Annotated in this window: 57 protein-coding genes and 1 riboswitch (2 of these 58 running past the window's edge); of the genes, 31 read left to right on the top strand and 26 right to left on the bottom strand. The window is 72.6% G+C overall.

Annotation, left to right across the window (positions count from 1 at the left end):
• The 3 genes in view from ACWDAS_RS09965 to ACWDAS_RS09955 are tightly spaced (each overlapping or abutting the next) and all read left to right on the top strand, a layout consistent with a single transcriptional unit that may run on beyond the window.
• Positions 1–1,231: the 3' portion of a hypothetical protein gene (locus ACWDAS_RS09965; RefSeq protein WP_450388373.1), read on the top strand. Its footprint begins 611 nt before the window's first position; the window shows 1,231 of its 1,842 coding nt (coding positions 612–1,842); its start codon lies beyond the left edge, outside the window; its stop codon occupies positions 1,229–1,231.
• The gene (locus tag ACWDAS_RS09960; RefSeq protein ID WP_450388372.1) at positions 1,228–1,599 is read left to right on the top strand and encodes a hypothetical protein; all 372 of its coding nucleotides are present in this window, start codon (positions 1,228–1,230) and stop codon (positions 1,597–1,599) included. The genes ACWDAS_RS09965 and ACWDAS_RS09960 overlap by 4 nt, the downstream gene beginning before the upstream one ends.
• On the top strand, positions 1,592–2,473 hold the full coding sequence (locus ACWDAS_RS09955; protein WP_450388371.1) for a SecDF P1 head subdomain-containing protein: 882 nt from the start codon (positions 1,592–1,594) through the stop codon (positions 2,471–2,473). Before ACWDAS_RS09960 ends, ACWDAS_RS09955 begins: the two co-directional genes overlap by 8 nt.
• Positions 2,474–2,504: 31 nt before the next feature.
• Here the strand turns inward: ACWDAS_RS09955 and ACWDAS_RS09950 are convergent, their stop codons facing one another.
• The 4 genes from ACWDAS_RS09950 to ACWDAS_RS09935 are packed head-to-tail and all read right to left on the bottom strand — an operon-like array spanning position 2,505 to position 7,197.
• A complete protein-coding gene (locus tag ACWDAS_RS09950) occupies positions 2,505–3,614 on the bottom strand; it encodes a hypothetical protein (protein ID WP_450388370.1) in 1,110 nt (369 codons plus the stop codon).
• Positions 3,615–3,617: 3 nt separating this feature from the next.
• The gene (locus ACWDAS_RS09945; RefSeq protein WP_450388369.1) at positions 3,618–4,574 is read right to left on the bottom strand and encodes an N-acetylneuraminate synthase family protein; all 957 of its coding nucleotides are present in this window, start codon (positions 4,572–4,574) and stop codon (positions 3,618–3,620) included.
• Positions 4,571–5,860 (bottom strand): cytidylyltransferase domain-containing protein, encoded by a 1,290-nt coding sequence (locus ACWDAS_RS09940; protein ID WP_450388368.1) that lies wholly within the window; start codon positions 5,858–5,860, stop codon positions 4,571–4,573. Before ACWDAS_RS09940 ends, ACWDAS_RS09945 begins: the two co-directional genes overlap by 4 nt.
• Positions 5,861–5,889: 29 nt before the next feature.
• Complete coding sequence (locus tag ACWDAS_RS09935; RefSeq protein ID WP_450388367.1) at positions 5,890–7,197, bottom strand: DUF6716 putative glycosyltransferase; 1,308 nt, start codon at positions 7,195–7,197, stop codon at positions 5,890–5,892.
• Between the two features lie 187 nt (positions 7,198–7,384).
• Here ACWDAS_RS09935 and ACWDAS_RS09930 point away from each other — a divergent pair, with 187 nt between their 5' ends.
• From ACWDAS_RS09930 to ACWDAS_RS09920, 3 genes are read left to right on the top strand one after another with little or no spacing between them, the layout of a single operon-like run.
• Positions 7,385–8,365, top strand: coding sequence for a glycosyltransferase family 2 protein (locus tag ACWDAS_RS09930; RefSeq protein ID WP_450388366.1), 981 nt, complete (start codon positions 7,385–7,387; stop codon positions 8,363–8,365).
• The gene (locus tag ACWDAS_RS09925; protein ID WP_450388365.1) at positions 8,365–9,708 is read left to right on the top strand and encodes a polysialyltransferase family glycosyltransferase; all 1,344 of its coding nucleotides are present in this window, start codon (positions 8,365–8,367) and stop codon (positions 9,706–9,708) included. The genes ACWDAS_RS09930 and ACWDAS_RS09925 overlap by 1 nt, the downstream gene beginning before the upstream one ends.
• A gap of 52 nt (positions 9,709–9,760) precedes the next feature.
• The gene (locus ACWDAS_RS09920) at positions 9,761–9,928 is read left to right on the top strand and encodes a hypothetical protein (protein ID WP_450388364.1); all 168 of its coding nucleotides are present in this window, start codon (positions 9,761–9,763) and stop codon (positions 9,926–9,928) included.
• A gap of 1 nt (position 9,929) precedes the next feature.
• Here ACWDAS_RS09920 and ACWDAS_RS09915 read toward each other — a convergent pair whose 3' ends face one another.
• Complete coding sequence (locus ACWDAS_RS09915; protein ID WP_450388363.1) at positions 9,930–11,510, bottom strand: acyl-CoA mutase large subunit family protein; 1,581 nt, start codon at positions 11,508–11,510, stop codon at positions 9,930–9,932.
• Between the two features lie 125 nt (positions 11,511–11,635).
• Between ACWDAS_RS09915 and ACWDAS_RS09910 the strand changes: the two genes are divergently transcribed.
• On the top strand, positions 11,636–12,514 hold the full coding sequence (locus tag ACWDAS_RS09910) for a L,D-transpeptidase family protein (RefSeq protein ID WP_450388362.1): 879 nt from the start codon (positions 11,636–11,638) through the stop codon (positions 12,512–12,514).
• Here ACWDAS_RS09910 and ACWDAS_RS09905 read toward each other — a convergent pair.
• The 5 genes from ACWDAS_RS09905 to ACWDAS_RS09885 form a co-directional block, all read right to left on the bottom strand.
• A complete protein-coding gene (locus tag ACWDAS_RS09905) occupies positions 12,505–12,930 on the bottom strand; it encodes an SRPBCC family protein (RefSeq protein WP_450388361.1) in 426 nt (141 codons plus the stop codon). The genes ACWDAS_RS09910 and ACWDAS_RS09905 overlap by 10 nt on opposite strands.
• Before the next feature lie 338 nt (positions 12,931–13,268).
• On the bottom strand, positions 13,269–14,306 hold the full coding sequence (locus ACWDAS_RS09900) for a hypothetical protein (RefSeq protein ID WP_450388360.1): 1,038 nt from the start codon (positions 14,304–14,306) through the stop codon (positions 13,269–13,271).
• Entirely contained in the window at positions 14,303–14,935 is a 633-nt protein-coding gene (locus ACWDAS_RS09895) for an RNA polymerase sigma factor (protein WP_450388359.1), read from the bottom strand. The genes ACWDAS_RS09900 and ACWDAS_RS09895 overlap by 4 nt, the downstream gene beginning before the upstream one ends.
• 51 nt (positions 14,936–14,986) lie before the next feature.
• The gene (locus tag ACWDAS_RS09890) at positions 14,987–15,514 is read right to left on the bottom strand and encodes an RNA polymerase sigma factor (protein WP_450388514.1); all 528 of its coding nucleotides are present in this window, start codon (positions 15,512–15,514) and stop codon (positions 14,987–14,989) included.
• A 296-nt stretch (positions 15,515–15,810) separates the two neighbouring features.
• Positions 15,811–17,364 carry a family 20 glycosylhydrolase gene (locus ACWDAS_RS09885; protein ID WP_450388358.1) on the bottom strand — a complete coding sequence of 518 codons (1,554 nt, stop codon included), beginning with the start codon at positions 17,362–17,364 and terminating at the stop codon, positions 15,811–15,813.
• A gap of 97 nt (positions 17,365–17,461) precedes the next feature.
• On the opposite strand from ACWDAS_RS09885, the gene ACWDAS_RS09880 reads away from it, so the two are divergent.
• The 5 genes from ACWDAS_RS09880 (at position 17,462) to ACWDAS_RS09860 (ending at position 21,755) form a co-directional block, all read left to right on the top strand.
• Positions 17,462–18,229 carry a 2-oxo-4-hydroxy-4-carboxy-5-ureidoimidazoline decarboxylase gene (locus ACWDAS_RS09880; RefSeq protein WP_450388513.1) on the top strand — a complete coding sequence of 256 codons (768 nt, stop codon included), beginning with the start codon at positions 17,462–17,464 and terminating at the stop codon, positions 18,227–18,229.
• A 125-nt stretch (positions 18,230–18,354) separates the two neighbouring features.
• Positions 18,355–18,735 (top strand): succinate dehydrogenase, cytochrome b556 subunit, encoded by a 381-nt coding sequence (sdhC, locus tag ACWDAS_RS09875; protein ID WP_078620037.1) that lies wholly within the window; start codon positions 18,355–18,357, stop codon positions 18,733–18,735.
• Between the two features lie 8 nt (positions 18,736–18,743).
• On the top strand, positions 18,744–19,214 hold the full coding sequence (locus ACWDAS_RS09870; RefSeq protein WP_450388357.1) for a succinate dehydrogenase hydrophobic membrane anchor subunit: 471 nt from the start codon (positions 18,744–18,746) through the stop codon (positions 19,212–19,214).
• A gap of 28 nt (positions 19,215–19,242) precedes the next feature.
• Complete coding sequence (gene sdhA / locus ACWDAS_RS09865; RefSeq protein WP_450388356.1) at positions 19,243–20,997, top strand: succinate dehydrogenase flavoprotein subunit; 1,755 nt, start codon at positions 19,243–19,245, stop codon at positions 20,995–20,997.
• Positions 20,997–21,755: a succinate dehydrogenase iron-sulfur subunit gene (locus ACWDAS_RS09860; protein ID WP_450388355.1), complete on the top strand. Its 759-nt coding sequence runs from the start codon at positions 20,997–20,999 to the stop codon at positions 21,753–21,755. The genes sdhA and ACWDAS_RS09860 overlap by 1 nt, the downstream gene beginning before the upstream one ends.
• A gap of 245 nt (positions 21,756–22,000) precedes the next feature.
• Here the strand turns inward: ACWDAS_RS09860 and ACWDAS_RS09855 are convergent, their stop codons facing one another.
• Positions 22,001–24,436 (bottom strand): DUF4132 domain-containing protein, encoded by a 2,436-nt coding sequence (locus tag ACWDAS_RS09855; RefSeq protein WP_450388354.1) that lies wholly within the window; start codon positions 24,434–24,436, stop codon positions 22,001–22,003.
• Positions 24,437–24,659: 223 nt separating this feature from the next.
• Here ACWDAS_RS09855 and ACWDAS_RS09850 point away from each other — a divergent pair, with 223 nt between their 5' ends.
• From ACWDAS_RS09850 to ACWDAS_RS09840, 3 genes are read left to right on the top strand one after another with little or no spacing between them, the layout of a single operon-like run.
• A complete protein-coding gene (locus ACWDAS_RS09850) occupies positions 24,660–25,256 on the top strand; it encodes a hypothetical protein (protein ID WP_450388353.1) in 597 nt (198 codons plus the stop codon).
• 19 nt (positions 25,257–25,275) lie between these two features.
• Complete coding sequence (locus tag ACWDAS_RS09845) at positions 25,276–25,587, top strand: hypothetical protein (protein ID WP_450388352.1); 312 nt, start codon at positions 25,276–25,278, stop codon at positions 25,585–25,587.
• A gap of 47 nt (positions 25,588–25,634) precedes the next feature.
• Complete coding sequence (locus tag ACWDAS_RS09840) at positions 25,635–26,333, top strand: hypothetical protein (protein WP_450388351.1); 699 nt, start codon at positions 25,635–25,637, stop codon at positions 26,331–26,333.
• 3 nt (positions 26,334–26,336) lie between these two features.
• Here ACWDAS_RS09840 and ACWDAS_RS09835 read toward each other — a convergent pair whose 3' ends face one another.
• On the bottom strand, positions 26,337–27,221 hold the full coding sequence (locus ACWDAS_RS09835) for a hypothetical protein (RefSeq protein WP_450388350.1): 885 nt from the start codon (positions 27,219–27,221) through the stop codon (positions 26,337–26,339).
• 127 nt (positions 27,222–27,348) lie between these two features.
• Here ACWDAS_RS09835 and ACWDAS_RS09830 point away from each other — a divergent pair, with 127 nt between their 5' ends.
• Positions 27,349–28,518, top strand: a complete 1,170-nt coding sequence (locus ACWDAS_RS09830) for a D-alanyl-D-alanine carboxypeptidase family protein (protein WP_450388349.1) — start codon at positions 27,349–27,351, stop codon at positions 28,516–28,518.
• 476 nt (positions 28,519–28,994) lie between these two features.
• Here ACWDAS_RS09830 and ACWDAS_RS09825 read toward each other — a convergent pair whose 3' ends face one another.
• A complete protein-coding gene (locus ACWDAS_RS09825; RefSeq protein ID WP_450388348.1) occupies positions 28,995–29,438 on the bottom strand; it encodes a DUF4234 domain-containing protein in 444 nt (147 codons plus the stop codon).
• Positions 29,439–29,582: 144 nt separating this feature from the next.
• Complete coding sequence (locus tag ACWDAS_RS09820; protein ID WP_450388347.1) at positions 29,583–30,098, bottom strand: MarR family winged helix-turn-helix transcriptional regulator; 516 nt, start codon at positions 30,096–30,098, stop codon at positions 29,583–29,585.
• Between the two features lie 67 nt (positions 30,099–30,165).
• Between ACWDAS_RS09820 and ACWDAS_RS09815 the strand changes: the two genes are divergently transcribed.
• The 4 genes from ACWDAS_RS09815 (at position 30,166) to ACWDAS_RS09800 (ending at position 33,315) form a co-directional block, all read left to right on the top strand.
• Positions 30,166–31,413 carry an MFS transporter gene (locus ACWDAS_RS09815; RefSeq protein ID WP_450388346.1) on the top strand — a complete coding sequence of 416 codons (1,248 nt, stop codon included), beginning with the start codon at positions 30,166–30,168 and terminating at the stop codon, positions 31,411–31,413.
• Between the two features lie 219 nt (positions 31,414–31,632).
• Positions 31,633–32,043, top strand: a complete 411-nt coding sequence (locus ACWDAS_RS09810) for a hypothetical protein (RefSeq protein ID WP_450388345.1) — start codon at positions 31,633–31,635, stop codon at positions 32,041–32,043.
• Between the two features lie 5 nt (positions 32,044–32,048).
• A complete protein-coding gene (locus tag ACWDAS_RS09805; RefSeq protein WP_450388344.1) occupies positions 32,049–32,597 on the top strand; it encodes a thiol-disulfide oxidoreductase DCC family protein in 549 nt (182 codons plus the stop codon).
• Between the two features lie 10 nt (positions 32,598–32,607).
• Positions 32,608–33,315, top strand: coding sequence for a TetR family transcriptional regulator (locus tag ACWDAS_RS09800; protein WP_450388343.1), 708 nt, complete (start codon positions 32,608–32,610; stop codon positions 33,313–33,315).
• Positions 33,316–33,449: 134 nt separating this feature from the next.
• Here the strand turns inward: ACWDAS_RS09800 and ACWDAS_RS09795 are convergent, their stop codons facing one another.
• The 3 genes from ACWDAS_RS09795 to ACWDAS_RS09785 form a co-directional block, all read right to left on the bottom strand.
• Entirely contained in the window at positions 33,450–33,854 is a 405-nt protein-coding gene (locus ACWDAS_RS09795; RefSeq protein WP_450388512.1) for an ATP-binding protein, read from the bottom strand.
• Positions 33,855–33,972: 118 nt separating this feature from the next.
• Positions 33,973–35,235: a metallophosphoesterase gene (locus ACWDAS_RS09790; RefSeq protein WP_450388342.1), complete on the bottom strand. Its 1,263-nt coding sequence runs from the start codon at positions 35,233–35,235 to the stop codon at positions 33,973–33,975.
• Positions 35,232–35,480 (bottom strand): SCO4848 family membrane protein, encoded by a 249-nt coding sequence (locus ACWDAS_RS09785; protein ID WP_450388341.1) that lies wholly within the window; start codon positions 35,478–35,480, stop codon positions 35,232–35,234. The genes ACWDAS_RS09790 and ACWDAS_RS09785 overlap by 4 nt, the downstream gene beginning before the upstream one ends.
• A gap of 204 nt (positions 35,481–35,684) precedes the next feature.
• Here ACWDAS_RS09785 and ACWDAS_RS09780 point away from each other — a divergent pair, with 204 nt between their 5' ends.
• The 3 genes from ACWDAS_RS09780 (at position 35,685) to ACWDAS_RS09770 (ending at position 38,128) form a co-directional block, all read left to right on the top strand.
• Complete coding sequence (locus ACWDAS_RS09780; protein WP_450388340.1) at positions 35,685–37,136, top strand: D-alanyl-D-alanine carboxypeptidase family protein; 1,452 nt, start codon at positions 35,685–35,687, stop codon at positions 37,134–37,136.
• Positions 37,137–37,454: 318 nt separating this feature from the next.
• Positions 37,455–37,673 (top strand): hypothetical protein, encoded by a 219-nt coding sequence (locus tag ACWDAS_RS09775; RefSeq protein WP_450388339.1) that lies wholly within the window; start codon positions 37,455–37,457, stop codon positions 37,671–37,673.
• A 65-nt stretch (positions 37,674–37,738) separates the two neighbouring features.
• Positions 37,739–38,128, top strand: a complete 390-nt coding sequence (locus ACWDAS_RS09770; protein ID WP_450388338.1) for a DoxX family protein — start codon at positions 37,739–37,741, stop codon at positions 38,126–38,128.
• On the opposite strand, the gene ACWDAS_RS09765 is transcribed toward ACWDAS_RS09770, so the two are convergent.
• Positions 38,097–38,300: a DUF397 domain-containing protein gene (locus tag ACWDAS_RS09765; RefSeq protein ID WP_450388337.1), complete on the bottom strand. Its 204-nt coding sequence runs from the start codon at positions 38,298–38,300 to the stop codon at positions 38,097–38,099. The genes ACWDAS_RS09770 and ACWDAS_RS09765 overlap by 32 nt on opposite strands.
• Positions 38,297–39,088 (bottom strand): helix-turn-helix domain-containing protein, encoded by a 792-nt coding sequence (locus ACWDAS_RS09760; RefSeq protein ID WP_450388336.1) that lies wholly within the window; start codon positions 39,086–39,088, stop codon positions 38,297–38,299. Before ACWDAS_RS09760 ends, ACWDAS_RS09765 begins: the two co-directional genes overlap by 4 nt.
• A 97-nt stretch (positions 39,089–39,185) precedes the next feature.
• Between ACWDAS_RS09760 and ACWDAS_RS09755 the strand changes: the two genes are divergently transcribed.
• On the top strand, positions 39,186–39,668 hold the full coding sequence (locus ACWDAS_RS09755) for an ATP-binding protein (RefSeq protein WP_450388335.1): 483 nt from the start codon (positions 39,186–39,188) through the stop codon (positions 39,666–39,668).
• Positions 39,644–40,216, top strand: a complete 573-nt coding sequence (locus ACWDAS_RS09750) for an exonuclease domain-containing protein (protein WP_450388334.1) — start codon at positions 39,644–39,646, stop codon at positions 40,214–40,216. Before ACWDAS_RS09755 ends, ACWDAS_RS09750 begins: the two co-directional genes overlap by 25 nt.
• Positions 40,217–40,312: 96 nt before the next feature.
• Here the strand turns inward: ACWDAS_RS09750 and ACWDAS_RS09745 are convergent, their stop codons facing one another.
• The 3 genes from ACWDAS_RS09745 to ACWDAS_RS09735 all read right to left on the bottom strand — a co-directional run bounded on the left by ACWDAS_RS09745 (position 40,313) and on the right by ACWDAS_RS09735 (position 45,169).
• A complete protein-coding gene (locus ACWDAS_RS09745; protein ID WP_450388333.1) occupies positions 40,313–42,727 on the bottom strand; it encodes an FtsX-like permease family protein in 2,415 nt (804 codons plus the stop codon).
• Positions 42,728–42,835: 108 nt separating this feature from the next.
• Positions 42,836–43,735: a YihY/virulence factor BrkB family protein gene (locus tag ACWDAS_RS09740; RefSeq protein WP_450388332.1), complete on the bottom strand. Its 900-nt coding sequence runs from the start codon at positions 43,733–43,735 to the stop codon at positions 42,836–42,838.
• 33 nt (positions 43,736–43,768) lie between these two features.
• A complete protein-coding gene (locus ACWDAS_RS09735) occupies positions 43,769–45,169 on the bottom strand; it encodes a pyridoxal phosphate-dependent decarboxylase family protein (protein ID WP_450388331.1) in 1,401 nt (466 codons plus the stop codon).
• Between the two features lie 60 nt (positions 45,170–45,229).
• On the opposite strand from ACWDAS_RS09735, the gene ACWDAS_RS09730 reads away from it, so the two are divergent.
• A complete protein-coding gene (locus ACWDAS_RS09730) occupies positions 45,230–46,603 on the top strand; it encodes an aminotransferase-like domain-containing protein (protein WP_450388330.1) in 1,374 nt (457 codons plus the stop codon).
• Here the strand turns inward: ACWDAS_RS09730 and ACWDAS_RS09725 are convergent.
• A complete protein-coding gene (locus ACWDAS_RS09725; RefSeq protein ID WP_450388329.1) occupies positions 46,566–47,171 on the bottom strand; it encodes a 2'-5' RNA ligase family protein in 606 nt (201 codons plus the stop codon). The genes ACWDAS_RS09730 and ACWDAS_RS09725 overlap by 38 nt on opposite strands.
• 165 nt (positions 47,172–47,336) lie before the next feature.
• The gene (gene trpS, locus ACWDAS_RS09720) at positions 47,337–48,350 is read right to left on the bottom strand and encodes a tryptophan--tRNA ligase (RefSeq protein ID WP_450388328.1); all 1,014 of its coding nucleotides are present in this window, start codon (positions 48,348–48,350) and stop codon (positions 47,337–47,339) included.
• Positions 48,351–48,494: 144 nt separating this feature from the next.
• Here trpS and ACWDAS_RS09715 point away from each other — a divergent pair, with 144 nt between their 5' ends.
• From ACWDAS_RS09715 to ACWDAS_RS09705, 3 genes are all read left to right on the top strand, one after another.
• The gene (locus tag ACWDAS_RS09715) at positions 48,495–49,055 is read left to right on the top strand and encodes an RNA polymerase sigma factor (RefSeq protein ID WP_450388327.1); all 561 of its coding nucleotides are present in this window, start codon (positions 48,495–48,497) and stop codon (positions 49,053–49,055) included.
• Positions 49,052–49,834: a hypothetical protein gene (locus tag ACWDAS_RS09710; RefSeq protein WP_450388326.1), complete on the top strand. Its 783-nt coding sequence runs from the start codon at positions 49,052–49,054 to the stop codon at positions 49,832–49,834. The genes ACWDAS_RS09715 and ACWDAS_RS09710 overlap by 4 nt, the downstream gene beginning before the upstream one ends.
• A gap of 61 nt (positions 49,835–49,895) precedes the next feature.
• Positions 49,896–50,615, top strand: coding sequence for a hypothetical protein (locus ACWDAS_RS09705; protein WP_450388325.1), 720 nt, complete (start codon positions 49,896–49,898; stop codon positions 50,613–50,615).
• Positions 50,616–50,665: 50 nt separating this feature from the next.
• On the opposite strand, the gene ACWDAS_RS09700 is transcribed toward ACWDAS_RS09705, so the two are convergent.
• The gene (locus ACWDAS_RS09700; RefSeq protein WP_450388324.1) at positions 50,666–52,108 is read right to left on the bottom strand and encodes a glycine hydroxymethyltransferase; all 1,443 of its coding nucleotides are present in this window, start codon (positions 52,106–52,108) and stop codon (positions 50,666–50,668) included.
• A 30-nt stretch (positions 52,109–52,138) separates the two neighbouring features.
• Positions 52,139–52,225: riboswitch (ZMP/ZTP riboswitch) on the bottom strand.
• Between the two features lie 131 nt (positions 52,226–52,356).
• Here ACWDAS_RS09700 and rocD point away from each other — a divergent pair.
• Complete coding sequence (gene rocD, locus ACWDAS_RS09695; RefSeq protein WP_450388323.1) at positions 52,357–53,562, top strand: ornithine--oxo-acid transaminase; 1,206 nt, start codon at positions 52,357–52,359, stop codon at positions 53,560–53,562.
• 32 nt (positions 53,563–53,594) lie between these two features.
• Here the strand turns inward: rocD and ACWDAS_RS09690 are convergent, their stop codons facing one another.
• Positions 53,595–54,113, bottom strand: a complete 519-nt coding sequence (locus ACWDAS_RS09690; RefSeq protein WP_450388322.1) for a carboxymuconolactone decarboxylase family protein — start codon at positions 54,111–54,113, stop codon at positions 53,595–53,597.
• Positions 54,114–54,163: 50 nt separating this feature from the next.
• Between ACWDAS_RS09690 and pdxR the strand changes: the two genes are divergently transcribed.
• Positions 54,164–54,187, top strand: partial view of a MocR-like pyridoxine biosynthesis transcription factor PdxR gene (pdxR, locus tag ACWDAS_RS09685; RefSeq protein WP_450388321.1) — the start only. 1,431 nt of this gene lie beyond the right edge of the window; only the first 24 of its 1,455 coding nucleotides appear in the window; the start codon lies at positions 54,164–54,166; its stop codon lies beyond the right edge, outside the window.

The following is a 54,187-nucleotide window of genomic DNA, read 5'->3' as shown; positions in this document are numbered from 1 at the left end:
CTTCCTGCTGACGCTGGTGCTGCTGATCGGCTGCCCGTGGCTGTTCACCTGGGAGCAGCGCAACGCGGCGTGGAAGGCCATACGCGAGCAGCTGACCCGGGAGGCCTTCCGCTCCGCGGGGGACGAGCCGCCCCGCGACCCGGACGCGGCGGGGCTGCCGCAGTCCTCCGTGGGCGGGGACGCGAACCTGATCGTCTACAGCGGCTACCGGCCTTTCGTGGGCGCGGGCGACGAGGTCACGTCGTGGTCCTTCGCCATGCGGCTGGTCCCCGAAAGCCACGAGCCGGGCTCCGGGCAGGAGCCGCCGCCGGTGCCCTTCGACACGGCCGGCCTGGTGCGGCGGATGGCCGACGACCTGGACGCGCTGCGCGGCACCGCGGCCTCCCCGGTGGACCGGATCCCCGGCCTGGAGGTCACCGAGAAGGTGTTCGTCCACGGCACGGAGCTGAGGCAGAACGCCCTGTTCGGCGAGGCGGTCTTCTGGCCCGGCGCCGCGGGCCGCCGGCCGCCCGAGGGCAGGCCCGCCGACCAGCTCTCCTCGGAGCGCATCGAGGCGGCCCGGGGCATCATCGACGGCCCGGTGCGGCACTGCCTGGCCGCGCAGGTGCGCAGTTGGGGGACGGATCTGGTGCTGTCGGTCTTCGTCCAGATCGCGGTGAGCGGGGCGACGCTGTATCTCCAGGCCAACACCCTGGTGCTCACCCCGGTGCGGGAGGCCTACCGGGTCGCCGACTCCGTCTCCCGTCCCGAGGACACCGAGGAGGCGGCGCCCGGGCTCGCCGACGCGCTGCTGCTGAGCCGTTCGGTGCTGATGTCGGCGCTCACGAACGCGTACGCGGAACTGCGCGCACCCGCCCGGCGGGAACGTGCCCTGGAGGAGCAGCGGACGGCCGTCACCGACGACCGGCGCTATGACTTCGGGGCCCGGATCAGCCTGCGGGAGCTGGCGTCCTCTCACACCTACCGGGACTTCTTCCAGAAGGTGGACGTCACGCGTATCGGCAAGCAGATCGAGCTGCAGATCCTCGGCACACTCGCCGATTTCCTCGCGGAACACGGCCTGGACCGCGGGGATCTGGCACAGCACCGGAACGTCATCCTGAACCAGGGGATCATGATGACCGGCGGTTCCATGAACGGCAGCATCGCGGCGGGCTCCGGTGCCGCGGCGATCTCCGCCGGCGGCCGGCAGCCCGTGACCGGGACGGGGACCGAGGGGGGCGCGAAGTGACCGCACCGGATCCGGCTCCGCAGATCAACCACGGCATCGTGATCGGGGGCAACGCCAAGGTCAGCGACTCGGCGCTGGCCGCGGGAAGCGGCGCGTCCGCACACAGGGACGGCACCCACGCGCAGGCGCTGCGCGCCGCGCTCGCCGCGATCGCCGAACTCCGCCGCCGCCTCGACGCGTTGGAGGGCACCGAGGCCGCACGGGAGGAGGCGGACGCCCTGACGCAGGAGCTCACTGCTGACGATGTGGACGGTGGCCGGGTGGGCGAGCGGCTGACCCGGCTGCGCGCCCTCATCGGTGACGCCACCGCGTTGACCGGGCTGGTCACGGCGGTGCACGAGAGCGTGCGGGCGATCACCGGTGGCTGAGCGCTTGCGTCGTGGGCGGCCGGTCGCGCTCGCGGTCTGCTGCGCGGCACTGGCCGCGGCCTGCTCGCTGCCGGGGGACGGCGACGGGGCGGACAAGCCCGCCGACGGGCCCCGGACGACGGCGGTGTTCACCCCGCGCGAGCCCGTGAACGCGGCACGGCTGCGGCAGATCGCCGCACTCATGCGGCAGCGCGCCGAGGGCTTCGGCTTCCAGGACGTCGCCGTGGAGGCCGACGCGGGCCGGGTCACCGTGTCCCTGCGCGGCGGGAGCGCGCGGGAGCTCGCCTCGCTGGGGAAGCCGGCGGTGCTGGTCTTCCGGCCGGTGGTGCTGCTGGAACCCGCCGGAGGCGCCTCCCCCGTGCGGTCGCCCGACCCCGGTTCGGGGTCCGGCAGCGAGCCCGGCAGCGCGGAGTTCGCCGCTCTGGACTGCTCGGTGCCGGCCCAGCGGGTCGACCACCAGAAGGGCGACGGGCGGCGGGCCGTGGCCTGCGCGGAACGGGCCGAGACCGGCGCGTGGACGAAGTATCTGCTCGAACCGGTCGCCCTGAGCGGCACCGAGATCAGCGATGCGCAGGCCCGGCTCGACGCGCAGATCGGCAGCGGGTGGCAGATCCGGCTGACCTTCACCACCGGCGGCGCACGGAAGTTCGCCGACGTCACAGCGCGCCTGGCCGCACAGCTGAGCCCGGCCAACCAGTTCGCGATGGTGCTGGACGGCGCCGTGCTGTCGGCGCCCCTGGTCAGCTCGCCGATTCCGGGCGGCACCGCCGTCATCACCGGCAACTACACCCAGGACTCGGCCGCCCGGCTGGCCGCCCAGCTGAGCAGCGGCAACCTGCCGACGGCGATGGACCTCACATCCGTGACGCGCTGACCCGCCGGAGGGGCGGGCCGGCGCGCTCGGGTCACGGGGCCGTGCTCGAGGCCGCCGAGGCCAGGCCGTGCAGGTCGCGGGCGCTGCCCGTGATCCCGGACAGGAAGCTCTGGGCCCGGGGCGAGGCATGGTCGGTCAGCCACTCCGGGTCGACGTCGCACACCGTGATCTTGACGCCGGTGCCCTCCAGGGCGAGCGGCAGGGTGTGGACGACCGTGGAGGGGAAGCTCAGGATCGTGTGACCGACGGGGCCGCGGCGGGCGATCAGTTCCAGCGGCAGGTCGGGCCGGACGATCTGCAGCCCGGTCTCCACCGAGAGCCGGTGCAGCTTGTCGGCGCTCTCACGGCGGTGCGCGAAGTAGCGGGTGGCGCCGTGGGCCCGGGTCAGGTCGGAGACGGCGGCCAGGTACCGCTCCGGGTCGACCACCCCCGTCTCGACGAGGGAGGTGCCGACGATGTCGGTGCCGGCGCTGATCCTGGGCGGGCCGAAGCGCGCCCGCGTCCAGGCGAAGCGGTTGGCCCGCAGCGCCATCCCCTGCGGAGGTGTGGCGGGCATCGAGCTGAACAGCTCGACCCGGCGCCCGGCGCCAGGGGTGAGGCGGCGCCGGGCGGCCCAGGCGAAGACACCGAAGGCCGCGTCCGCCGGCGACAGCCGTCGGCCGCTGCGGTGCCAGCGGACCAGCCGGGCGCCCTTGGCGAGCAGTTCGGTGAACTCCATGGTCGCCGTTCCGTCGTCCACGACGGTGATCTCCTTCGCCCGGCTGAGCGGCAGCAGCACCTGCACCAGCCGGGAGAAGGGGTCACCGAGGACGATCCGCCCCGCGGCCCGCAGGACCGGGGTCAGTTCGGCGGCGGTACGCAGCAGCGAGCCCCTGGAGGAACGGGCCTCGCACCAGCGCACCGTGATGCCCTCGTCCATCGCCAGCTCCGCCATGCGTCGGAGCTGACCGCGCGTCATGGGGTCGCGCGGGGCGAGGGCCACGATGGTGAGCGGCCGCCCGGGCGCCACCGGGCCCGGGGCGGCCGAAGCCGTCCCGGGTCGCGGTGTGGGTACCGCGGGCGGGTGAACATGCGCCCACTCCAGCACGTTGAGCAGCTGAACGGGGCTCTCTACGAGTGCCAGAGTGCCGCTGTCGCCCATGGGTCAGGCCGACACCGACTCGGGCTCGGCGGCGGCAGCGGCCTGGGCCGCCTCCTGCTCGGCGATGACGCCGGGCACGCGGCGCAGCTTCTTCATCGGGCCGAGCTCGCCCTCGTAGACCTTCTTGACACCGTCGCCGAGCGCCTGCTCGATGATGCGGATGTCGCGGACCAGGCGGTCCAGGCCCTGCGGCTCGACGGAGGCGGCCTGGTCCGAGCCCCAGTTGGCGCGGTCGAGGGTGATGTGGCGCTCGACGAAGACGGCGCCGAGCGCGACCGCCGCGAGGGTGGTCTGCAGGCCGATCTCGTGGCCGGAGTAGCCGACCGGGACGTTCGGGAACTCACGCTGCAGGGTGTTGATCATCCGCAGGTTGAGCTCCTCGTGCTTCGCCGGGTAGGTCGAGGTGGCGTGGCACAGGATGATGTTCTCGCTGCCGAGCACCTCCACCGCGTGGCGGATCTGCTTCGGGGTGGACATGCCGGTCGAGAGGATGACCGTCTTGCCGGTGGCGCGCAGGGCGCGCAGCAGCTCGTCGTCGGTCAGCGAGGCCGAGGCGACCTTGTGGACCCGGACGTTGTCGAACTTCTCCAGGAACTCGACCGAGGGGACGTCCCACGGGGAGGCGAACCAGTCGATGCCCTTCTTCGTGCAGTACTCGTCGATCGCGCGGTACTCGTCCTCACCGAACTCCACCTTGTGGCGGTAGTCGATGTAGGTCATGCGGCCCCATGGGGTGTCGCGCTCGATGTCCCACTGGTCGCGCGGGGTGCAGATCTCCGGGGTGCGCTTCTGGAACTTCACACCGTCGGCGCCGGCCACCACGGCGGCGTCGATCAGCGCGAAGGCGTCCTCGAGGGAGCCGTTGTGGTTGATGCCGATCTCGCCGGTGACGTAGACGGGCTGGCCGGGGCCGACCAGGCGGTCGCCGATCGGACGGAGGCGGGCGTTGGTGGTGGTCACTGGGAGAGTTCCCTTCGGGAAAGTGAGGGGCCGAGGATCCACGAGGCGATCTCGCGGATCGCTCCGCGCCCTCCGGGCGTTGCGGTGACGGAGCGGGCCGCGTCCTTGACGATGTCGTGCGCGTTGGCGACGGCCGTGGGCCAGCCGACGAGCGCGAAACAGCCGAGGTCGTTGACGTCGTTGCCGACGTACAGGACCCGCTCGGGGGCGATTCCTTGCTCCTCGCACCACTGCTTGAGTGCGAGGTCCTTGCGGTCGATGCCGTGGAGCACGGGGACCTTGAGCTTGCGTGCCCGTGCGGCGACGACCGGGTTGGTCTCCGTGGACAGGATCAGGACGGGCAGACCGTTGTCGCGGAGGGCCGCGATCCCGAGGCCGTCACCGCGGTGCACGGTGACGGCCTCGCGTCCTTCGGAGTCGACCAGCACCGTGTCGTCGGTCTGGGTGCCGTCGAAGTCGAGTACGACCGCGTCGACGTCGTCGCGGGTCGGGAGCGCCGGCGCCTCGGGGGCGGCGTCAGCCGCGGGGTCGAGCAGCGGGGCCAGGGCGCGGGCGCGGGCCAGGTCGTCGGGCTCGTCGATCTCCAGGACCTTGGCTGGGTCGGTGCGCACCAGCGCGGTGTGGCCGAAGAAGCGGTGCCTGGCCTCGCGGAAGCCGTCCGCGCGCATCGCGTAGGCGGCGCCGGTCTCCAGCAGGTCCTGCGGCCGGTCCTGGCGGCGCGGGCGGTGGGCCTTGTCGTGGTTGACGCCGTAGCCGCCGGTCGCGGCGGCCACCGTCGTACGGGACCGGCCGCCCTGCGAGGCCTCGTCGGCGGCCGCGGCGGCGGCGGCGCCGATCTGGTCGGCCGCGTCGCGCCAGATGAAGCCGTGGAACGGGGCCACGGTCACCGCCGTGTCCGCGCCGTCCTCGACGACCGCGGCGGCCACGCCGTTGACGTCCTCGGTGGTGATGAACGGGCTGGTGCACTGGACGAGCAGCACCACGTCCGAGCCGTGCCCGGTCATCGCCTCGTGCGCGTCCATCGCGTGCAGCACCGCGGCCTCGCTGGTCGCGGTGTCCCCGGCGATGGCGGCCGGGCGCAGGACGACCTCGGCGCCGGCGGTGCGGGCCGCCTCGGCGATGGACGGGTCGTCGGTGGAGACGACCACGTCGGTGACGAGGCCGGCCTCCCGGCAGGCGCGCACGGCGCGGGCGACCAGCGGCACACCGCCGACCGGTGCGAGGTTCTTGCCGGGTACGCCCTTCGAGCCGCCGCGGGCGGGAATGACGGCCAACACCGTTGGCATGGTGGCTCCTTGCGACTTGAGGGGCGGATTCACAGCTGGCCCCATCGGCGGATCACGGGCGCGACGCGCTGGACGCCCTGTCGGTACGCGGCACGCGCGGAGTTGCGCGCGATGTCACGCACGGCGCGGCGCAGCGCGCTCGGCTCGGTGGGCTCGACCGCGGCACCGGGCAGGGGCTCGCCCTTCGGGTCCAGGCCGTGGCGGGCGAGCACGCCGGGGAGGTACCCGGGCGCGGTCGTGGTCGTGTAGTACGGCGCCAGCGGCGGGAGCCGGGGGGAGGCGGCCAGCTCCGTGACGCGCTCGCGCACGGCGCGGAAGGGATCGCCGCCGGAGGCGATGCCCTGGGCGCGGGCCCACTCGGGGCGCACCCGCGGCACCTCGCCGGCGTCGATCTGGTCCCAGGAGGCGTAGACCCCGGACCCGAGGAAGTGGTGGTTGCCGAGCGCCTCGCGGATCCCGAGGTCGGTGAGGACGGCGGTGGGGATCCCGCGGTGCATGGACTCCAGCGCCGCCGTCGAACTCACCGTCACCAGCAGGTCGGTGCGGTCCAGGACCTCGCCCATGTGCCCGTAGACGAGTTTGAGGTTCTTCGGCGGGTCCAGCTTGGCGACCAGCTTCTGGTACGGCTGTTCCTCGATGTGCGTGGTGTGCTCGCCGGGCTTGCTGCGGAGCTTGACCAGCACCTCGCGCTCCGGGTGGAAGCGGGCGTGGTCAACCGCGCGGCGCAGCAGGTAGGTACGGTCCCTGCGGGTGTCCGGGACGGACGGCTGGACGGCGAAGACCACCGTGAACGGCCGGTCGCGGGAGGGCTCGTACGCCGTGCCCTCCAGGAAGGGCAGCGCGGTCTCCACAACGGTCCCGGCGTCCGCGCCGACGCCCTCGTACACATCGCGGAAGCGCCGCGCGTCGTGGGCGCTGTTGGCGAGCACGGCGTCGGCGCCGGCGCGCAGCAGCAGCCCGTCGGCGAGCTTCTCGTAGACGACCCCGACGTAGCCGGTGACGACCACCGGACGGCGGGCGGTGCCCTCCCAGGCGCGCGCGAGTCCGTGCAGCATGGCCTGGACCGTGCCGCCGACGCAGGAGAGCACGACGACGTCCGCGGTGTCGCGGGTGGTCGCGGCCAGGAACTGTGCCGCCGTGACCTCTCGCATCGAGTCGGCGGGGATGCCGACCTCCGCGAGCTGGCGCTCGGTCGGGGTCGCCCGGCCCCGGAGCAGGCGGGCGTCGAGCCGCGCCTCCGGGGCGATGCGGCGCGCCGTCAGCGCACCCCATTTCCATCGGGTGTCCGAGTCGGCGAGGACGGTGACCCTGATCGGGTCGGCGGTACTTGCTGGCACGCCGGAGACGCTAGGAATGCATTCCTAGCGGGTCTCCAACGCAATACCAACGGAGAGTTAACAACATGCCGCCGAATGAGGAATCGGCCTCCCCGGGAAACGGATTCACGCCTCCGACATTTTCCGTTCACCTTGGAGTGGGGGGCGTGTCAGGACCTGGGGCGACCCGCCCCCTAGAGTGCGAGACGTGGTTAAGCTCTCCGTCATCGTCCCGTTCTACAACGTGCAGGCTTTTGCTCCTGACATGTTGAGAAGTCTTCACGCCAATGCCCGCGAGGATTTCGAGTTCATTCTGGTGAACGACTGCGCCACGGATGAGACGCCGAGGATTCTCGAGCGGGCGCTGCCCGACCTGCCCGGGGCGATACTGATCTCCCACGAGAAGAACGGCGGTCTCGCCACCGCCCGCAACACGGGCATCGACGCCGCCCGTGGCGAGTACCTGACCTTCCTCGACGGCGACGACTGGCTGGCGGAGGGCTACCTGCCCCGCCTGCTGGAGGCCATCGAGACCCTCGGCACCGACTTCGTGCGCACCGACCACGTCGTCTCCCACGGGCGCCAGCGCACCGTCGCCCGGGTCCCGCACGGTCGCCGCGGGGTCGCCCTCGACCCGCGCGAGGCGATCCTGCCCGCCGACCGGACGACCTCGGTGGACTATCCGTACGCCTGGGCCGGCATCTACCACCGCCGGCTCGTCGACGCGGGGCTGCTGCACTTCGCCGACGGGCTGCGGACGGCCGAGGACCGGCCGTGGATCTGGCGGCTGCACCTCGAGGCGAAGTCCTTCGCGGTCGTCGGCCTGCTCGGCGTCTTCTACCGGCGCGGGGTGGCCACCTCGCTCACCCAGATCGGCGACATCCGCCAACTGGACTTCATCCGCTCCTTCGACCAGGTGCTCGCCGAGACGGCGGCCGACCCCGAGGCCGCCCGCTTCCTGCCCAAGGCCGTGCGCACCTACTGCGCGGTGATCGCGCACCACCTCGGCGCGATGGGTCGCTACGAGCCCCAGGTCGCGCGCAGGCTCAAGTCGCTGAGCGCGGCCGCCCTGCGGCAGATGCCGCAGGACATCCTCAACGAGGTGCTGGACTCGATGGACATGGAGCGCAGCGTGCGTCTGCGCCGGATGCGCCGGCGGTTCGGCGGCGCCATGGCGGTGGCCGCGTGATGCCCCGTACACAGCTGTTCCTCGCGTCGACGCTGTTCGGCGCCGCCACGCTGGCCGCCGCGCTGGACGCCGGCCTGTTCGCCCCGGCCCGCCGCCGGGTGCTGCTGGTCAGCAACAACGCCGCCGTCCCCGAGACCTCCCCGGCCCTGGACACGGCGCCGGGCTTCGGGGCGCTGCGCGGCCGCTTCGACCGGGTGCTCTCGTGGAACGACACGATCGCCCCGCTGCACCCGTCCGGCTGGTCGCCGCGCCCCGACGACGTGCCGCTGTGGGAGCGTCATCTGCGGCGGCTGTGGGGCCTCGGCGAGGACGAGATCGAGCTGGTCGTCGAGTCCCTGCACGTCGCCCCGGCCCTGACGCTGGTGGACGTCTTCCAGGGCGCCCCGGTCGAGGTGTACGCGGACGGCCTGATGGCCTACGGCCCGACCCGGGACAAGCTGGATTCGCTGGTCATCACCCGGGTGAACCGGCTGCTGCACCTGGACCTCGTCCCGGGGCTGCGGCCCCTGCTGCTGTCGGAGCACGGCGTCCCGGCGGTGCTCGTCCCGGCCGGGTCCTTCACCAAGGTCCTCACGCAGATCGCGGAGTACGACCGGGCCCCGGCGGCCCTTCCCGAGGGCGGCGCGCTGCTGCTGGGCCAGTACCTGTCGGCGCTGGACATCCTCACCGCCGCCCAGGAGGAGGAGCTGCACATCCGCATGCTGCGGGGCGCGGTCGCGGCGGGGCACCGCACGATCGTCTTCAAGCCGCATCCGACGGCTCCGGCGCACTGGTCGCGGCTGCTGGAGCGGGAGGCCGAGGCGCTCGGCGCGGAGCTGACCGTGGCCGACGCGTCCCAGCTCGCGGAGGTGCTCTTCGCGCGCGCCCGCCCGCGGCTGGTCGTCGGCTGCTTCTCCACCGCGCTGTTCACCGCGTCGGCGCTGTACGGACTGCCGGTCGCCCGGACGGGCACCGGCCTGGTTCTGGACCGGCTGGCGCCGTACCAGAACGGCAATCGCGTGCCCGTCACCATCGCCGACCGCATGCTGCCGGACCTGGAGGACCGCGAGGCGCTCGCGGCGTGGCGGCCGCCGACGGCGGAGCGGGTCGAGCGCGACCTGACCCCGCTGCTGGGCGCCGTGGGCTACTGCATGCAGCACCGGACGTACGCTCACCTGCGTGACGACGCCGTCCGTTACCTGTCGAGCAGCCTGGACACCGGCACCTGGCGCTACTTCAAGCGGCGCCGGCTGGCCACGCTGACCCTCCCGGGGGCCGTGCCGTCGCAGCTGGCGTTCCTGCCGAACAACCCGACCGTGCGCAGGGTCGCGCGGCGGATCAAGCACGTGACCGCCCGCGGCTGACCGGGCGACTGCCGAGGGGCCGGCGCGGACGACCGTGCCGGCCCCTGGCCGCTTGCGCTCCGGCCGTGGGTTCGTCCGCACGCACCGTGCCGGGCCCGGCGACCCGGTCCACCGGGCGTACGGCGAGGGCCTGTTCGTGATCCGCCCCGACGGCCGCATCGGCCTGGCCGCGCACGGCCCGGAGCGGGTCACCTCCTGGCTCGCCCGCTTCGCCGGGTGACTCAGAAGGCGTCCGCCGGGACGTACGTACCCCAGACCTCCCGGAGCGCGTTGCAGACCTCGCCCACCGTGGCACGGGCGCGGAGCGCGTCCTTCATCGGGTACAGGACGTCCTCCGTGCCCTCGGCGGCCTTCCGCAGCGCCGACAGCGCCGTGTCCACGGCACGCCGGTCCCGTGCGGCGCGCAACGCGGCAAGCCGCTCGGCCTGGGCGGCCTCGATCGCGGGATCGACGCGCAGCGGCTCGTAGGGCTCCTCCTCCTCCAGCTGGAAGCGGTTGACGCCGACGACCACCCGCTCGCCGGAGTCGGTCTCCTGGGCGATCCGGTAGGCGCTGCGCTCGATCTCGGACTTCTGGAAGCCGTGCTCGATCGCGCTCACCGCCCCGCCGAGCTCCTCCACCTTGCCCATCAGTTCCAGCGCGGCCGCCTCCAGGTCGTCGGTCATCGACTCCACGACGTAGGACCCGGCGAAGGGGTCCACGGTCGCCGTCACGTCGGTCTCGTACGCCAGGACCTGCTGGGTGCGCAGCGCGAGACGCGCGGACTTCTCGGTGGGGAGCGCGATCGCCTCGTCGAAGGAGTTGGTGTGCAGCGACTGCGTGCCGCCCAGCACCGCCGCCAGGCCCTGGACGGCGACCCGCACCAGGTTCACCTCCGGCTGCTGGGCGGTCAGCTGGACGCCCGCGGTCTGGGTGTGGAAGCGCAGCATGTGCGACTTGGGGTTCTTCGCCCCGAACTCCTCGCGCATGACGCGGGCCCAGATACGGCGCGCGGCACGGAACTTGGCGACCTCCTCCAGGAGCGTCGTCCGCGAGACGAAGAAGAAGGACAGCCGGGGCGCGAAGTCGTCGACGTCCATGCCCGCGGCGACGGCGGTACGGACGTACTCGATGCCGTCGGCGAGGGTGAAGGCGACCTCCTGCGCGGGCGAGGCGCCGGCCTCGGCCATGTGGTAGCCGGAGATGGAGATGGTGTTCCACCGGGGGATCTCGGAGCGGCAGTAGCGGAAGAGGTCCGCGATCAGCCGCAGCGAGGGCTTGGGCGGGAAGATGTACGTCCCGCGGGCGATGTACTCCTTGAGCACGTCGTTCTGGATGGTGCCCGTGAGCCGGTCGGCGGGCACCCCCTGCTCCTCGCCGACCAACTGGTACATCAGGAGCAGCAGGGCGGCTGGCGCGTTGATCGTCATCGACGTGGAGACCCGGTCCAGCGGGATGCCGTCGAACAGCACCCGCATGTCCTCGACCGAGTCGATGGCCACGCCGACCTTGCCGACCTCGCCGTGGGCGAGCGGGGCGTCGCTGTCGTGCCCCATCTGGGTGGGCAGGTCGAAGGCGACGGACAGCCCGGTGGTGCCGTGGGCGATCAGTTGCCGGTAGCGCGCGTTGGACTCGGCGGCGGTGCCGAAACCGGCGTACTGGCGCATCGTCCAGGGCCGCGTGGTGTACATCGTCGGATACACGCCGCGGGTGTAGGGATAGCCGCCCGGCTCACCGAGCCGCTCGCCCGGGTCCCAGCCGTCCAGGGCGTCGGGGCCGTAGACCGGCTCGATCGGCAGACCGGATTCGGACTCGCGTGCCATGCGTCATGCCTCCAGCGACTCGATCCCCCTTCCCTCAGTGTGCGGCGATCGGTGCCCGGGTTGGTGCAACTACATGCCAGGGAAATCAGTCAAAGGGAGTACCGACTTTTCTCCAGGGGGACGAAGTGGCACTCATACGCGTCGCAAGATCGCGCGCGGCGGCCGCGGCCGCCGCGCTTCTCACCGGGGCCCTGCTGGCCGGCTGCACGGCCCAGGCGAGCGAGCCCACCGCCAGGGCATCCGCCGCGCGGGACACCGCGGGCCCGAGCGCGAGCCCGTCGGCGCCGAGCGCGGGCCCGGGCGCCGGCTCCGCCTCGCCGACGGCCTCACCGTCCGCCACGAAGAAGCCGCAGGCCGATCGCACCCCCCGTCCGGCCGTCGTCATCGCACAGGGCAGCAACAGCGCCCGCGTCCGCGAACTGCAGGCCCGGCTCAGGCAACTCGGCCTCTTCGGCCGCAACCCGACCGGCTACTACGGAAGCGTCACCACCACCGCCGTGCGCTCCTTCCAGTCCCGTCACGGACTCGCCGCCTCGGGCACCGTCACCGACGCCACCTGGGCGAAGCTGCGCTCGGTCACCCGGCAGCCCACCCGCGCCGCCATGTACCCGCCGGCCAGCAACCCGGTGGCCAAGCTGGATCCGCGCTGCATGACCGGCCGAGTGCTGTGCGTCAGCAAGACCAGCCGCACGCTCGCCTGGGTCGTCGACGGCAAGGTCGTCTCGGCGATGGACGTCCGCTTCGGCTCCCAGTACACGCCCACCCGCGAGGGCACGTTCAGCGTCTTCGCCAAGAGCCGCCACCACGTGTCGACGATCTATCACACACCCATGCCGTACGCGATGTTCTTCAGCGGCGGCCAGGCGGTCCACTACTCCGCCGACTTCGCCGCCCGCGGCTACGCAGGGGCCTCGCACGGCTGCGTCAACGTGCGTGACCTCGGCAAGATCTCGGCGCTCTTCGACCAGGTCAGGATCGGCGACAAGGTCGTCGTCTACTGGTGAGGCCGGGCCAGGAGCCCGTCCAGCGCCCGCCCGAACAGCAGCCGGCCGGCCCACGCCGTGGGCCGGTCGAGCACCCCGGGCAGCGGGCGCACCCGCAGGTCCTCGCACCACACGACACGGGATCCCGCCTCGTGCGGCCGCACCTCGATCTCGGCCCAGCCGAGCACCACCCGGCCGCGCTTCTCCAGCCGGCACCGCCCCGGCCCGCCGCCCGCGTCCGGCGGCTCCCAGCGCACGATCTCCATGGGGTCGTCGAAGGCGGCCCGCCCGTGACCGGTGCGCGCCGTGAACGACCGCTCGCCCGTGATCACGACGGTGGTGAGGGGCACCAGCGCGGCATGGCGTTCCCAGTCGGTGACCCTGCGCCAGGCCTCGGCGGTGGGAAGGGGGCAGTCCCGCTCGATCCGGAAGATCACGGCCCCGACTCTACGGCGTCTCCACGGCGCGGCACGCGGAACGCGGTGTGAGGACGCGGGCGGAGCGGGGGGAAAGCGCTCCACCCACGTCCCTCGTTGGGGGCCCGATACGGGGGGACCGGGCAGCCCCTCGACCGATGACCAGTCGGTCTACTGGTTAAAGCGCCCGGGAGACCGAAAGTGTCACACCCCGGACCGCCTGCGCCCGGGAGCGCGGCCGGGAGGGGGTACGACCCGGCCGCGCTCGGGCGCGGACCCATGGGCACGGGGAGAACCCGGATCCGCTCGGCCGATGACCAGTCGGCCCATCTCTTACAGCGCGCGGCGGCCGAGAAGTGTCACTCGTCCCCGTGGCCGGAAAAGGATCCCGAGCGTCCGTCGGACGGCGCGGCGGACCGGTCTTCCGAGCCGCGGCGGGAGCCGTGTCCCCCGTGGCGGTGATGTCCGCCGGAGCGATTCCTCCAACGACCGTGGCCGTCCTGGGAGTCGTCGTCGCCCACCTTGTCAGCTTTGGCTGTTTTACCCTCTTTGCCCGTCTTCCCGCCGTTCACCGCGCTTCCCGTGTTCCCCGTGCTCCCGGGGGTGCCCGCGTTCGAGCCGAGCCGGCCGGCGCAGTAACGGCGGACCTGGCCCTGGCCGCCGCCGACCGCCTTGCGCAGCTGCTTGTAGGCCTGCTCGTCCATGTTCTTGCGGTGCCAGCCGGCCGCGGCGTAAGCACGGCACAACGCCGTGTAGTCCGCGGCGGCCGTCGAGGCCGGCGTCCCGGCCGGCCGGCCGGGAGTGACGACGGAGTCTTTGCCGGTGGCGCCGCCGGCCGGGCGCTCAGGGCCGTGGCCGGGCCGGGAGGTGGGCGAGGCGGTGCGGCCGGATGTCACCGGACCGCTGTCCGACGCGTCGGTGGCGGCGCCCCGGGTGTGGACGGGGGTCGGGCTCGGGACGCCGTCGCCCAGCAGGGCTGGCAGCGCTCCGGCCGCGGCGGCGACACCCACCCCGGCCACCGCGGCGGTCGCGATCAGGGTGCCCGTCAGCCTCCTGGAGTAACGGGCCGAACGACTTCCCCCCGCCCCGGAACCGGCCCGGGGACCGGCGGAACCGGCGTCCGGGGACCAGTCGTCGGCCGCACGGCCGCCGTGGACACCCGCGACGCCCCCGGAGAGCGCGTCCTTGTCGCGCGCGGCTCGGAAGGCGGCGACGGCCGCTTCCTCCCGTCGTGGATCGAGGGGCGCGGGAGCGGCGGCGGCCGCCAGCAGGCCGGCCAGCGCCGCGGCGCGCTCGTCCCGCCACGCCTCGTCCACGCGGTCGTCACCGTGGGCACCCCGCAGCAGCCGTTCGGCGGTGGCGTCGTCCAGCCAGTCGTGTCCTCGGTTATCGCTCATCTCATGTCCTCAAGCGTTCGGGACGCCGAAAACGTCACACTTGACGACCCGCCGTCGGAATCCAGCAGTTCAGCGAGACGGCGCAGGCCGCGGCTGGTGGCCATGCGCATCGCACCGGGCCGTTTGCCGACGACCTCGGCCGCCGACCGGGAGTCCAGGCCCATCACGACGCGCAGCAGCACGGCCTCGGCCTGGTCCTGGGGAAGGGCCGCGATGGCCGCCAGCGCGGCCCCGGTGCCGACCGCGGCGACCGCCTCCTCGGCGGTGTCCGATCCGGCGGGCCGGTCGACCAGTTCCTCGACCCCGCCGGCCGACAGCGGGCGGCGGCCCACCGCCCGCAGATGGTCCAGCGCCCGGTTGCGGGCCACCCGTGCCGTCCATCCGCGCACCGCGTCCCCGTCACCGCGGAAACCCGGCAGGTCACGTGCTATCTGCAGCCACGCCTCCGACGCCACGTCCTCGGCGTCCCCCGCGCCGACCAGCGAGCGTACGTACTGCAGCAAATGCGGCTGCACCGCTCGGTACACGAACCGGAAGCCGTCCTCGTCCCCTTCTTGCGCCGCGCGTACCGCGGTCGCCAAATCCACGTTCGAGCCTCCCCCTCGGAATCGCGCACCATACTGCCCCATGGTGTGCGCTCGGAGAGCCCCTGGGGGCGGGTACCCGCGGGTCACAACGGGTCATGACAGCAGCCGGGCGAGCCGCTTCAGTCCCCGGTGCGCCGCCGTGCGGACCGCCCCGGCCCGCTTGCCCAGCACCCGGGCGGCGGACACCCCGTCCAGCCCGACGACGACGCGCAGCAGCACCGCCTCCGCCTGGTCGGGCGGGAGCGAGGCGATCAGGGCCAGCGCCCGCTCGGTGGAGAGCGCCTCCAGCGCGCGGTCGGCGGTGTCCTCCGCGGCGGGGAGGTCCAGCAGTTCGGGGTCGAGGGCACGCGCGCGGGGCCGGATGTCCTGGCGCCGCAGGTGGTCCAGCGCGCGGTGTCGGGCTATGGTCGCGGCCCAGGCCCGGAAGCCCGCCCCGTCACCGCGGAACCGCCCCAGGTCACGGGCGATTTCGAGCCATGCCTCGGAGGTGACGTCCTCCGCGTCGTCGCCGGCGAGACTGCGCACGTAGCCCAGCAGCAGCGGCTGGACGAGCCGGTAGACGACCGCGAAGGCGTACTCGTCCCCGTCCTGGGCACGCCGGACCGCGGCCCCGAGCTCCATGTCGCGGTCGGTCCGCGGGTCGTGGCGCCCCCCGTTGCTAACCACACTGTCCTCTCGAATCGCCGACATCCTGTACAGCGTGGATTCGCACGGAATCGTCACACCTGTCGGCCCGCCTGGCGATGGGTGTGACATTTTCGGCCTCGCCGGCGCTTTAACAAACAGAAGCGGCCGAAGACGCTCCTGTGGGGGGAGGCGGACTTCGGCCGCTTCACTTTCGTCCTCCCCCTCCTCGCCCGCGGCACTCCTCGCCCGCGCCCCTGTCCCACCGGGTCCCGTGCGGTGACCGGGCCGGCTCAGCCGGTCCTGGCGGCGAGGTCGGTGAAGTCCTGCCAGGTGAGAACCGGCGGACCGGGGTCCCAGAGTTTCTGGGTGAGCGCGCGCAGGGGCATCCGGATGCCGGCCGCCACCTCCGCCTCGGTCTGGGCGTCCGCCCGGTCGCACCAGACGGCCAGCCGCGCGCCGACGATGCGGTCCGGTCCCGCGAGCGCCTCGGGCACGGCGCGGTCGCGGTAGACGACGGCAGGTGTCCACTCCTCGTAGATGCGCCGTCCGCTGGGGTAGGGGAAGTTCGCCGGGGCGCCGAGGACGTAGTAGAGGTACCAGGAGTTGAGGTTGAGCAGCCGCCTGCCCTCGCGCAGGAAGTCCTCGGGCAGCCGCCCGCGCAGTTTGTTGCTGGACCAGTAGGCCACCACCCGGTCCGGGTCGGCGGCGACCCGGGCGCTGTCGGAGAAGCCGTCGTTCCAGGCCTCGACCCGTTTGCCGAGCGCCCGCAGGGTGGCGGCGCGGTCGTTGAGCCAGCCGGTCGCGGCGTCGGCCACGCTCGCGTCCGGGCCGTAGCGCTCGCGCGCGTACGCGGCGAGCTGCGGGAAGGACGCCTCCGGGTCGTCCGCCACGAGCGGCCCGTACTCGTCGCCGCCGATGTGCCAGTACGCGCCCGGGAAGAGCGGGGCGTACTCCTTGATCAGGTCGTCGACGACGCGTGCCGCGCCGGGCCGGGAGATGTCGAGCGCGCCGCGCACCGCGGTGCCGTCCGCGGAGCGCAGCTGGAGGTCGGGGTGGGCGTCGAGCACGGCGCCCAGATGGCCGGGGCTGTCGATCTCGGGGACGACGGTGATGTGCAGCCGCGCGGCGAGGTCGACGACCGCGCGGATGTCGGCCTTGGACAGGTGCCGGGACGAGACGATCTCGGGGTGGCTGTCGCTCTCGACGCGGAAGCCCTGGTCGTCGCTGAGGTGGAGGTGGAGCTGGTTGTACTTCAGGTCGCCCAGCTCGCGGACCCGGGCCTCCAGCCACGCGCGGCTGAAGTACTTGCGCCCGATGTCGACCATCAGCCCGCGTTCCGGGCGGTCCGGACGGTCCTCGACGGTGCCGGCCGGTACGCCTCCGGTGGCACGGACCGCCTGGAGGAGGGTGCGGGTGCCGTAGAAGACCCCGGCGTCGGTGCCGGCGCGTACTGTCACCCCGCGGGCCGAACTTGTCATCTCGTACGATTCCGGACCCGCATTACTCCGTTCGAGTGAAAGTGCGATGTCCCCGGGTCGGGCGGGCCCACTGGCGTACGGGCGCCGCAACTCCCCCGCGAGGAGCCGGGCCTCGTCCTCCAGCGGTCCCCCGGCGGGCGCGACCACCCGCGAGCCCGAGCCCGGCACGAAGGCGGCGACGCCCGCGGCGGGGGTGAAGGAGCGCACGGCGGGGATCGACGGGAACTGGGCGGATGCCCGCGGCCCCCCGGGCGGCGGGGCGCCGGGATCGCCGGCCCCGGGGGTGGCCGCGAGCGCCGGACCGGCTCCGAGCACAGCGGTCAGTACGGCCGCCGCCGCGTACGCCGACGCACGTTTCGCCCGCATCTGCCACATGATCCGAAGTTATGCCCGTTGTGCGGCTCCCGCCGTGCGGACCGAGGCCAGGCGTGCACTTTCGTTCCCGTACGAGTGAAATTCGTGCATCCGTCGCACACGGCCGAACATAGGCCGATACGGTGGACGTCACTCGTCGTCCCACCCTTGTTCACGCCGCGCAGTCGCCTCGCGGTTCCCCCACAGTCGTCCCGCGTTCCCTCCCAGGAGCCCACCGCTGTCCAGCGACACTCCCTCCGTCCCCCCGAGGGCCCCGGCGCACCTCCCGGCACAGTCCCGTGGCCGGGCGGCCCGTCCGGCTCCCGCGGCACGCTCCGGACTCCCCCACGGCCTGCAGCAGCTCAACGGCGCCTCCCCCGGGGCGGCCGAGGCCGCCCTGCTGAAGTGCTGCGGCAGCCTGCGCTGGGCCCGCAGGGTCGCCGCGCACCGCCCCTACCCCGATCTGGACGCGCTGCTGGCCGCCGCCGACGAGGCCGCGTACGACCTCGCGCCCGCCGACCTGGCGGAGGCGCTCGCCGCCGAGGCGGCCGGTGCCCCGCCCGACGCCGCGCCCACCCGCGGCAGCCTCGCCGCGCACACGGCGCTCCGCGCCGCGCAGGCCGCGTACGAGGCCCGCTTCGGTCATGTCTTCGTGCTGTCCCTCGACGGGGTGCACCCCGACGAATCCCTCGACCGACTGCTCGCGTCACTCCGTCAGCGCCTTTGCAACGACCCGGACGAGGAGCGCGTCACCGCCGCGGACGAGCTGCGCCGCATGACCCGATCCCGCCTGGCGGGACTGGCCCTTGGCGCCGCCCCGGGCCGGGCCGGGGTGCCCGGGCGATACACCCACACGTGCGGGATCGATCACACCTGAAGGACCCGGCAGGACGTAGCCGACAAGGCGTCGCTACGATGGCCAGGGCCGGAGGACCGTACCCGGCCGGGCCGACCGACCCCGAAGCCGGCAGGCCCCACATCCGCTCCCGGAGGGTTTTTTCCGTGCCGGCTGGAACGTTGTACCGCGGCCGGGAAGGCATGTGGTCATGGGTGGCTCACCGAGTCACCGGTGTCCTCATCTTCTTCTTCCTGTTCGTCCACGTCCTCGACACCGCACTGGTGCGTGTCTCCCCCGAGGACTACGACAAGGTCGTCAACACCTACAAGCAGCCCATCGTCAGCCTGCTCGAGTACGGGCTGGTCGCCGCTGTTCTCTTCCACGCTCTGAACGGCCTGCGCGTCATCGCCGTCGACTTCTGGTCCAAGGGCCCGAAGTACCAGAAGCAGATGCTGTGGACGGTCGTCGGAATCTGGGTCGTGCTGATGATCGGGGCCATCTACCCCGTCCTCGGCCACGCCGCACGAGTGCTGTTCGGGAGCTGAGCGAAGTCATGTCCGCAACCGACCACGTGGAGCTGAGCTCCTCCAGCGCCGCCTACGGCCCCGACAACCCGGCCCCCCTGATCGAGGCGCCGCGCGCCCGCACCAAGCGGACGCCGCGCAGCACCCGGACGAACTTCGAGCTGTACGGCTGGCTCTTCATGCGCCTGTCCGGCATCGTCCTCGTCGTCCTGGTCATCGGTCACCTGCTGATCCAGCTCGTCCTCGACGGCGGCGTGACCAAGGTCGGCTTCGCCTTCGTCGCCGGCCGCTGGGCCTCGCCGTTCTGGCAGACCTGGGACCTGCTCATGCTGTGGCTGGCGATGCTGCACGGCGGCAACGGCCTGCGCACCGTGATCAACGACTACGCGGAGCGGGACAACACCCGCTTCTGGCTGAAGATGCTGGTCTACACCGCGACCGCGTTCACGATCATCCTCGGCACGCTGGTGATCTTCACCTTCGACCCGAACATCCGCTAGCCAGGGCTGGACAGGGAAGCGACCCCTCATGCAGATCCACAAGTACGACACCGTCATCGTCGGCGCCGGCGGCGCCGGCATGCGCGCCGCCATCGAGGCGACGAAGCGCAGCCGCACCGCCGTGCTGACGAAGCTCTACCCCACCCGCTCCCACACCGGCGCCGCCCAGGGCGGCATGGCCGCGGCCCTCGCGAACGTCGAGGAGGACAACTGGGAGTGGCACACCTTCGACACGATCAAGGGCGGTGACTACCTGGTCGACCAGGACGCCGCCGAGATCCTGGCGAAGGAGGCCATCGACGCGGTCCTCGACCTCGAGAAGATGGGCCTGCCCTTCAACCGCACCCCCGAGGGCCGGATCGACCAGCGCCGCTTCGGCGGCCACTCCCGCAACCACGGCGAGGCCCCGGTCCGCCGTGCCTGCTACGCGGCCGACCGCACCGGTCACATGATCCTCCAGACGCTGTACCAGAACTGCGTCAAGGAGGGTGTGGAGTTCTTCAACGAGTTCTACGTCCTCGACCAGATCATCGTCGAGGAGGACGGCGTCAAGAAGTCCGCCGGCGTCGTCGCGTACGAGCTGGCCACCGGCGAGATCCACATCTTCCAGGCGAAGGCCGTGGTGTACGCCTCCGGCGGCACCGGCAAGTTCTTCAAGGTCACCTCCAACGCGCACACCCTCACCGGTGACGGCCAGGCCGCCGTCTACCGCCGCGGTCTGCCGCTGGAGGACATGGAGTTCTTCCAGTTCCACCCGACCGGCATCTGGCGCATGGGCATCCTGCTGACGGAGGGCGCCCGCGGCGAGGGCGGCATCCTCCGCAACAAGGACGGCGAGCGCTTCATGGAGAAGTACGCGCCGGTCATGAAGGACCTCGCCTCGCGTGACGTCGTCTCCCGCGCGATCTACACCGAGATCCGCGAGGGCCGCGGCTGCGGTCCCGAGGGCGACCACGTCTACCTCGACCTGACCCACCTGCCGCCGGAGCAGCTGGACGCCAAGCTCCCGGACATCACCGAGTTCGCGCGGACCTACCTCGGCATCGAGCCCTACACGGACCCGATCCCGATCCAGCCGACCGCGCACTACGCCATGGGCGGCATCCCGACCAACGTCGAGGGTGAGGTCCTGTCGGACAACACCACCGTCGTCCCGGGCCTGTACGCGGCCGGCGAGGTCGCCTGCGTCTCCGTGCACGGCGCCAACCGGCTCGGCACCAACTCGCTGCTCGACATCAACGTCTTCGGCCGTCGCGCCGGCATCGCCGCCGCCGAGTACTCCGCCGAGAACGACTACGTCGAGCTCCCCGAGAGCCCGGCGCAGTTCGTGGCCGACCAGGTCGAGGCGCTGCGCACCTCCACCGGCAACGAGCGGGTCGCGCAGCTGCGCAAGGAGCTGCAGGAGACCATGGACGCCAACGTGATGGTGTTCCGCACCGAGCAGACGATCAAGACCGCGGTCGAGAAGATCGGCGAGCTGCGCGCGCGGTACAAGAACGTGTCGATCCAGGACAAGGGCAAGCGGTTCAACACCGACCTGCTCGAGGCCATCGAGCTCGGCAACCTGCTCGACCTCGCCGAGGTCATGGCGGTCTCCGCCCTCGCCCGCAAGGAGTCACGCGGCGGCCACTACCGCGAGGACTACCCGAACCGCGACGACGTCAACTTCATGCGGCACACGATGGCGTACCGCGAAGTGGGTGCCGACGGCACCGAGGCGATCCGTCTCGACTACAAGCCGGTCGTGCAGACCCGCTACCAGCCCATGGAGCGTAAGTACTGATGAGCACCGCGACCCTCGACAAGGCCGAGGCCGAGACCCAGGCCTCGCCCTACATCACGGTCACCTTCCGGATCCGCCGGTTCAACCCGGAGGTCTCGGCGGAGGCCACGTGGCAGGACTTCCAGCTCGAGATCGACCCCAAGGAGCGGGTCCTCGACGGCCTCCACAAGATCAAGTGGGACATGGACGGCACGCTGACGTTCCGTCGCTCCTGCGCCCACGGCATCTGCGGCTCCGACGCCATGCGCATCAACGGCCGCAACCGCCTGGCCTGCAAGACCCTGATCAAGGACATCAACCCCGAGAAGCCCATCACCGTCGAGCCCATCAAGGGTCTGACGGTGCTGAAGGACCTGGTCGTCGACATGGACCCGTTCTTCCAGGCCTACCGGGACGTCATGCCCTTCCTGATCACCAAGGGCAACGAGCCGACCCGTGAGCGCCTGCAGTCCCCCGAGGACCGCGCGCGCTTCGACGACACCACCAAGTGCATCCTGTGCGCGGCGTGCACGTCGTCCTGCCCGGTCTTCTGGAACGACGGCCAGTACTTCGGCCCGGCGGCCATCGTCAACGCCCACCGCTTCATCTTCGACTCGCGCGACGAGGCGGGCGAGCAGCGGCTCGAGGTGCTGAACGACAAGGACGGCGTCTGGCGCTGCCGGACCACGTTCAACTGCACCGACGCGTGCCCGCGCGGCATCGAGGTCACCAAGGCCATCCAGGAGGTGAAGCGCGCGCTCATCACGCGTCGCTTCTGATCCCTCCTCCCGAGGCCTCCCCGAGGGGCCCCGCACCCGGTTCGCCGGGTGCGGGGCCCTCGGGCGTTCACGCGGTCGGTTCCCTGCGGATCTGCTTGCGGGTGACCGTGTGGCCGACGCGCCCCGCGAGCCTCCGCAGCCAGGCGAGGCCGCGGACGGCCTGGATGTGCCACACGCCGTAGCCGCCCCCACCGGCGCCGCCCCCGTGGGTGGCGAGCGCGAGGGGTCGAACGTCTGCGGCCGGCTCACAGCTGGCTCACGATCGTCGGGTCGGTGATCTCCGTGTCGCGGGCGAGGAGCAGCGCCTTGCTGAGGATCACCGTCAGCATGCGGTCGCCCTCGAAGGGCAGGTAGCCGGCCTCCGGGGCACCGCCGTTGGCGGCCGGGACGATGCAGAGGTAGCGGTCGTCCGGGGTCATGAGGACGTTGCCGGAGCCTATGTGGATCCTGTACGTGTGCCGGACACCGCGGACGTGCAGGAAGCGGCCTTCGATGCGGCAGCGGTCGGCGATGGCGAGCTTGGGGAGCAGCCGGGCCAGCACCTCACGGCGGGTCTCGGCGCCGGGGGTGAGCTCGCCGAAGCCGTAGGACGTCCAGTAGTCCCGGTGGCGGCCGCCGGGTCCGCCGTCCTGCCAGGTGGGGTCGTTGCCGACGCTGGCGACGCCCACGAAGAGGTCCACGTCGCGCAGGACCTCGCTGAGGACGAGGGGCGGGATGTCCTCCAGGGCGAGCGGGTCGACGTGCCGCCGTGCCATGCGGTAGTCGCCCCTGCCGGCCTGGGCGCGGTTCTCCGGGGCGTCCAGCGGATAGAAGCGCACCTGATCGGTGCCGACGTGCAGATAGCTGCCGGAGTGGCTCAGTTCGCCCTCGTCGACGCCCTCGACGAGGAACTCGGCCCGCAGCCCCCACTGCGGCAACTCGCGCGTGGCGGGCGGGAAGGTGTCGTCGACGCACAGGCGCAGGCGGTTCCGCCAGCCGCGGACGGCGGCCAGGGAGTGGAACTGGTGCTGCCGCAGGATGTGGGCGGCGAAGCGGTTGGAGTACGTGGCGGTGGCGCGTTCGGCGTCGGTGAGCGGATAGACCTCGCGGTGGGCCTGCTTGAAGGGCTGGGTGATGCCGTGCCGCTCCAGCCATCCCCGCCAGGCGGTGATCTCGGCGGGGTCGCGCCCGATGGGGTGCCACAGCTCGACGGTGCCGCCCTCGGTGACCGGGACCGGCTCGCCGGTGAGGGTGCGCAGGGCGCCGTCGGCGTGCCCGCACGGGACCCCGTCGACCGTCCAGAGCAGGCGCCGGGCGAGGGTGCCGAGCAGCGGATGGTCGAGGTAGCGCTCCCGCCAGGCGGCGTACGGCCATGCGCGCCGCTGCAGGAACTGCCGGTCCAGGCGCTCGGCCTGGGCGGACAGCGTCTTGTCGATGTCCTTCACTCTCGTCCTGAGCCCCGCCAGCTCCTCCGCGTGGTCACGGCGCACGGCCGCGGGCGCGCCCTTCAGGGCCTTGCCGGCGGCGTTGTGCCACGCGAGCGTGGCGCGCCCGTCACGGATCGACAGCTCCGCCGTGAAGCCGCCCAGCCGGTGCCGGACGCCCTGCCCCGGCTCGCCGAGCCCGTACCCCGGAACGGCGAGTTCCTCGACGTCGTCGCGGCCCAGCCCTCGTGCCCTCGCCCGGTCCTCCAGCGCGGCCTCGATCTGCTTGAGCGTCGATTTGTACGTCACGCGGGCGCCGAGCCCGGCGAGTTCGGCGAGCGCCTCATCGCCCTCGCAGCGGGCCAGCGCCAGCACGGCGGCGTTCGCGACCTTGGGCCCGCGCGGGCCGGTGCCGGGCACCTTGCGCAGCGACGTCTCGACGAGCGCGCCGAGGGCGCGTGCGGCGCCGGGGTGCGGCGGCAGCAGGGGCAGCAGCCATATCAGACCGCGCAACGCGGTGGCGTTGTAGGGGTCGTAGCCGCCGTTGTGGACGCCGTCCGGGTCCTCGTACGGCCGGGTCCGCGGACGCCCCACGAGGGCGAGCCACGACACGACGGCCCGCCGCACCTCCTCGGCCCCGATCCCGTCGACCAGCGCCCGCGCCGCCCGCTCCCATTTCGCGGCCGGGCGGGTCGCGGTCGCCGTCAGCGCGTGCCGCAGCAGGCTCTCCCAGGCGGTGCCCGCCTCGGCGAGGTGTGCCAGGGCGATGTCGGCCCAGGCCTCGCCGGGGTTGAGCACGGGGTGGGTGAGCGCGGTGCTGAGCGTGTCGAGCGGCGAGTCGTACCAGTACTCGACGAGCGTGGTCCGCCGGATGACGGCGACGACCGCGTCCGGCACCTCGCGGGCGGCCGCGCGCTCGGCCTCCACCAGCGACACCAGTTTTTCCGGCCAGTGCGTCACGTACTGGCGGCCGAAGTGCTCCAGCTCCTCGCGCCGCAACTCGATCTCGGCGGCCTTCGCGAGCCCCTGCGTGATCAGTCCCGGCAGCACCCGGTCCGGGTTACTCCGGTTCAGCACGGCGGCCAGGCGGCTGCGTTCGCCGACCGGCATCGCGCGCAGCAGGTCCACCACGGTGCGCGTCTCGGTGTCGTCCCAGCGGTGGGCGCTCGCCGCGCCGATCCATGTGACGTGGGCCGCCAGGGCCTCCGTGTCCCCCCGCGCGATCAGCTCCCGCACCCGCGCGATCGCGCTCGGGTAGTGCACCGCAAGCCCGGTCATCGTCCACCCGCCCCTCCCGCCGCCGCGAGTTCCCATGCCCCGCGCCGCGCCCCCGTCGCCGTCTCCCCGACGGCCGTCACAGTCCCCATGCCCCCAGAGCGTAGAACCGGACTCTGACAACGCCTCGAGCGCCGTCTTCATGGCTTGATTTGCCCCATGGCGTGCTTATTAACGATCTGTCATGCTCCGAGCAGGATGCCGGGGAGTTCCTGTGGGGGGAATCATGGCAACGCTGAGGCGCCCGCAGCCGTTGGGTATCGGTCACGCAGCCCAGGAAGCCCACTCCATCGCGGCCCCGATGCTGACAGCCGCCGCGCTGGCACTGGCCGGCGTGGTCGCGGGTGCCGATGCGGACACCTTCCTCTGGTCGGGACCGACACTTCTCGTCCTCGTCGCGGCATCACTGTCCCTTGTGGCAAGCATTCAACTGCATTACTACGCCCGCCATTTCTACTACTCCGTACAAGACATCGACGTCTGGTACGGGCTCGACGTCCATCGCGGATCCGGCATCCACGAAGAACTGTGCCATCGGCAACAACAGGACTTCGAAAGATGGGAGCGCTTCACAGGGCGGGCCGTGGCGTGCTTCAACACGGGAACTCTGCTTCTGGGAGTGGGCATATCCCTCGCACTGGCTCCTGCACACGGCGACAAGCAGGGGGTTTGGCGCTGGGTCGCCTTCTCCATGGTCCTCGTATGCACAGTGGCGGACATGGCGTGGATCGCCTATCTCTACACCCAGAGAGGGCAGTACGCCGAGCGCGACGCCACTCTCCATGAATTCGAGTCCACATCCGACGAATCCAGAGAGGCATAGAGCGATGGAAATGCACGCCATGACCCTTCCGGGAATTGCCGGAAACAAGCGGCTCCGTACCCGGGAGTGTTCGGGATCCGGATGCTTCGGACAGATTCCCAAGGAGGAGGCGGCCGGCGACACGACCACGACGTGGGCCGAGGCACTCCACCAGGGAAAGGCGGCGATCTCGTCGTACGCGGACAAGTACAGGGTCGACCACGCACAGAGTTGCCGGTATCGAGACCTGCCGCCCTCGGTCCACAACGCGGCCGCGGCCGGAGGCCGCAATCCGCGACCCCGTCTGGAAAAGGCCCTCGCCGATCTCAACGAGGCCCGCCGTCGGGACTAGTCACCCGGTCGACAACCTGAGCCACGCCCGCCACTACGATGGCGCGCGTGGCTCGGACGGACAGGGAACGGGGGCATCGTCCCTCCCCGTGGCTGGGTCTCTGCGCACTCGCGCTCGGGAGCTTCGCCGCCGGTGACACGCTGCACCGGGTGCGCGCGGCGGCGGAATGGGCCACCACGTGGTGGCCCTGGCTGCTGCTGGTGCTGGCGCTGCTCAATCTCGTGCGGTCCTTCGTCGCCGTCAGCTCCCTCATAGCGCCGGGCGTGCTGGCCGCCGTCGCTCTCGCCGGGCTCGCCTCCGGCCACGCCGTCAACCGCCACATCCTGGTGAACGTCGTACTGCCCGCGTCGCTCGTACTGGTGGGTGTCGCGCTGCTGCGCCCCTTCGGGGGACCGGAGGACAGGAGCTGGACGCGGTTCCTGGCGACGGGCCGCATCGACGGCCCGGGGGCGATCGGCGAGCGCACGCGCCACCCGCGCCTGGAACTGCGCGCCGTGGCAGGCGAGATCCGCGCGGACCTCACCGGCTCGGCGCTCGACGGTGACGTAACCGTCCACATCACGGCGATCGCGGGACATGTGCATCTGACGGTGCCCCGGAGCTGGCCGGTCACGGTAAGGACGACGGGCATGGTTCTCACCCGTGTCACCGACACCGGACCGCGGGACGCCATCGACGCGGAGGCCGGCGGCGTGGGCCTCCATCTGCTGGGGCTGGCCGGCGCGGTCAGTCTCGTGCGGGCGTAGCGGTCATCGCAGGCGGTCGGATATCCGCCGGAACAGGTCCCATTCGCCCTCGTGGTCGGGGAGTTCGTGGCCCAGTGCCGTGGCCAGGTCGAACCGGTGGAGGTCGTAGACCACGTACATCAGCCCCGCGTAGGCCTGGGCCGCCGTCACCGCCCCTTTGTACGCGAGTGCAGCGGCCGCAAGGAATGCCGCGAGGAGCCACCACTGGCCCGGCTCGTCGTGCAGCGCCACCGCCCCGGCCAGGAAGCAGGCGAGGAAGCAGTGGCAGAGGTTCACCGCGGTGTCCAGCGAGTCGCGGGCGGAGCCCAGCGCGGCGGCCAGGCGCCCGGACACCTGGGGCAGGATGCGCGGCCAGGACGCCAGCGTCGCCAGGCCGTAGCGTTCCCCCGCCCTCAATTCTCCGGCGCGCAGGGCGTTTCCCAGGGCGGTGGGAAGCAGCACGTTGCCCGGGGGAAGGGCGGAGAGCCGCCGTACGGCCTGGTGCCGGTCGCGTTCGAGCCGGGCGAGGGCGTCCTGTGCGCGTATCTGCTCACGGAGGCTCTGGCCGGCGAGGCTCTCCGCGGCTGCCGCCTCGCGTGTGGTGGCGTCGAGCAGAACCAGCCACTTGCGCCGCTGGTACTCCGCCAGCACCCCCGCCAGCCTCGACGTCGGCGCCCACCGGTCCCAGTAGCCTTCCAGTACCCGGACGGCCCGCACCTGGAAGGGGTGCAGCAGCAGGCCCAGCAGGGCGGCGCAGGCGGAGATCGCGAGCAGTGCGGCCGCGGTCGAGGCGGGGGTGCCGGGGAGGGCATGGCGCCATCGGGCGCGGCCGGAGAACGCGCCCGCCCGTGTCAGGGCCCAGGTGTACGCGATGAAGAGGGCGCTCGGCACGAAGTGCACGGCCAGCATCCGGCGCAACGGGTTCCCGCCCTTCCCCCATTCGCATCAAGGCACCCAGTATGCGCTGGGCCGACCGGGGGGCAGCAGGCGTGCCCCTGGTTCGGTTGTCGGGGTCCGCAGCTTGTACCGTCCCCCCATGGCCGCGACACCCCTCACACCGCCGCGACGTGCCGTCCTCGGGCTCGGCGTGGCTGCCGCGCTGCTGCCCGCCGGGAAGGCCGTGGCGGCCGGTAGATCCGTGGTGGGCGGCCACCGGCTCGGGCAGCGCGGGGTGCAGGTGGCGGCCGGGGCGCCGAGGCTGCCCGAGACGAATTCGCGCTCCTGGATCGTGGCGGACGCCGACACCGGGGAAGTGCTGGCCTCGTACAACGCGCACTGGCCCCTGCCTCCGGCGAGCACCCTGAAGATGCTGTTCGCCGACACGGTGCTGCCGCGGTTCCCGCGGCGGATGCGGCACGAGGTGACGCACGCGGATCTCGCCGACATAGGAGCCGGGAGCAGTCTCGTCGGGATCGAGGCGGGGATCAGCTACACGGTCGAGCAGCTGTGGCTCGGAGTGTTCCTGCGGTCGGGGAACGACGCGGTGCACGTGCTGTGCTCGCTGAACGGCGGCGTGGAGAAGACCGTCCGCGAGATGCGGGCGCGGGCGCGGGAGCTGCAGGCGAACGACACGTACGTGGTGAGCCCGGACGGCTATGACACGCCCGGCCAGTTGTCGTCGGCGTACGACCTGACGCTCTTCGCGCGGGCGGGGCTGCGCAACCCGGACTTCAGGTACTACTGCGGGACGCAGGTCGCGCGCTTCCCCGGCGAGAAGGGCGCGACCTTCGAGATCCAGAACACCAACCGGCTGCTCGGCGACTACGACGGCATGATCGGGGTGAAGAACGGCTACACCACCAACGCCGGGAACACCTTCACCGGCGCGGCGGAGCGCGACGGGCGGACGCTGCTGGTGACCGTGATGCACCCGGAATCGGGGTACGACGAGGTGTACCGGGAGGCGGCCGACCTGCTGGACTGGGGATTCGACGCGGTGGGCCGCGTGGAGCCGGTCGGGGAACTGGTGCCGACGCTGAGCCAGGTGCGCGCGATGGCCGGGGGGCCGCCCGGCGACAGCCGCGGCCCGCGGCCCGCGGCGGCCCCGGACCGGCCGAAGGCGTCCTGGATCGGCCCGGGCACGGAGACCGTTCTGGTGGCGATGGTCGCGGCGTTCATCCTGGCGATCAGGCGGCGGCCCCTGCCGAAGCCGGCGGCCTCCGGCGAACGGCGGCGCGGGCGCGGCGGCCCGCGCCGCGCCCGCTGAGGTCGCCGTCCGGCGGGCGCGGGGCGCGGCTCACCCGGCGAAGGCGCCGTACACGGCGAGGACCGGCGCCGGCAGCCCGGTGAGCGCCACGGCGGGCACCTGCCGGCGGGAACGCTCCAGTGCCGTCGATGCTGTCGGCCCCCGGTCTCACGGGCAGCCGGCGGTCGGCGCGGACGCCGTCGTAGACGGCGCGTTCTGGTTGTCATCGCGGATCCACCGAGGGGGTCGCGCGCTGGCGCTGATCGTCCTGGGCCGGTGCTCCGGTACTCCTCCGAGCCCTCCGGGGCCCTACGCCGTCTTGTACGTACCGCTGACGCGGAGGAGGCTCCCGCCTCGCGAACGCCGTGCCGGACACGCCGCCGCTGCCGACCTGGTTGAGGGTGGGCGCGCTCGTCGAACCTGGGCAGCGCCACCAGGTGACCGGTCGAGGCGGCCCGGGGAGGCACCCCCGCGGAAGGGGCCGTGCGAGCCGAGCCTCAGTTCCGGGCGACCCACACCTGGTTGAGCTGCTCCTGGTAGTAGAAGGGGGTCAGCCCGAGCGCGGGCACCAGCAGCAGCCCCTTGAGGCCCGAGACCGTCTCGTGGAGGCCCGCGCGGCGCTGGGCGCGGGCGATGCGGCAGCCGGTGTTGTAGAGCGAGACGACGGCGGGCACGAGCAGCAGCGCGCCGAGGCTGACCGCGAGGACGGCGAGGGCGGGGCGGACCTGGATGCCGGGGTCGAAGTCGCGCAGTTCCTTGTTGGCCCGGTAGTACCAGACGAGCCAGTACACGCCGAAGGTGGCGGGCCCGAGAAGCCAGACCGTCCCGGGACGGCGCATGTCGCCGGACGGCGTGGCGAGTCCCGCGCGCGCCGATACGGGAAAGCCCGGGAAGGGGCCGCGCGGGTACGGGAGGGTCCGGTAGCGGTCCTCGCTGAACATGCTGCCCCCAGGTCGAGCCCTCGGCAGGTGGCGGAGCGGATGCGTGCCGAAGTGAAGGTAAAGCTACTTGGCTGCTCGGCGGCCTGTCAGTGGCGAACGCTCACAAATTTCGCACAGGGTGTCGGATCTTCCCGGATCCTGTGATCAGCCGTCCTCCGCCACGACCATGACGCGTCGCAGCAGGTCGGAGAGGTGCCGGCGCTCGTCGGCGTCGAGGGCCCCGAGCAGCCGGCACTCCTCGTGGCCGAGGACGTCCATGGCGCCGTGCCAGGTGGCCCGGCCGTCGTCGGTGAGCTCCGCGTCGATCCGCCGGCGGTCGGCGGTGGAGTGGGTGCGCCGGACGTAGCCGCGGCCCTCGAGGACGTCGAGGCGGCCGGTGACGGAGGCGGGGGCCAGGTCGAGGTCCGCGGCGAGCTCGGAGGGCGCGGCGCGGCCGCCGCGGCCGGCGAGGGCGTGCAGGGTGTCGAACTCGTGCCGCTGCAGGCCGAAGTCGACCAGCGACTGCTCGCGGACCTTGCGCAGATGGCTGGTGACGAGCTTCATGCGGGTGACGGCGCCCTCGATGTCGGGGTCGAGGTCCGGCAGGAGGGGCAGCCAGCGCGCCACGTGCCCGTCGGTCCAGTCCCGTTCCACCGCGGCGTCCTCGGCGTCGGAGTCCATGGCGGAATCCTATGGCGCGGTATATTTCGGTGGCGAATAATTCGGTGACAAAATACATTGCGGTGCCATGACGCCCACACATCCCCTCCGGCTCCGCGACTTCCGGCTGCTGTTCGCCGGCCGCACGCTGTCCCTGCTCGGCGACGGGGTCGTGCCCGCCGCGCTGGTCATCGCCGTGACCCGGGCGACCGGCGACGTCTCGGCCCTCGCCCTCGTCCTGGGCTGCGCGATGGTGCCGAAACTGCTGCTCCTGCCGGTCGGCGGGGTGGTCGCGGACCGCTTCGACGCCCGGCGCGTGGCACTGGTCACCGATCTCGTACGGTGTACGGCCCAGCTCTTCGTCGGGCTCGAACTGCTCGGCGGAGACCCGTCCCTGGCCCACATCGCGGTCGCGGAGGCGGTCGGGGGCACCGCCTCGGCCTTCGCGATGCCGACCCAGTCACTGCTGGTCGCCGGCACCGTGGCCGACGGCGCGGCACGCCAGCGGGCCAACGCCCTGATGGGCGTGGCGAGCAGCGCCACCCGGCTGTGCGGCCCGGGGCTGGCCGCCGCGTTGATCTGGGCCGCGGGCCCGGGCCTGGCCTTCGCGCTCGACGCGGCCTCCTTCGCGATCAGCGCCGCGCTGCTGGGGGTGGTACGGGTCGGACGGACCCCGCTGCCGCGCGCCTCGATGCTGTCCGACCTCAAGGAGGGCTGGGGCGAGGTCCGTTCCCGAGACTGGTACTGGACGAGCCTGGTCGCGCACGCCATGTGGAACGGCGCCGCCGCGGTCCTGGCGGCCCTGGGACCGGCCGTCGCCATCCACCGGCTCGGCGGCGAGGGCGTGTGGTTCTGGGTGCTGGAGGCCGGGGCGGTCGGTCTGGTCCTGGGCTCCCTGCTGGCCGCCCGGGCCCGCCCCCGCCGTCCTGTGCTGGTCGCCAACCTGGGCCTGGCGACGTACGCGCTGCCGTTGGCCCTGCTGGCCCTCGCCGCCCCGGCGCCCCTGCTCATCGCGGCGTACGGTCTCGCGCTGACCGCCCTCGGCTATCTCAACCCGGTATGGGAGACCGTCGTCCAGCAGCAGGTGCCGCCCCGCGTGCTGGCCCGGGTGACCTCCTACGACTGGCTGCTGTCACTCGCCGCGATGCCCGCCGGCTACGCGCTGGCGCCGCTGGCCGCCGGCGCCTGGGGCTCCTCCGTGCCGCTCGCGGTGTCGGCGGCCCTGGTCGCGGCCGCCTGCCTGGCGACGGCCGCGGTGCCGGGGGTGCGCAGCATCGGGGCGGACCGCCCCAAAGCGGTCGCGCCGCTACCGGCCGGCCGCCCGGCGGAGGGCTGACCCGGCGGAGGGCCGACCCGACGGAAGGCCGGTCCGGCGGAAGGCCGACCCGGTGGCGACAGCTCGCGCCAAGTCCCTTGCGGGCCCCCGTTCCTGACGCCGGGAGCGGGGGCCCGTCGCATGCCGGAAGTGCCTCCGCCACCTCGCTTGAACATGTTCAAAAACAGGTCTACAGTCATCGGCAACGGGTTTTGAACACGTTCGAAAAGGGTGGGACCCATGGACCTCACGGTCGTCGCATATGTCATCTACCTGCTCATCAGCGTCGCGTTGACAGTGTGGGTGGCCCGGACGCTCAGCAAGGCGGGCAAGGTCTTCCTCGAAGACGTGCTCCACGGCAACGAGAAGCTGGCCGACGCCGTCAACCACCTGCTGGTGGTCGGCTTCTACCTCGTCAACCTCGGCTTCGTCGCGCTCTACCTGAAGAACGCCGACCCGGTCGAGGACGCCCGCGAGCTCTTCGAGGCGCTGTCGGTCAAGCTCGGCGTCGTCCTCCTCGTCCTCGGAGTGCTGCACCTGGCCAATGTGTACGTCCTCAACAAGATCCGCCGCCGGGGCGTCATGGACCGCGAGCAGGTCCCGCCCGTCGGCCCGCAGGGCTGGACCGCCCCCGCGCAGCCCGGGGCGTGATGGTGATGGACCGCACTCCAGCGACCGGGGCCGCCACGGCGGCCCCGGTGCCGGTCCGCCGGCTGACCGTCCTGTACGACCCGGACTGCTCGCTCTGCGCCTTCGTCCGCGGCTGGCTGGAGCGCCAGCGGCAGATCGTGCCGCTGGACCTCGTCCCGGTGGGCTCCGACGAGGCCCGGCGCCGCTTCCCCGAGCTGGACCACGCCGCGACCCTGCGCGAGATCACCGTCGTCGGGGACTCGGGGCAGGTCTACCGCGACGACGCCGCGTGGCTGGTCTGCCTGTGGGCCCTGGCCGAGTACCGGCCCACGGCCCACCGCCTCAGCACCCGGGCCGGAGCGCCCGTCGCCCGCGCCGCGGTGCTCGCCGCCGCCCGCTACCGGGAGGCGCAGTGGGGCCGCAGGGCCGCCGCGTCCGGCTGGGGCGGCCGGACCTACCGGGCCGCCGACGGCTGGCACTACGATCCCAAGGCCGGCTGGACGCACACCGCCCGGGGCTCCGCACCCGGCCCCGCCCCGGACGCCTGCGCGGACGGCTGCGCCCCGCCCGGTTAGGCTCACGGACGTGGAAGAAGCACCCCCCGGCACGGCTCCCGGGGCACCCCGGCCCCCCAAGAGCGAGCAGACGCGCGCCCTGATCCTCGAGACCGCCATGCGGCTCTTCGAGGAACGGGGCTACGACAAGACCACGATGCGCGCCATCGCCAAGGAGGCCGGGGTCTCGGTCGGCAACGCCTACTACTACTTCGCCGGCAAGGAACACCTCGTCCAGGGCTTCTACGACCGCCTCGCCGCCGAGCACGAGGCCGCGATCCAGGGGGTGCTGGACGGCGGCGGGGACCGGGACCTGGCGGGGCGGCTGCTCACGGTCATGACCGCGTGGCTCGACGTCGCGCGGCCCTACCACCAGTTCGCCGCGCAGTTCTTCAAGAACGCCGCCGACCCGGCGAGCCCGCTGAGCCCCTTCTCCCCCGAGTCGCACCCGGCCCGTGACGCGGCCATCTCCATCCACGAGCGGGTGCTCTCCGGTTCCGACACCAAGGTCGACGCGGAACTGGCCCAGGTGCTGCCCGAGCTGATGTGGATGTACCAGATGGGCGTCGTCGTCTACTGGGTCTTCGACCGCTCCCCCGACACCGAACGCACCCGCCGGCTGGTCGCCCGCACCGCGCCGCTCGGCGCGCGCATCCTCAAGCTCTCCCGCTACCGGCTGCTGCGGCCGATCGTGCGCGAGATCCGGGACCTGCTCTCGGAGTTCCTCTTCGAGCGCTGAGGCGCGCCCGCCGGGCGGATCCTCCTCCACGGCGCCCGCCCGGCCCGGAATCCCCCGGACGGCTCGGGCTGCCGGGCTCACTCGTCGCCCGGCGGACCCCGGGCCGCAGTGTCCCGGGCCTCGCGATGTCCCGATCAGCCCACGGCGGGTTCCGCCAGCACCGCCCAGACCGTCTTCCCGTACCGGCCCCGCTCCCGGACCCCCCAGGTGTCCGACAGCGCCTGCACCAGCCGCAGACCGCGCCCCGACTCGTCGCCGTCCCCCGCGTCGCGCGGCACCGGGCGGGCCTGCGCGCCGCCGTCGGACACCTCGACGACGCAGGAGCCGTCCGCCAGGACGGTCACCGCCACCTCGAACTCCCGCTCCAGGAGCGGACTGTGCCGTACGGCGTTGGTCGCCAGCTCCGACACGACCAGGACGACGGACTCGACGGTCTCGTCCTCCTGCTCCCAGCCCTGGAGGTGGTCACGTACCCGGTGCCGGGCCAGCCCGACCGACGTCGGATGCCGGGGCAGCCGGAACGCACTGCGCCTCAACAGGTCACTCTCCCCATGAGCGAACGCCCCCCTTCCGTTGCGCCATCCCTTACCAGTTTCGGCGCGGGGAATGCGCTCCGTGTCAGATTGTTCGCACTCGGTGAGAGCTTTCCGGCCAAATTCAGGCGCGCGGTGACGCGAGTGTCACGATCGTGATGTCCGAGGGCGCGCCCACGCGGACCGGCGGACCCCAGGCGCCCGCGCCCCGGGTCACGTACAGCTGGGTGTCGCCGTACGTCTCCAGGCCGGCCACGGTGGGATTGGCCAGTTCCGCGACGTAGTTGCCGGGCCACAGCTGGCCGCCGTGGGTGTGCCCCGACAACTGCAGGTCGACGTGGTGCCGGACCGCCTCGTGGATCATCACCGGCTGATGGGCGAGGAGTACGACCGCCCGCGAGGTGTCCCGGTCGCCGAGCGCCTTGGTGTAGTCGGGGGCGGCGTGGTGGTTCGCGCCGCTGATGTCGTTGACCCCGGCGAGGTCGAAGCCGGCGAGTTCGGTACGGGCGTTCTCCAGTGGGTGGACGCCCAGGTCACGGACGAAGTCGATCCAGGGCGCGGCACCGGAGAAGTACTCGTGGTTGCCGGTGACGAAATAGCTCCCGTCCCGCGCCCGCAGCCGGGCCAGCGGCTCGGCGGCCGCGCCCAGTTCCGGGACCGATCCGTCGACCAGGTCGCCGACGATGGTGACGAGGTCCGGGCGGGCCCCGTTGATCGTCTCCACGATCCGCTGGGTGTGCGCCTTTCCGAGGATCGGGCCGAGGTGGATGTCGCTCACCACGGCGATCCGGTAGCCGTCGGCATTCGCCGGAAGCTTGGCGAGCGGCACGGTGACGTGCTTCAGGCGGGGGCCGCGCAGCACGCCGTACGTGCCGTACCCCACGGTCGCCCCCGCGGCCACGGCCGCGGCGGCACCGACCGTACGGGCGACGAACAGCCGCCGCGTCGGGCCGGCGCCTGCGGGCTGCGACCGGGGCTCCGGTACGCGAGCGGGAGCGGGGGCCGGGGGCGCGCCCTGGCCGGCCGGGGCGGGTTCCGCCTCCGGCTCCGGTGCGGGCCGGGGCTCCGCCCCGCGCTCCAGTGCCCTGCGCAGCAGCGGCCGTACGGCCTCACCGACCAGCAGCGCCAACGTCAGGTAGAGCAGCACCGCCAGCCACAGATAGCCCGGCCAGGCCAGCCACCGTTCCACCGCGAGCGGCAGCGCCCGCCCGCCGACCAGCGCGCCCAGGCTCAGCAGCGGCAGCAGGACGGCCAGGACCGTCCCCGTGCGCCGCCACCAGCCGCCCGGCACGGACACGTCGCGGACCAGCCGCCGCCACAGGTAGTGGTGCACTCCGCCGAAGAGGATCAGGACGACCACGACGACGGCGGCGACCACGAGGATCACCGGGCCGCCCGCAGCGCCCTCAGGCCGCGCACGCCGATGACGCCGATCGCGGTGCCCAGCACCAGCGAGGTGATCGCCAGCGCCAGGTGCACCCAGAAGTACGTGGTGGGCGAGCCGTGGTCACCGCCCTCGAAGGCGAGGCCGCTCGCGTCCTTCCACAGGTTCTTGATGAACGTCGTCCAAACGATCCAGCTCCACACCCCGAAGGCGGTCAGGAACCAGGACACGGGGCGGCTGAGCTTCATGCGACCAGTATGCGTGCCGTCGCGCGGGTCCCTCGCCCGGGGTCGTGCGGCCACCTCCCCGGGACCGTCCGGCATCCGTGCCCGTGCCGTCCCCAAGACGCCCACCGGGACCGCCCGGTTGCACCTCCGGGACGTGGGATCGGTCACGGCCCGATCCGCCCCCCATGCCTGCCGCCGCCGCCGGGCGGCCTGTAACTTCTCACCGTGCCGAACTCCTCCCCCCGCGCCGCGCGTCGCCCCGCCCTGGTCCTGTCCGCCCTCGCACTCGCCTGCGGCGCGGCGCTGACCACCGCACCCGTCGCGCACGCGAAGACCCCCTCCCCCTCGCCCACCCCGACCCCGCCCGCGCGGATGTCGAAGGTCGGCGGCGAGCGGCTGGGGCTCCCCGGCACCCAGGTCAGCCCGCTGGGCGGCGCGCCCGCCCTGCCCGCGAAGCTCACCGCCCGGTCGTGGATCGTCTCCGACGCCGAGACCGGCCAGGTCCTGGCCTCCCACAACGCGCACTGGAAGCTGCCGCCCGCCAGCACGCTCAAGATGCTTTTCGCCGACACGGTGCTGCCCAAGTTCGACAAGGCGCAGACGCACAAGGTGCTCCTCTCCGACCTCGACGGCGTCGGCGCGGGCAGCAGTCTGGTCGGCATCAAGGAGAACCTCACCTACACGGTCCACGACCTGTGGCTCGGTGTCTTCCTCCGCTCCGGCAACGACGCCGTCCACGTCCTGGCCTCGATGAACGGCGGCGTCGACGCGACCGTCCTGGAGATGCAGCGCAAGGCCGAGGACCTGCAGGCGAACGACACCACCGTGGTCTCCCCGGACGGCTACGACATGCCCGACCAGGTCTCCTCGGCGTACGACCTGACCCTCTTCGCCCGATCCGGCCTGCAGAACGCCGACTTCCGCGAGTACTGCTCGACCGTGCGCGCCAAGTTCCCCGGCGAGTGGAAGACGGTGAAGGGCAAGAAGGGCAAGAAGAGCACGAAGAAGCGCGAGAGCTTCGAGATACAGAACACCAACCGGCTGCTCACCGGCGACTACGACATCTCGTCGTACCAGGGCATAGCGGGCGTGAAGAACGGCTACACGAGCAATGCGGGCAACACCTTCACCGGTGTCGCCCAGCGCGGCGACCGCACCCTGCTCGTGACCGTCATGCACCCCGGCGAGGGCCGCAACATGGCCTACAAGGAGGCCGCCCAGCTCTTCGACTGGGGCTTCAAGGCGGACGGCATGGTCACCCCCGTCGGCACGCTGGTGCCTCCGAAGTCCGCCCTCCCCACCGCTTCCCCCTCGGTCTCCGCCCGCCCGACGGCGCGGGCGGGCGAGCAGGCCGCCGCCGACACCTCGTCCGGTGGCGGCGGGGTCTGGACGGCGCTCGCCGTCACCGGCGGATCCGCCCTCGTCGTCGCCGCCCTCGCCTTCCTCGTACGGCGCCGCTGGCCGCTGCCGCAGCGGACGGCGGTCAGCATCCCGGGCCCCACGAAGCCCGGCGACGACGCGCCCGCGAAGCCGGCGGAGGTGGCGGTCACGGCTGCGGAGGCCCCGGAAGAGGCACCGAAGCCCGAGGCAGCGACGGAGGAGGCAGCGGCGGAGGAGGCAGCGGCGGAGGAGGCAGCGGCAGAGGAGGCCGGCGCCCCGGCGGACCGGCCGGTCTGACCTCCGCGGCCCTGAAAACGCTTTCCCAGCAGGGAATTTGGCCTGATCCGCGGCATCGCGGCGCACGGCTCCGGGGCGCGCCGCTAGGGTCGGCGCAAGCCGGGGATCGTTCCCGTCGGTCCCGCGGTCAGACTCCGGCCGGTGGCTCGCGCCACCGGCCGAGTCGTTTCACGACGCGTGCACGCGCCCCCGGGGCGGGGGCGCTCGACGGCGCACGTGCGGCTCGTGCGCCCGCCCCGCTGCGACCGCCCCCTGCCGCGCGGACGGGCCTTGCCAGTACCCAGGTATCAGGCAACCGGTACTGGAAGGGAGCACGCCATGGGCATGTTGTCGGTCTTGGGGCTCGCCCTCGGCCTCGTCGCTGTCGCCTACTGCCTCCGCTCAGCCTTCCGGGCCAAGACCCCCGCAGGCCGCGCCGGCTGGGTCGTCGCCGCCCCGGCGGCGGTGCTGGCCGGGGTCTACCTGGTGGGCTACATCCTGATCACCGTGCTGGTGCTGGCCGCCGCGTGGTTCACCGTCGCGCACTTCCTCCGCTGAACCGATGAGTTCCGGGCGGCGCCCCGGTCCACCTCTGCGTACACCCGATTCCGGAGGAGACCACGATGACCGCCGACGCCACGACCACCACCCCGACCCGCAGCCGCAACCGCGCGAACGCCGCCGTGTGGACCCTGCAGATCCTGCTCGCCCTGTTCTTCGCGATCGCCAGCGCGACGCCGAAGCTCATCGCCCACTCCTCGGCCGTCGAGAGCTTCGACACCATCGGCTACGGCAACTGGTTCATGTACCTCATCGGCGCCCTCGAACTGGCCGGCGCCATCGGCCTGCTCGTCCCGCGCCTCGCCGGGATCGCGGCGGTGGCCTTCATCGGCCTGATGGCCGGCGCGTTCACCTTCCAGATCGTCTACTTCGACGGGGAGAACGCCGCCACGCCCGTCGTCATCGCCGCCCTGATGGGCGTCATCGCATGGCGTCGTCTGCGCCGCGCGTGACCGCGTACGCCACGAAGTCCGCCCACGCGCCGGGCGTGAACGTCAGCCGAGCCCCGGCCCGGTCCTTGGAGTCCCGCACCAGGACCGCGCCGGGGCCGATCGCGACCTCCACGCATTCGCCGCCGTCGTCGTTGCTGTGGGTCGACTTGAACCAGACCAGCTCGCCGCTCATCGCTGCAGTTCCTCCGCCAGCTCCTCGATGAACCGGGCCGAGTGCTCGGGGCCGAGCGCCCGCCGCGCGATCATGTCATGCCGTCGCATGAACAGGCTGACCTTCTCGGGATCCGCGTAGAGCACGCCGGACACCTGCCCTTCCTCATAAGCGAGGTGTTCGTGCTCCGCGGTCTCCACGAGGACGAACGGCCCCAGCAGACCCGGGTGGAAGCCCCCTTCTGTCGGCATGACCTGCACCGTCACGTTCCGCCGTGCGCCGGTTGCCAGAATCTGCCGCAACTGCCGCACCCGTTCGTCGGCGCCACCCCATTCGCGGCGCAGCACCCCTTCCTCCACTACGAAGCTGAACGACCGCGTCTGGGCCTGCATCAGGGACTGTCGCTCCAGGCGGGCGGCAGATCGTTCGTCGATCGTCTCCTCGTCCAGCGGTGGCCAGCGTGAGGCAAGCAACGCGCGCACGTACTCCTCGGTCTGGAGAAGCCCCGGAACGTATTGCGACTGGTAGGAGGACACGGCGATCGCCTCCGCCTCGTACCGCATGAAGTCCTGCGAATACCGCGGGAACCGCTCGGGTTTGAGGAAAGCCTCCGCCGCCGTCAGCTTGCCCTGCGCGCCGCACAGCCCGTCGGCCACCAGGAGCAACCGTTGGGTCGGGCGGCGCCGTCCCTGCTCCATCGACTTGACGGTCTCGTAGCCGTACCCGGCCTCGTCGGCCAACTGCTCACGCGTGACGCCCGCGTGCTCGCGCCAGAGCTTGACCTGGTTGCCGCAGTACCGCCATGCCATCGGGGGCGGGGACACGTCACTCGACACTCGGGTACAACCACCCTCCGTACTCGCGCCGCTACTCGCGAGAGTACGCCCCGACCTGCACTTTTGAGCCATGAACGAGACAACTCCCCCTGCCGAGTGGTGGTTTTCGCGCCACCCGCGCAGCGTCGGCCGGGCCCGGGCAAGACTGCGGGAACAGGCCGACGCGTGGGGCCTCGCACCGGAGGCGACGGACACCGCGGTCCTCCTCCTCAGCGAGCTGATGAGCAACGCGGTCCGCCACGCGCGCGTCCCACCGGATCGGCGGATCGCCGCCCGCGCCGCTCTGGCCTCGGGAGTCCTGCGGGTGGAGGTCTGCGACGCCGGCGACGAGCCACCCGTTCCGCGTCAGGCGTCGGAGACCAACGAGTCGGGGCGCGGCCTCGCGCTTGTGGAGATGCTCGCCGACGCCTGGAACGTTCAGCCTCGGCCGCATGGCATCGGTAAAACGGTCTGGTTCGAACTCAGAGTGACAAAACCATGCGTAAACAGTAGTGACCAGTGGCCTGATCTCGACGTAAGGTTCGCGCCATGGACAGTGACCTGGGACTCCTGAACGTCATCGACGTCGAGGCGACGTGCTGGGACGGCGAGCCGCCGCAGGGCGCGGTGAGCGAGATCATCGAGATCGGGCTGACCGTCGTGGACCTCGTGGCGGGCGAGCGCGTCGCCCGCCACCGCATCCTCGTACGGCCCGCGCGCTCTGCCGTGAGTCCCTTCTGCACCCAACTCACCGGGCTGACCCAGGCCGAGGTGGACTCGGGCCTGGACTTCGCGGACGCCTGCAAACTGCTGGCCGCCGAGCACCGGGCGGTGTCACGCGCGTGGGCCAGCTGGGGCGACTACGACCGCCACCAGTTCAACCGCCAGTGCCGGGCCACCGGCACGACGTACCCGTTCGGCAGCCGGCACACCAACGTCAAGACGCTCTTCACCCAGGCCCACGGACTCACCAAGCGCCCCGGCATGGCGGAGGCGCTGCACCTCGCCGGCCTGCCCCTGGAGGGCCGCCACCACCGCGGTGTGGACGACGCGTGGAACGTCGCCGCCCTCGTCGTCGACCTGGCGGGGCGAGGCGCCTGGCCGGGGATGCCGCTCGACTGAGCCCGTGGGGTCAGGCCTCGACGACCCCGGCGGGAGGGCGAAGCGGTCGGCACCGCGCGGGCGGCGGTCACGCGCCGTCGCCCGGGCGGCGGCCGGTCACTCCGTGCGCAGGCCGTCCGCCCTCATCATCCGCCACAGGGGCGGCAGGCTCAGCAACGTCACGAGCGCGATCGCGGCGGCGCCGATGCCGGCGTAGGGGAGGAAGACCCACCAGTCCTTGACCGGTTTGATCACGATGTCGAGCATGATCTTGCCGAGGACGAGTCCGCCCGCGACGGCGACGGCGGTGCCGACCAGGACCGGGACGGCGGTTTGCCAGAGAACCGACCACACCAGCGTTCTGCGGCGGGTGCCGAACGCCACCAGGACGGACAGCAGACGGCGGCGCTCCCGCAGTTGTTCGATCTGTGCCACGAGCATGCTGGCGGCGATCAGCAGCACGGTGAGGGTGCCGCCGATCTGCAGACCGGTCTGGACGCTGGAGTACTGCTTGTCGCGCTGGACGTCCGCCATCGCGATGACCCGCAGTGTCGGATCGATGCGCGCCGCGGCGTTGCGCAGGCGCTCCGCGGCGTCGGGAACGCGGTGGTCGATCCTGACGGAGGCGGTGGTCGACGCTCCGGGCACGTGGCGCGCACCAAGGGCTCCGGGGGTGGCCAGGATGCCGTCATGGACATCGCCCATGGGGTCGCGGACGGCCGTCACCGTCCGGACGGACGCGGGGAGCGTCCACACCGCGGCCCCGGAGTCGCTGTCGAGGTCGAGGTCGACCCGCTCGCCCGGCCGGGCGGCCTCGTCGGTCCTGAGGTTCTGCGACGTGGCGCTGCGCGATGCTCCGGCCTGATGGGCGACGAAGGCGTCGCCGTCCCGGCACGACGGCAACGACGCGAGGGACCGCAGGGTGGCGCAGGTGCCGAGGGTGAGGGTGGTGACCGCGCGGTACCCCGAGCCGGAGGCCGGGCCCACATAGGTCTCGACGGTGCCGATGACCTCCGAGACGCCCTTGACGTCCTGGAACTCCTGCGCCATGCGCTCCGCCAGTGCGGGGTCGCCGGTGGTGCCGAAGGGAGTGCTGACGCGGAAGTCCGCCCGGGCGACGGCCTGCTGGCTCTGACCGGCCGGTTTGATGAAGTCCTGCTGGATGCCGCCGAACATCATCTGCAAGGTGATGGCGCCTGCCACGGCCACGGTGATGCCGCTCACCGCGCGTGCGGCCGCTCCGCTGTTCAACTGCAGTCGGCGCGTGGCCAGTTGCCAGGGCACCGGCCCTCCGCGCAGCCGGCCCACCGCCGCCTCGACCAGCCACGGCAGAAGGCCGGTCGTTCCGACCAGGACCAGCACGGCACCGACGGCTATGGGATAGGCGCTGACGGACCTCGTCCTCTCGTCGACCGTCCCCGTGAAGGCCAGCACGGCGATGCCGACGACGGGCGCGAGCAGCCGCCACCACAGGCGCCTGCGCCGCAGTGCGGCGTTCCGTACGACTCCCAGCGGCTCGATGGCGACCGAGCGCAACGCCGACTGGGTGACCACGACGGCCCCCGCCAGGATGGCCGCCACGATGAGCCCCGCGAGTCCCGGCGCGGGAGCGACGTCGGCGGGGAAGGCGCTGAGGCCCCACAGCCGCACCGATCCGGCGAACTGGCGGGCCACCGCGAAGAGCCCGGTGCCGACCAGCAGTCCGAGCAGGGCGCCGAAGAGCGCCTCGCCCGCGGCCACGCGGCGGGTCGTGGCGGTGTCGGCGCCGATCAGCCGCAGGGCGGCCAGCCTCCGGTCCCTGCGATCGCCGCCGAAGCGGACGGCGGTGGCGATGAAGATGCCCACGGGAACCAGCAGGACGACGCAGATCATGATGACGAGCACCACGAGCTGCGGATTGAACCGCGCGGAGTGCGGGTGGTGGCCGTACCCGGCGGACCTGATGCCGCCCTTGCCCGTGGTGAGGGTCGAGCTCCCCGCGTAGTACCGGAGTTCGCCGGGGTCGACCAGGCCGCGGTCGGCGATGGTGCCGACGATCCTGTAGTCGATCCGCTGCTTCAGCAGGGCGCCGTCGGGCGAACCGAGGAGTTCGCGCAGGGCGGGTGAGACCACCATCTCGCCGGGCCCGGGAATCCTCCGCACACCGGGCGGCGCGGGCGCCCCCGGTCCGTCCGCGCGCAGCAGTTGCCCGTCGACGGCGTCACCACGGTATTCGGTGCCCGCGTCGTACCAGAGGAAGGTCGTCGCCGTGCGCCTGACCGACACCTCGGAGCTGACGTTGGGGGTCTCGCGTGCGTGGCCGCGCTCGCTCCGGGCGTCGAGGATGTGCGGTACCGAGGCGGCGAGGAACAACAGGGCGACGCCGAGGGCGATGCCCAGTGCCGTCAGGACCGTACGGGTCCATCCCTCGCGGCCCCCGGAGAGCGCGAACCGCATGCCGAGCAGCAGATCGCCAATGGCGGAGGCGGGCTTCGGCGCGGGTGCCGCATACCGGTCAGGGGAGGCCCCGGGGTGGACGTGACGCTGAGACATGATCCGAATATACACGCAGGTTATACACCGTGTGTATAGCGGAGAAGGGCGGCCTGCCCCGGAGGGGCCGCCGCACCGGTCCTGGACGGTGCGGCGGCCCCTCCGTGCTCACGCGCGCCCGGGCTCCTCCGAGCCGCCCGCCCGGGCACCGCTCAGTTCCGCGCTGTGCGGGGTCGCCGTCCACGCCGCGCAGTACAGCAGCAGCTTCGCCGTGAAGTTGATCCACAGCAGCAGCGCGATGGGCACGCCGAAAGCGCCGTACATGCTCTTGGTGGCGACGCTCTGCAGATAACCGCTGATGAGCAGCTTCAGCACCTCGAAGCCGATCGCCCCGATGAGGCTCGCCACGACGACGTCGCGCCGGTGCGGGGTGACCCCGGGCAGCAGGGTGAGCAGGTAGGCGAGGATCAGCAGGTCCACGAGGACGGCGACGCAGAAGCCGACCACCGACAACACGGCGCGCCCCGGGCCGTGTTCGTCGAGGCCGATGGCGTCGCCGACGCGGCCGACGGCGGAACCGGCCAGGGCCGAGCAGACGACGGAGAGCAGCGCGACGGCCCCGAGGCCGACCAGGACGCCGAAGTCCTTGAGCTTCCGGACGAAGGGATTGGCGGGCTCGTCGTCCTTGTGCCAGACCGCCCGGAGGCAGTCGCGCAGGGCTCCCACCCAGCTGACGCCGGTGAGGACCAGCAGGACGGCGCCGATGGCGCCCACCGTGCCTGCGTTGTCCACGAGGCCGCCGATGTTGAGCTGGTCGGCGATGCCGGGGACCTGCTCGGCCAGCTTGTCCTCCAGCTCCTTCAGCCGGGCGGGCGACAGCAGGGCCGCGCCGACGGCGGCGCCGACCGTCAGCAGCGGGAAGAGCGCGACGAAGCTGACGAAGGTGACGGCGGCGGCGAGCCGCGTCCAATGGACGCCCTCCAGGTGCTCGTACGTCCGCCAGGCGTGGGTTCGCATCAGCCGCGCGATCCACGGTCCGATCACTGGGAGCCGAGTCAGCCATTCCATACCGCGCGCCTGCCCTCCGTCACGACGTGCACTCTAGGTGGCGGGCGCCGTCGCGGCGGTGATCGCGTCCAGGACGCGGTCCGTGTCGGCCTCGGATGTACGCCAGTTGCTGAAGGCCGCGCGCAGCGCGGGCACCCCGCCGAGGACGGTGGGGGTCAGGAATGCCTCGCCGGAGGTGGCGACGGCCCGGACGACGGCGTCGACGCGCTCGGGCGTCGGGTCGTCGGCCAGGGTGAAGCAGACGACGTTGAGCCGGACGGGCGCGAGGAGCCGCAGGTGGGGGGCGGCCTCGATGCGCTCGCCGAGGCGCCGGGCGCAGGCGGCGTTGCGTTCGACGACCTCGCGGTGGCCCTCGCTGCCGTAGGCGGTGAGGGCGAACCAGGCGGCCAGGGCGCGCAGGCGGCGGGAGTTCTCCGGGGTGAGGTGGAGGAAGTCGGGGTCGGGGAGGGCCGGCAGGCCGAGGTAGGGCGAGGCGTTGTGGAAGACCCGGACCTGGAGGTCCTGACGGCGTGTGAACTGCACGGCGGCGTCATAGGGCACGTTCAGCCACTTGTGGAGGTCGACGCAGACGGAATCGGCGGCGTCGATGCCCTCGGTGAGGTGCGCGAACGAGGGCGACAGCGCGGCGAAGCCGCCGAAGGCGGCGTCCACGTGGAGCCAGAAGTCGTAACGGTCCTTCAGGGCGGCGACGGCGCGCAGGTCGTCGAAGTCGACGGTGTTGACGGTGCCGGCGTTGGCCACCACCACGGCCGGGCGGCCTCCCAGCGCCTCCAGTGCCGCGGCGAGCCGGCCGACGTCCACCGCCTCGCGGCCGCCGGGCAGCACGGGCAGGCGGGTCAGGGACGACCGCCCGAGGCCGAGCACGGACAGGGCCTTGTCGATACTGGAGTGCGGGGTGCCGGACAGCACCGTCACCGGGCCGAGCGCGCCCAGCCCGTCGCGGGACACGGACACCCCCAGCCGTTCGCCGAGCCACTCGCGCGCGACGGCCAGGCCCACGGTGTTGGAGACGGTCGCGCCGGTCACGAAGGCGCCGCTGTGTGCCTCGCCGAGGCCGACCATCCCCCGCAGCCAGCCGAGGGTCTCACGTTCCAGGGCGGCGGCCGACGAGTCGCCGCCCGAGCCGACGTTCTGGTCGTACGCGCTGGTCAGCCAGTCCCCGGCGATCGCGGCGGGAGTCGCTCCCCCGGTGACGAAGCCCAGGTAGCGCGGCCCGGCGCTGCCCGAGAAGCCGGGTGCCCACCGCCGCGCGAAGAGCGCGAGCGCCTCCTCGGCGCCGGTCCCGGTGACGGGGAGCGGCAGCGGCTCGGGCGCGGGCCCGGGGCGGGCGGCCGGGCGTTCGTCGACGGCGGCCAGCTCACGGGCGGCCAGGTCCCGTACCGACTGCAGGAGTTCGGGGAGGTGCGCGCGGTCCGCGGCGAGTGTGGGGTGCATGGCCGCAGCGTAGGTGGCGGCCGAACGGAGATCATGGTCCACTCGGGGGAAACTGGACCAATGACCCGGGGTATCGCGGAGGCACTCGGCGCCTGGCGCCGCGCGGAACGGTCACTCGCCGGCGGCCTGGCCCGGGCGGTCCGCGAGGCGGTCGTCGACGGGCGCATCGCGGTGGGGACACCCCTGCCCTCGGAACGCGCCCTGGCCCGGTCGCTGGACGTCAGCCGGGGCACCGTCGTGGCGGCGCTGGACCGGCTGCGCGAGGAGGGCTGGGTACGCACCCGGCACGGGAGCGGCAGCGTCGTACGGCTGCCGGCCGGGCTCACCGAGCGCACCGCGCCCTGGTCGCAGGACCACGGCCCGGCGGCCCGACTGGACCTGACGCTCGCCGTGACGTCCGCGCCGCACGAGGCGTACCTGGCCGCCGCCCGCAGGGCCGTCGAGCGCAGCGCGACTCTGCTGGTCGACGCCGGCACCGCTTCGGCGGGGCTGCCGGGGCTGCGGGAGCTGCTGGCCGCGCGCTACACGCGGGAGGGGCTGGCGACCCGGCCCGAGCAGATCCTCGTCACCACCGGCGCTCAGGCCGCGCTCTCGCTGCTCCTGGAGCAGCTGCACACCGACCGGAGGTCCCCGGTGCTCGTGGAGAGTCCCACCTATCCGGGGGCCCTGGCGATCCTGCGGCGGCGCGGCGTACGGCTGGTGTCCGTCCCGGTCACGCCGGCGGACGGCTGGGACGAGGCCCGGCTCGCCGGTGCCGTACGGAGCGCGTCGCCGCGACTGGCCTACCTGGTACCGGACTTCCACAACCCCACGGGCGCGGACATGCCCGCCGCCGTGCGCGCCCGGACCGCGGAGCTCGCCGCCGGAGGCGGCCTGACCGTGCTGGCCGACGAGACGATGCGCGGCCTGGACCTGAGGACCCCGCCGCGACCCGCGCCGCATCTGGCCGGGCCCGGGGTGATCCAGATCGGCTCGGCGAGCAAGGTGCTGTGGAGCGGGTTGCGGGTCGGCTGGATCAGGGCCTCCGCCTCCCTCGTCCGCGACCTGGAGCGGCATCCGCTGCAGGCCCAGGTGTCGCCCCCGCCGCTGGAGCAGCTGATCGCGGAGGAACTGCTCGGGGAGGGGCTGGCCGCCGTACTGGCCGACCGCCGGGCACGGTTGCGGGAGCAGCGCGACCACCTGGTGGGGCTGCTCGCCGGGACGGGGTGGAGCCACTGCGTGCCGCCCGGGGGCCTGTCGCTGTGGGTGCACCTGGGCGGCGGTACGAACGCGGTGGAACTGGCCGCGCGGGCGGCACGACGGGGGCTCGCGGTGACGCCCGGCCCGCGGTTCTCCCCGGACCGGGCGACGCTCACGCACTGTCTGAGGCTGCCCTTCACGGCCACCCCGGACGTGCTCACACGTGCGGTGGGCCTCCTGCGGGAGCCGGGCTGAGCGGCTCGCAGGCACCCGGCTGGTGCGGCACGAGCCGGGGCCCGGGGCCGCCGCTGCCGAAGGGGTAGTCCCACAGGCTGCGCCAGACGCCCTCGTCGTCCTGCTCGTACAGGGCGAAGGAGCCGGCGGTCCAGGTGGCGGCGAAGTCCGCCAGGTCCAGTTGGGCGCGGTCCAGCTCCTCGTCGGGGATGCCGTGACCGATGGTGACATGCGGGTGGTACGGGAACTGCAGCTCACGCCGGACTGGGCCGGAGCGGACGCGCTCCTGGAGCTCGGCGCAGTCGAGGCCGCCCTGGACGAGCTCGACGTAGACGACCGGGGTCACCGGCCGGAAGGTCGCCGTCCCCTCCAGCCGCATCGGGAAAGCGCGGCCGGTGGCGGCGACCTCGGCGAGATGCTCCCGGAAGGCCGGGAGCAGCGCCGTGTCCACCTCGGTGGGCGGGAGCAGCGTGACGTGGGTGGGGATGCAGTACGCCAGCGGGTCTCCGTAGCCGGCGCGGCGCCGCTGCAGCAGGCTGCCGTAAGGCTCGGGGACCGCGATCGACACGCCGATCATGCGGTTTCCCACGTGTTCACCCCTTCCCCGGGTCGGTCCGAGGCATCGTACGCACGCCGTACGACACCACTGCGTCAGCTGCCAGTGTGACGCGCGCGCGGCCCCCCGCGCGAGCGTCGTCCGTCACATCTGCGCGGGACCTAAGGCCCCTCTTTCCGGACGTGGCGACAGCGGCCGTCAGTGCTTCGCGGGCAGGAAGCCGATCCGCTCGTAGGCCTTCGCCAGGGTCTCCGCGGCGACGGACCGGGCCTTCTCGGCGCCCTTGGCGAGGACCGAGTCCAGCGTCTCCGGGTCGCCCAGATACTCCTGGGTGCGCTCGCGGAAGGGGGTGACCCATTCCACGAAGACCTCCGCGAGGTCCGTCTTGAGCGCACCGTAGCCCTTGCCCTCGTACTTCTGCTCGAGTTCCGGGATTCCGGTGCCGGTGAGGGTGGAGTAGATGGTCAGCAGGTTGCTGACGCCCGGCTTCTCCTGCTCGTCGTAGCGGATCACGGTGTCGGTGTCGGTCACCGCGCTCTTGATCTTCTTCGCCGAGGACTTGGGCTCGTCCAGGAGGTTGATCAGACCCTTCAGGGACGCCGCCGACTTGCTCATCTTCGACAGCGGTTCCTGCAGGTCGTAGATCTTCGCCGTCTCCTTGACGATGTACGCGTCCGGGATGGTGAAGGTGTCGCCGAAACGGCTGTTGAAGCGCTCCGCGAGGTCGCGGGTGAGCTCGATGTGCTGGCGCTGGTCCTCGCCGACGGGGACGGCGTTCGCCTGGTACAGCAGGATGTCCGCGACCTGCAGGATCGGGTAGGTGAACAGGCCGACGGTGGCCCGGTCGGCGCCCTGCTTGGCGGTCTTGTCCTTGAACTGGGTCATGCGGGAGGCCTCGCCGAAGCCGGTGAGGCAGTTGAACACCCAGCCGAGCTGGGCGTGTTCGGGGACGTGGCTCTGGACGAAGAGGGTGCAGCGCTCCGGGTCGAGACCGGCGGCGAGGAGCTGGGCGGCGGCGAGCCGGGTGTTGGCGCGCAGCTCGGCCGGGTCCTGCGGAACGGTGATTGCGTGCAGGTCGACGACCATGTAGAAGGCGTCGTGGGACTCCTGCAGGGCCACCCACTGGCGGACCGCGCCCAGGTAGTTGCCCAGGTGGAACGAGCCTGCGGTGGGCTGAATGCCGGAGAGCACACGGGGTCGATCGAGAGCCATGACACTCATTCTCTCAGGTCCGCGCCGAATCTTTGCCCGCGCCGGGAACCCGGGACGGGGCAGCGGTGTAGTAGGGGTGACGGAAGCCGCACGGGGGCGGTGCCGGGCAGCGGAAGGGGGTCCGCCACGGAGGGGGAGGCGGCGGTGATCGCGCGCGTACGCGCCGGCGAGCGGGAGGCGTACGCGGAGCTGGTGCGCCTGCACGCGGATGTCGCGCACTGGACCGCCGTGCTGCTCGGAGCGGGCGCGGACGCGGAGGACGTGGTGCAGAACTCGTTCGTCAAGGCGTACCGCGCGCTCGCGGGCTTCCGGGAGGGCGCGGCCTTCCGGCCGTGGCTGCTGCGGATCGTCGCCAACGAGGCCCGCAACGCCGGACGGGCGGCGCGCCGTCTGCGGTCGGCGGTGGAGCGCAACGCGGCGCTGGAGGCCCTTCCCCCGGTGGCGGAGGACCCGGAGTCGCTGGCGGTGTCGCGGGAGCGCCGGGCCGAGCTGCTGGCCGCCGTCCAGGGGCTGAGCGAACCGCACCGGATGGTGGTCACCTGCCGCTATCTGCTGGATCTGGACGAGGAGGAGACGGCGACGGTGCTCGGCTGGCCGCGCGGCACGGTGAAGTCCCGGCTGCACCGGGCCCTGGCCCGGCTGCGGGCCGGGCTCGTCGAACCCGTTGCGGCCACCTCGTACGAGGACGGGGGGCGGCGCCGATGACGGACCGGCTCCCGGAGGAGCTGCGCGAGGCGGGCCGGCGACTGGACATCCCTGCGCCGTCGCCCGACTCGGTCGCCGAGCAGGTGCTGGCCCGGTTGCTGGCCGAGGCGGTGCCGGACCCCGTCACGCCGGGGCCGGGCGGGTCGGGGCGGGTCGCGCGGGCCCGCGCGTGGGCGGCGGCGCGGTGGCGGGCCCTGACGGCGGTGCTGTGCGGGCTGCTGGTGGTGCTGGTGGTGACCCCGCCGGTACGCGCCTCGGTCGCGGACTGGTTCGGCTTCGGCGGTGTCGTCGTACGCCGGGACCCCTCGGCCGCACCGGGTCCGGGTTCCCCGCCGCCGGTGCGGGGGCGCGCGCCGCTGGACGGGGCCTATGTTCCGGCGGAGCTGGGTGAGCCGGACGGGGTGACGGTCGCCGGCGGCGGGCGGGTGCTGTCCATGAGCTGGCAGGTGGACGGCGGCACGGTACGGCTCGACCAGTTCCGGGCCACGATCGACATGATCTTCGTCAAGAAGGCCGGCGCCGCGGTCGAGTGGGTGAAGGTGGACGGCGACGACGGGATGTGGTTCGCCGAGCCGCACTTCGTCCAGCTCGTCGACCCCGAGGGCCGCAGCCGCCGCGAGGCCCCGCGGACCGCCGGACCCACCCTGGTCTGGCAGCGCGGCGGGACGACGCTGCGCCTGGAGGGTGTGCCGGACCGCGCCCGCGCGATCGCCATCGCGCGGTCCGCCCGCGCGCGTCAGGCCTTTGCGCCGACTCTTTCCGCCGACTCCCATGGCTGAACGGGAACCTCGGGGGCCCGGGCGGTGTAACAGGGGCAGGACCGAGCGAGAGGGGGGCCGGATGCGGATCAGAAGGTTCGTCACCTGGGCCGCAGTCACCGTCACGGCGCTGGCCGCCGTGCTCAGCGGGGCGGAACCGGCCGCCGCGGGCGGGCCGACCAGCGTGATGCTGGTGTCGCCGGGCAGCGGCAAGGCCGGCGCTCTCTACATCTCTTCACCGGAGTATCGGCTGCTGGACGAGTCCATCGGGCGCGGGCCCGGCAGATCCGCTCCGCCCTCGCTGGCGGATGTCATGAATGGCGGACAACGTCAGATCACCGTCAGCTGGCTGATCCACGATGTCTCGGTCTACAGGGTCGACTACGTCTATCCGGACGCTGCCGGCGGTCCTTGGGTCCACAGCCGCGACGCGACCGCATCGGGCCTGCCCGAGAAGGGCGTGTGGCACAAGGCGGCCCAGCCGAAGGCGCTCGACAGCCTGCTCGACCGGATGGGCCTCATGGGGCCGGACAAGAGCCTCAGCATGAGCGCCCCCGACTATCCGCTCGGCCTTGAGGACAGCGGCACCGAGGCCCCGGACACCGCGACGGACCCGGCGACGGCCACCCCGCAGGCAGCGGCCGCCGGGGACGCCGGCGGCCCGGCCGACTGGTGGTTGTCCCTGACCGGGCTGGGCGTCGGCCTGGCCGTCGGCAGCGCCGGCACGGTCCTCGCGCTGCGCCTGATATCCCGCCGGACGCCGCGGGAGCCGGGCCCCCGTCAGCAGCTGGTCGACGCCTGACGCGACAGGGGTGCGTGCCGCGGCGGCACGCACCCCGCTCGGGCGGTCCGTCAGCTCAGGTCGATCCCGGGGTAGAGCGGGAAAGCGGCCAGCAGGTCCGTCGCGCGCTGCGCGATCTCGCCGGAGACCTTCTCGTCCAGTACGTGCTGCGCCTTGGAGGGCTTGCCGGCCGAGGTGACACCCGCCGTCGTGGCGGTGAGCACCCGGTCGATCAGCCCGGCGATCTCGTCCATCTCGCCCGTGCCGAGACCACGCGTGGTCAGCGCCGGGGTGCCGATGCGGATGCCGGAGGTGTACCAGGCGCCGTTGGGGTCCTGGGGAATGGAGTTGCGGTTGGTGACGATGCCGGAGTCCAGGAGCGCCGCCTCGGCCTGACGGCCGGTGAGCCCGTAGGAGGACTCGACGTCGATGAGGACGAGGTGGTTGTCCGTGCCGCCGGTCACGAGCGTGGCACCGCGCCGCAGCAGCCCCTCGGCCAGGGCCTTGGAGTTCTCGACGATGCGCTGCGCGTAGTCGTGGAAGTCCGGACGGCGGGCCTCCGCCAGGGCCACCGCCTTGGCGGCCATCACGTGCGGCAGCGGGCCGCCGAGCACCATGGGGCAGCCGCGGTCGACCTGCTCGGCGAGCGACGAATCGCACAGCACCATGCCGCCGCGCGGTCCGCGCAGCGACTTGTGCGTGGTGGTGGTGACGATCTGCGCGTGCGGCACGGGGTCGAAGTCACCGGTGAGGACCTTGCCGGCGACCAGGCCCGCGAAGTGCGCCATGTCGACCATCAGCGTGGCACCGACCTCGTCGGCGATCTCCCGCATGATGCGGAAGTTCACCAGCCGGGGGTAGGCGGAGTAGCCCGCCACGATGATCAGCGGACGGAACTCGCGGGCGGTCTTGCGCAGTGCCTCGTAGTCGAGCAGGCCGGTGGCGGGGTCGGTGCCGTAGCTGCGCTGGTCGAACATCTTGCCCGAGATGTTGGGCCGGAAGCCGTGGGTGAGGTGGCCGCCGGCGTCGAGCGACATACCGAGCATCCGCTGGTCGCCGAGCTCGTGGCGCAGCCGCGCCCAGTCCTCCTCGGTCAGGTCGTTGACCTGCCGGGCCCCGGCGCGCTCCAGCGCGGGCGCCTCCACCCGTGCGGCGAGCACGGCCCAGAAGGCGACGAGGTTGGCGTCGATGCCCGAGTGCGGCTGCACATAGGCGTGCTGGGCGCCGAAGACCTCGCGCGCGTGCTCGGCGGCGAGCGCCTCGACGGTGTCGACGTTGCGGCAGCCGGCGTAGAAGCGACGGCCGACGGTGCCCTCGGCGTACTTGTCGCTGAACCAGTTGCCCATGGCCAGCAGCACGGCCGGGGAGGCGTAGTTCTCGCTGGCGATGAGCTTGAGCGAGGCGCGCTGGTCCTCGATCTCCTGCCCGATGGCGTCGGCCACGCGCGGCTCGACTCCCCGGATCACGTCAAGGGCACTGCGGAAGGCGGTGGATTCGGTGGAACCGCTCGGCATGTCAGACCTCCTGCTGCACGGCACGGCATACGGGACGGCCCAGGCGCTCGGCACACAGTTCACGGGCCGCTCCCCGATGGTCAGTCCCATCCCAGCGCGCCAGTCACGACCCGTGGCCAGCCTAGCAACGCCTGTCGGGGCAGCGCCCGCCGCAATGTTTCTTCGCATCCCGGACGAGCGACGATAGAAAGGGGCCCCACCGGGCCCCAGCGCCACAACTCCCGACGTACCACGAACGGAGCACTCACGTGTCGACCCCCGCCGAGCACATCGCCGCCGCCGAGGCGCACAGCGCCCACAACTACCACCCCCTCCCGGTCGTCGTCGCCTCCGCCGACGGCGCCTGGGTGACGGACGTCGAGGGCCGCCGCTACCTCGACATGCTCGCCGGCTACTCGGCGCTGAACTTCGGGCACCGCAACGCCCGTCTCATCGAGGCCGCCAAGGCCCAGCTCGACCGGGTGACGCTCACCTCCCGCGCCTTCCACCACGACCGCTTCGCGCAGTTCTGCACGGAACTGGCCGAGCTGTGCGGCATGGAGATGGTGCTGCCGATGAACACCGGCGCGGAGGCCGTGGAGACCGCGGTGAAGACGGCCCGCAAGTGGGGCTACAAGGTCAAGGGCGTCCCGGACGGCCAGGCCAAGATCGTCGTGGCCGCGGACAACTTCCACGGGCGGACGACCACCATCATCAGCTTCTCCACCGACCCCGAGGCCCGCGCGGACTTCGGCCCGTACACCCCGGGCTTCGAGATCGTCCCCTACGGCGACCTGGCCGCGCTGGAGGCGGCACTGGACGACCGCACGGTGGCCGTGCTGATGGAGCCCATCCAGGGCGAGGCAGGGGTCCTCGTGCCGCCGGCCGGCTACTGGGCGGGGGTGCGCAGGCTCACCGCCGAGCGCGGGATCCTCTTCATCGCAGACGAGATCCAGTCGGGACTGGGCCGGACGGGGAAGACCTTCGCGTCGGAGCACGAGGGCGTCGTCCCGGACATGTACGTGCTCGGCAAGGCGCTCGGCGGCGGCGTCGTACCGGTCTCCGCCGTCGTGTCGTCGGCGGAGGTGCTCGGGGTGTACCGGCCCGGGGAGCACGGCTCCACCTTCGGCGGCAACCCGCTGGCCTGCGCGGTGGCGCTTGAGGTCCTCGCGATGCTGCGCACCGGCGAGTACCAGCAGCGGGCCACCGAGCTGGGCGACCACCTGCACCACGAGCTGGCCCTGCTGACCGGCAGCGGAGCCGTCACCACGGTCCGCGGCCGGGGTCTGTGGGCGGGCGTGGACATCGCCCCCGAGCACGGCACGGGCCGGCAGATCTCCCAACGGCTCCTGGAGCGGGGCGTCCTGGTCAAGGACACCCACGGCTCCACGATCCGGCTCGCGCCGCCGCTGGTCGTCTCCAAGGAGGACCTGGACTGGGGGCTGGACCAGCTGCGGGCCGTGCTGTCGGCCTGACGGCCGGGAACGGGGACGGGGCGTCCCGGCGGTCAGACGCCGTCGGGGCGCACCGACGGGGACATCCGCGTCGTCACGCCGATGCGGTTCCAGGCGTTGATGGTGATGCACATGGCGATCAGCCGGGACAGCTCGTCCTCGTCGAAGACCCGGGCGGCCCCGTCGTAGACCTCGTCCGGGACGCCGCCCTCGCCGAGCCGGGTCACCGCCTCGGCGAGGGCCAGGGCGGCCCGCTCGCGCACGGTGAAGAACGGGGTCTCGCGCCACACGGCGAGCCCGTGCAGCTTCTGCTCGGTCACCCCCAGCTTGCGGGCGTCTGCGGTGTGCTGGTCGACGCAGAAGGCGCAGCCGTTGAGCTGGGAGGCGCGGGCCTTCACCAGTTCCTTGATCACCGGGTCGAGGCCGTCGGCCGCCGCCGCGTCCAGGGCGATCATCGCCTTGTAGAAGTCGGGGGCGGTCTTGGCGAGCACCATACGCGGCGCGTGGGCGGGGACCAGGTCGTGCGCGCCGAGGTCGGACGGGGTGCCGGTGGAAGTCGTGGTCGTCGTCATGCAACCCAACGTAGTGACGGGGTGGCCTCGGCCCGTGGTCCACTTGGGGTGTGAACGAGTGGGCCATTTCCGGA

It is taken from the genome of Streptomyces sp. NPDC001070, from assembly GCF_053598835.1.
The sequence above is the reverse complement of the archived record's forward strand: the minus strand, read 5'-3'. Positions and strand labels throughout refer to the sequence as shown.

Excerpts from the sequence above, each read along its gene's own strand:
- ACWDAS_RS09820 (WP_450388347.1), bottom strand. The coding sequence starts at position 30,098 with ATGGACTCCGACGCCGAGGACGCCGCGGTGGAACGGGACTGGACCGAC.
- ACWDAS_RS09785 (WP_450388341.1), bottom strand. The coding sequence starts at position 35,480 with ATGAAGCTCAGCCGCCCCGTGTCCTGGTTCCTGACCGCCTTCGGGGTG.
- ACWDAS_RS09760 (WP_450388336.1), bottom strand. The coding sequence starts at position 39,088 with ATGGCATGGCGGTACTGCGGCAACCAGGTCAAGCTCTGGCGCGAGCAC.
- sdhA (WP_450388356.1), top strand. The coding sequence starts at position 19,243 with ATGCAGATCCACAAGTACGACACCGTCATCGTCGGCGCCGGCGGCGCC.
- ACWDAS_RS09805 (WP_450388344.1), top strand. The coding sequence starts at position 32,049 with ATGGACCGCACTCCAGCGACCGGGGCCGCCACGGCGGCCCCGGTGCCG.
- ACWDAS_RS09940 (WP_450388368.1), bottom strand. The coding sequence starts at position 5,860 with ATGCCAACGGTGTTGGCCGTCATTCCCGCCCGCGGCGGCTCGAAGGGC.
- ACWDAS_RS09730 (WP_450388330.1), top strand. The coding sequence starts at position 45,230 with ATGACCCGGGGTATCGCGGAGGCACTCGGCGCCTGGCGCCGCGCGGAA.
- ACWDAS_RS09850 (WP_450388353.1), top strand. The coding sequence starts at position 24,660 with ATGGCAACGCTGAGGCGCCCGCAGCCGTTGGGTATCGGTCACGCAGCC.
- ACWDAS_RS09755 (WP_450388335.1), top strand. The coding sequence starts at position 39,186 with ATGAACGAGACAACTCCCCCTGCCGAGTGGTGGTTTTCGCGCCACCCG.
- ACWDAS_RS09835 (WP_450388350.1), bottom strand. The coding sequence starts at position 27,221 with ATGCTGGCCGTGCACTTCGTGCCGAGCGCCCTCTTCATCGCGTACACC.
- ACWDAS_RS09855 (WP_450388354.1), bottom strand. The coding sequence starts at position 24,436 with ATGACCGGGCTTGCGGTGCACTACCCGAGCGCGATCGCGCGGGTGCGG.
- ACWDAS_RS09735 (WP_450388331.1), bottom strand. The coding sequence starts at position 45,169 with ATGCACCCCACACTCGCCGCGGACCGCGCGCACCTCCCCGAACTCCTG.
- ACWDAS_RS09815 (WP_450388346.1), top strand. The coding sequence starts at position 30,166 with ATGACGCCCACACATCCCCTCCGGCTCCGCGACTTCCGGCTGCTGTTC.
- trpS (WP_450388328.1), bottom strand. The coding sequence starts at position 48,350 with ATGGCTCTCGATCGACCCCGTGTGCTCTCCGGCATTCAGCCCACCGCA.
- ACWDAS_RS09740 (WP_450388332.1), bottom strand. The coding sequence starts at position 43,735 with ATGGAATGGCTGACTCGGCTCCCAGTGATCGGACCGTGGATCGCGCGG.
- ACWDAS_RS09915 (WP_450388363.1), bottom strand. The coding sequence starts at position 11,510 with ATGGCACGCGAGTCCGAATCCGGTCTGCCGATCGAGCCGGTCTACGGC.
- ACWDAS_RS09765 (WP_450388337.1), bottom strand. The coding sequence starts at position 38,300 with ATGAGCGGCGAGCTGGTCTGGTTCAAGTCGACCCACAGCAACGACGAC.
- ACWDAS_RS09925 (WP_450388365.1), top strand. The coding sequence starts at position 8,365 with ATGCCCCGTACACAGCTGTTCCTCGCGTCGACGCTGTTCGGCGCCGCC.
- ACWDAS_RS09950 (WP_450388370.1), bottom strand. The coding sequence starts at position 3,614 with ATGGGCGACAGCGGCACTCTGGCACTCGTAGAGAGCCCCGTTCAGCTG.
- ACWDAS_RS09705 (WP_450388325.1), top strand. The coding sequence starts at position 49,896 with ATGCGGATCAGAAGGTTCGTCACCTGGGCCGCAGTCACCGTCACGGCG.
- ACWDAS_RS09900 (WP_450388360.1), bottom strand. The coding sequence starts at position 14,306 with ATGAGCGATAACCGAGGACACGACTGGCTGGACGACGCCACCGCCGAA.
- ACWDAS_RS09870 (WP_450388357.1), top strand. The coding sequence starts at position 18,744 with ATGTCCGCAACCGACCACGTGGAGCTGAGCTCCTCCAGCGCCGCCTAC.
- ACWDAS_RS09845 (WP_450388352.1), top strand. The coding sequence starts at position 25,276 with ATGACCCTTCCGGGAATTGCCGGAAACAAGCGGCTCCGTACCCGGGAG.
- ACWDAS_RS09860 (WP_450388355.1), top strand. The coding sequence starts at position 20,997 with ATGAGCACCGCGACCCTCGACAAGGCCGAGGCCGAGACCCAGGCCTCG.
- ACWDAS_RS09895 (WP_450388359.1), bottom strand. The coding sequence starts at position 14,935 with ATGGGGCAGTATGGTGCGCGATTCCGAGGGGGAGGCTCGAACGTGGAT.
- ACWDAS_RS09700 (WP_450388324.1), bottom strand. The coding sequence starts at position 52,108 with ATGCCGAGCGGTTCCACCGAATCCACCGCCTTCCGCAGTGCCCTTGAC.
- ACWDAS_RS09690 (WP_450388322.1), bottom strand. The coding sequence starts at position 54,113 with ATGACGACGACCACGACTTCCACCGGCACCCCGTCCGACCTCGGCGCG.
- ACWDAS_RS09890 (WP_450388514.1), bottom strand. The coding sequence starts at position 15,514 with ATGGAGCTCGGGGCCGCGGTCCGGCGTGCCCAGGACGGGGACGAGTAC.
- ACWDAS_RS09770 (WP_450388338.1), top strand. The coding sequence starts at position 37,739 with ATGACCGCCGACGCCACGACCACCACCCCGACCCGCAGCCGCAACCGC.
- ACWDAS_RS09825 (WP_450388348.1), bottom strand. The coding sequence starts at position 29,438 with ATGTTCAGCGAGGACCGCTACCGGACCCTCCCGTACCCGCGCGGCCCC.
- ACWDAS_RS09710 (WP_450388326.1), top strand. The coding sequence starts at position 49,052 with ATGACGGACCGGCTCCCGGAGGAGCTGCGCGAGGCGGGCCGGCGACTG.
- ACWDAS_RS09745 (WP_450388333.1), bottom strand. The coding sequence starts at position 42,727 with ATGTCTCAGCGTCACGTCCACCCCGGGGCCTCCCCTGACCGGTATGCG.
- ACWDAS_RS09775 (WP_450388339.1), top strand. The coding sequence starts at position 37,455 with ATGGGCATGTTGTCGGTCTTGGGGCTCGCCCTCGGCCTCGTCGCTGTC.
- ACWDAS_RS09885 (WP_450388358.1), bottom strand. The coding sequence starts at position 17,364 with ATGCGGGCGAAACGTGCGTCGGCGTACGCGGCGGCGGCCGTACTGACC.
- ACWDAS_RS09830 (WP_450388349.1), top strand. The coding sequence starts at position 27,349 with ATGGCCGCGACACCCCTCACACCGCCGCGACGTGCCGTCCTCGGGCTC.
- ACWDAS_RS09810 (WP_450388345.1), top strand. The coding sequence starts at position 31,633 with ATGGACCTCACGGTCGTCGCATATGTCATCTACCTGCTCATCAGCGTC.
- ACWDAS_RS09750 (WP_450388334.1), top strand. The coding sequence starts at position 39,644 with ATGGACAGTGACCTGGGACTCCTGAACGTCATCGACGTCGAGGCGACG.